Here is a 56,914-nt window from a genome sequence, read left to right on the forward strand (position 1 = left end):
CGGTTGCAGCCGGGCCAGGTGCAGTACCGGTCGCGGGCGCGAATGTAGGTGTCCAGTGCCGCGGACGGCCGGTAGGGATCGGCCGGTTGGGTCGCCGGCAGTGGGGTGTCGGTGCCGTCGCCCAACGGGCGGATGATCGCGTCGGGGTCAGTGGCGAGGTCGCGGACGTGGGCTCCGGAGATGATGCCGAGTCCGGCGATGTAGCCGACCCCGTCCACCAGCTCCGGCTCCGCAGCAGCCGCTTCGACCGCAATCTGGTCGACCGCAGCGTCCTCGTCGACCGCAGACTCATCGGTTGCGACCGCTTCCGCAGCAACGTCCTGGGCCAAGACCGCCTCCGCCGCAACGGCATCGGCCGCAACGGTATAAGCCGTAGTCTCCTCGGCCACGACCTTTCCGATCGGAGTCTCCTCGGGCGCGACCTCATCGACGGCGACCCCGTCGGTGACGGCCCGGTCCGCAGCGGCGGAGTTCGCGGCCGCGGTGGTGGTTGCGGGGACGGGTCCGGTGAGGGTGGTGGTGTCGGTGACCACGTGGATCACGATTCGTGCCGCGGTCGACGCGACCTCGTCCGCATCGACCGCCGCGAACGCACACTCCGGGCGGCCGCAGTCGCAGCCGAACGGGGCGTGCTTGACCAACGCGAACAACGCATCCGACGCCCGCGCACCCGTGCTGCGACTGTCGTGCTTGCAGACCTGCGCGGCCAGTCGTTCGACGACGCGGGCGACGACGGCGGCGCGTTCGGCGGACATCGTCGCCCCCACCGTCCCCATCCCGTCGAGACCGGCCTCGGTGAAGAAGCACCGCCCTTTCAGTGCTTCCTCCCGCCGTTCGCGGACGGCGTCGGGATCACGGCGGTACACCATCTGATCGCACAGATCCCGCACCCGCGCCGTCGACCACGACCCCGGCTTACGCAACGCCGCAGCGATGTCGGCGTCCACCTGCTCCTGGTAGGGGCGACCGTGGATCAGTTCGGTGCGGGAGACAATGGTGCGAATGAAAGTCGGGGAGACCACTCCGTCGCGCAGGCACTCGAACACCCGCGGGAGCCGGTCCCGCAGGGCCACGGCGTTGTCGAGGAGGCGTTCGGCGACGTACTGCGACACCGACAGGGCGGTGGCGATGCGGGCGGCGCACTGGGCGAACGCATCGACCGCCCGCTCGTCGCGGTCTTCCTCCGGCATCACCAGTTCGGTGTGCAGGGCGGCGGCGTGCCGGTAGCGGCGCCACTCCAGATAGCCGACCCCCGCGGCGAGGTCGGCCAGGGCGTCGAGATGCCCGACCACGGGCAGGTCGAACGACGGAGGTAGGCCCAGCGCGGCAGGGTCACGCGCCGGCCACGGCACACCCCCCACCTGCGCCGCGTCTGCTGCGCCGACCCCCCGATCGCTCATGTGTTCGATTGTATCGAGACCCACCGACACGTTCCAGCACTTCGACCGCGAACCGGGACAGCAGAACGCCCCGCTCCATCCGAACAGGCTGGAGCGGGGCGTTCCGAGGCGACGATCAGTTGGTGGCGTACCGACCGGCGTCGTCGGGCACGTGCACGTCGCCGAGCACGCGGGCGATCTGGTCCTCGCTGAGTCCCAGCCGGCGCAGTCGTTCGCACGCTGCGTCGAACCCGAGCATCTTGGCGTCGAGACGCTGTTGCAATTCGGCGACCTCGGCGCGCAGCGCCTCCGCCTCCTCGAGGGCCTCGAGCGTTTCCGTCGGGCGAGGCAGGAGCAGGGACAGCAGGCGGTCACGAGCGTCGGTGCTCAGCCCGTCGAACGGGGCCTGGCCGGGAGCGGCCTCGTGACGTCCGGACGGCGCAGAGCCTGCGTCGTGACGGGACTCCCCGGGCAGCGCCTCGTCGGGCGCGGGGCGCACCGTCGTCGCCGTGGGCACTGCCACGGCATCGACGTCGGGCGTGCCCTGGGCGTCGGGCTGCACGGCGGACGCGGACTCGGCCTTGAGATCGATCGTGGTGCGCAGCGGGCGGTTCGGAATGAACAGCACGGCAAGCACGGTCACCAGGGCCACCGCACCGGCGATGAGGAAGATGCGACCGGTGGCGTCGCCGTACGCGGTCCGGATGACCGCGGCGACGGGTGCCGGGAGCGAGGCGAAGTCGAGCGATCCACCGCCGCCGGACGACCCGGCGGGCACACCCAGCGCGGCCAGGCCCGACGCGGAGTTCTCGGCGACGCGGGTGGCGAGGACCGAACCCAGGACGGAGACGCCGATCGCGCCACCGAAGGTGCGGAAGAACGCGACCGTGGACGACGCCGCACCGATGTTCTGCACCGACACGGTGTTCTGCACGGCGAGCACCAGGTTCTGCATCAGCATGCCCGTGCCCAGACCGACGACCGCGATGAAGATGCCGACCAGCCACAGCTCGGTCGCGTGGTCGATGCTGCCGAGGAGGCCGAAGCCGACTACGAGGAGCACGGAACCGGTGACGATGAACGGCTTCCACTTGCCGAAGCGCGAGATCAGCTGACCCGAGCCCACCGAGGACACCAGCATGCCGGCGACCAGCGGGATGGTGAGCAGACCGGCCGCCGTCGGCGAGTAGCCCCGAGCCGTCTGGAAGTACTGACCCAGGAAGGTGGTGGCACCGAACAAGCCGACACCGACGGCGACCGACGCGATGATCGCGAGACCGGTGGTGCGCTCGGTGACGATCTTCAGGGGGATGATCGGGCTCTTGACGCGAGCCTCGACTATGACGGTCAGCACCAGCAGCGCCACACCCGAGCCGACGTAGATCGCCGTCTCGCGGGAGAGCCACTCGTAGTAGCCGGCCTTGCCGGCGAACGAGACCCAGATGAGCAGGATCGACACACCGGCGGTGAGGAGAAGCGCGCCGAGCCAGTCGATGGAGACGTCGTCCTTGCGCTCGGTGGTGATGTGCAGGGTCCGCTGCAGGAGGAACAACGCGATGACCGCGAGCGGGATGCAGACGAAGAAGCACCAGCGCCAGCCGAGCGGGCTGTCGACGATCACGCCGCCGAGGATCGGGCCGCCGGACATCGAGACGGCCATGACGGCGCCCATGTACCCGGAGTACCGCCCGCGCTCACGCGGGGAGACGATGCTGCCGATGATGGCGACGACCAGCGCGGTCAGACCGCCCATGCCGATGCCCTGAACCACGCGAGCGGCGAGCAGGATCGGCACGTTGTGGGCGAACCCGGCCATGACCGATCCGGCGACGAAGATGACCAGCGAGGTCTGGACCAGCACCTTCTTGTTGAACAGGTCGGCGAGCTTGCCCCAGATGGGGGTGGACGCCGCGTTGGCGAGCAGAGCCGTCGTGATGACCCAGGCGTACGCCGTCTGCGATCCCTTCAGGTCACCGATGATGGTGGGCAGCGCCGTCGAGACGATGGTGGTGCTGAGCAGCGCGGTGAACAGACCCGCGAGCAGACCGACCAGCGCCTCGAGAATCTGGCGGTGGGTCATCGCCTTCGGGTCGGCGGCGGAGTCCGGCGTGGGGGTCCGACGGTCCCGTTCGGCCCGGGACGGCGGCGCGTCGTAGGTGGTAGCCATGAGAATTCTCTCTTCGGTCGTATCTCGGATAGTCAGCCGGCGAGTACGCGGGAGCCCGAATGCCGGGACTGCGCGTCGACGGTGAAAGTGGTGGTCAGCCGGGTGATGGATTCGAGGGCCGCGTGCGCGTCGTCTTCGTCCCAGTCGGCGAGCAGTTCCGACAACCGCTGCACCCGTTGCGCCTTGATGCGCTCCAGGCAGGCGATCCCCTGATCGGACACGCGGACGCGGGTCGCGCGACCGTCGGCCGGATCGGGTGTGCGGACGACGTGTCCGGCGTCGGTCAGCTCGGCGAGCTGGCGGCTGAGCACGGACTGGCTGGTGCACATGACCACGGCGAGCTCGGACTGCCGGCATTCGCCGTGGGTCGCGAGGGCGCCGAGGACGCCGACGAGCGCCGGCGCCAGTTCGAGTCGGTCGTCGCTGCGGGCCACGGCGACCCGCAGTGCCCGGCCGAATCGGAAGACCTCTTCCACGAGCGATGCGGCGGTGTCGGTGCGTACGGCCACTGCCCTCACCCCTTCCAGTTGCTTACTGTCGGCAACTATATAGATAGATGCTGTAGGTAAACAACTGTCAAAGGGGGGACCTCCGAGACATCACGACGCGGCACCACATCGGAGCGGACCGACCTTGTGAGGTGTCCAGAACACGGTCTCCCACCACCTGCGACACGGACACAGTGCCTAGGTTCGTCCTGTGGCCGGGCCTGACTCCGCGCGCGGTGCGCACGATGCGCAACGGCAGCCCCCACACCCCATCGCCCAGTTCACGGTGACCACGGACTCCGCGGGTCCGTTCGCCACGCTCGCCCAGATTCGCGACGCCCTGGGCGCCACGCTCGCCGTCACCGTCGACGCGACCGGCGATCCTAACCCCGTCGCCGCCGTCGCCGCGTTCCTGAACCACGACCGACGAGCCGCACCGGTCGTCCCGTCCGCCCACCCGCGGACCGCCGTCGTCCGACTGGAGGCGTCCCGCCATCTCGTCGTGGTCACCGCACCGCACCCGTCGGCCGACGCGACGACTCTCGCGCGCACCCTCGCCGGCGCCGACGACCGGTCCGACGACGAACCTGCCCTCGACACCTCTCCGATCCATCTCGACACGGCGGACGCGCGCGCGCTGACCGAGCGCGCCGCGCACCTCGGCGTCACCCCCGCGTCCCTCCTGCAGTCCGTCTGGGCGGTGACACTCGGTCATCCCACGTCGGTTCTCGTCGAGACCGAACCGGTCGAGGCCGACCGGACCTCTCCTGGAGGCCCCTCTTGGTTGTCGATGGTCGTCGACCACACCGACACCCTGAACGCCCGCGTCGGGCACCATCGCGACGAGCCGACTCTCCACCACCGCGACCGACTGGTGGCCGCGCTGCTCGACGGCACCGTGCGCTCGGCGCTCCGCCCCGAGCCGCCCTCTCGCATCCCACCGCCCCGGCCCGATCCCGCACCCTCACACGCACCCACGGAACCCGACCTCACGCCCGCAGCACGAGCGACGACTCTGCCCGACCACCTTCTGCACGTTCTCGGCGACGCAGGCCACGCTCCCTTCGCAGAACGTGCCCATCGCATCGCCGCAGAACTGGCCGCGTGCGGAGCAGGTCCCGGCGCCGTCGTCGCGGTCGCGATGCGGTCCGAACTCGATCGAATCCTGGGAATCTGGGCGGCGACGGAATCGGGCGCCGCCGTGACCGTCCTCGACTCCGACGACGTCGCAGAGCGTCGGGTCGCCACCCTCGACGCGTGCCGCGCGGGATGGATTCTCACCTCCGTCGCGGACGTCGCCGACCTCGCCGACGTGGCCCCCTGGCTCCCGCGCCTGCCGCTCGGTGACCGAGAACTGGAGGAATCGCTCGCCCGCCGCCGACGAGGTCCGCTGACCGACGCCGACCGCGTCGCCCCACTCCGCCCCGACGCGCCCGCCGTCGTCGCACACCGACCGGGGGTGACGACGATGCCCGTCACGGTCACCCACCTCGATCTGCTGCACCGGCTCGCAGCGCGCGAGACACCGTCGTCGGCCGGTCGCCCGAGCGTCGTCGATGCCCTGCTCGCCACGATCGACGACCTCGCCGACCCCACCGACGTCGTGGTGCGTCTCGCGGACGGCGACGGATCGCCCGCGGTGTTCTGCATCCACCCGATGATGGGCCTGGCCTGGCCCTACCTGGAGCTGAGTCGGTACCTCGACCCGCGCGCGACGGTGTGGGGTGTGCAGACGCCGGCCCTCACCGATCCGGACTTCCTGCCGGTGACGATGGCCGAGCTGGTGAACCGCTACGTCGACGAGATCGTCGCCGTCGATCCCCGCGGGCCCTACCACCTTCTGGGGTGGTCGGTCGGCGGCGTCCTCGCCCACGCGATCGCCGACGCCATGGCCCAGCGGGGGTTCGAGGTCGCCTCGGTGATCCTGCTCGACCCCGTGCACAGCCTGGACCCGGACAGCACCGTCAAGCGCGAGCAGAACGCCGCCCTGTTCGGCGACCCGGATCGTCGTCCTGCCGACGCGGCCACGCTCGGTCCGGACGAGCTGGGGTCGGTGTGGAGCAGTCTCGGCGGGGACCAACTCCCCCTCACCGACGCGCAGGCGCGGTTGGTGACCGCCGCGATGCTGCGCGTCTACGAACTCGTGGACACCCACGTTCCGCCGACGATCGACGCCGACGTCCTCCTGATCGACTCGACCGTGACCGCGGCCGAACTGATGCGGTCCTCCGAGTTCTGGAGCACCTGGTGCACCGGCCACCTCCGGACGGCGGAGGTGTCCTTCCGGCACGGCGAGCTCATGTCGAGCGAGGCCCTGGCCGAGGTGGGTCCCCTCGTCGCCGCCCATCTCGCGAGCGTGAGCAGCCCGGCCTGACCCCGGTCGTGAGGACCGGCCCGATTAGGGTCGAGCGGTGACCGACACTGCGGCAACTCTGCTCCACGGCGCCTGGAACGTCCGCGACGTGGGCGGATTGCGCGCCGACGACGGCGGCACCACCCGACCCGGCGTGCTCCTGCGTTCCTCGGAACTGACTCGCCTGACCGACGCCGGACGTGCCGGCTTGGATCGGCTGGGCGTGCGTGACGTCTTCGACTTTCGCGGGCGGCCGGAGGTGGAACGCTTCGGCAGCGACCGCACCCCGCCGACGGTGCGGGTGCACGCCGTTCCCTTCGTCGACGCGGTGGTGGTCGAGCCCGACACCGGTCCGGCGCCGGCCGAATCCACTGCAGCCCCGGCCGAATCGGCTGCAGCTCCGGCCGAATCGGATTCGGCCCCACACGAACCCGACCGTCGGGTGACCGACGCGCGCGGCTACCTGCTCGACACCTACCGCGCGTTCCCCACCCGGCCCGGCGCCCGCGTCGCGGTGGGGTCGGTCCTGCGGACGATCGCCGCCGGCGAGGGCACGGTGCTGGTGCACTGCGCTGCCGGCAAGGACCGCGCCGGGTGGACCGTCGCGACGGTGCTGCGCGCCGCCGGAGTCACGGACTCGGACATCCTCGCCGACTATCTCCGCAGCAACGACGCGGTGAGTGCATTGCGCGATCACGTTCTCTCGCACGGCGTTCCGCCCGAGCACATCGCGGACGACCTGCTCGGCGTCCGGGAGGAGTACCTCCGGGCCGGGCTCGACGCCGTCGACGCCGCGCACGGGTCGTTCGACAACTACCTCGACTGGCTCGGCGCCGACGCCGACCTGCTCGCGGCGCTGCGCCGCACGCTGATCGCTCAGCGTCCCGTGTAGGTGGCCTTTCCCGGGCCGACGTCGAGGAAGCTCCGGACCGCCCCGCGCAGATCGTCGGTCTCGAACAACGCGCCGGACACCTCCGGCGTGATCGAATCCGCATGGCGCACACCGCCGGAACGCCACGCACCGACGATCTGCTTGGTCGCCGCATGGGCCCGCGTGGGGCCGTCGGCCAGACGGTGGAGCAGCGCCGTCGCCGCCTCGTCCAGATCCTCGTGGACCTGGTTCACCACACCCCACTCGCGCAGCGTCTCCGCCGAGTAGAGATCCCCGGTCATCACGAATTCCCGCGCACGGCCACTGCCGGCACGTTCCGCCATGCGCTGCGGGCCACCCATCGACGGCGTCAACCCCACCACCGTCTCCACCAGTCCGAACTTCGCCCGCGGCGTGGCCAGGATGATGTCGCACGCCAACGCGATCTCCAGCGCCGCCGTCAGCGTCAACCCGTGCGCCGCGAAGATCACCGGGCACGGAAGGTCCTCGAGCGGATGCGCGACCCGGTCGAACAGGCCCTGCCACAACTGCGCGCCCTCGGCTGCCGACAACCCGTCGAAGACGTGGACGTCGACCCCGCCGGAGACCACCTTCCCCTCCGCCCGCAGCAGCACCCCGCGCGGCGGCGACGCCACCAGATCCGCCACCGCCGCCTCGATCGCGTCGAACATCGGCTGATCGAAGAGGTTCAAGGCGCCGTTCTGCAGCGTCAGCACCGCCACCTCGGCTCCGGCCTCGGTGGTCGTGCGCTCGAGACGAAGAGGATGAGCGGCGTCGGTGGGTTCCGTCATGAATCGGAGCATGCCATATGGTCAGGACGGTGCGACCCCGCCTCTCGCACTACCGTGGAACCCGATGAACAGCCACCAGATCGACATCGTGCGCCTCGCCTGGGCACGGGACCTCGGCCTGCCGGACAGTAGTTTCCGACCGGCCTCCGGCCTGCCCGCCGACTTCCGACCGGCCTTCGGCCTGCCCGCCGATTCCCGACCGGCCTCCGGCCTTCCCGCCGACTACCGACCGGCCTCCGGCCTGCCCGCCGACTTCCGACCGGCCTCCGGCCTGCCCGCCGAATCCCGACCGGCCTCCGGCCTGCCCGCCGACCGGACCCTCCTCGTCGACGACACCGCCCGCTGCGTCCGCTTCGTCGTCCTCGACGGCCACGCCGTCCTGGTGGGCCCGTCGGACGTGCTCGAGCGCGCGGACGGCGTGCCGGCCGACGTCCTCGTCACCCGCGACGGCCTCGCGGACGTCGTCGGGCCGCGTCGCGGACGGTGTTCGGGACCGGTGGTCCTGGCGTACCTCGACGACGTCCGCACCGACGTCGGCGCCCAAAATCCGCTGCTGTCGCACTCCCGTCGCGACGCGGAACGGGTGCTGTCGACCACCCCGCCCGACGACGCCGTCGCGGCCCGCGCCGCCGACGCCACCACCTGGGTCACCGTCTTCGACGACTCGGCGGGCGAGGCCGACGCCGTCCCCGTCTCGGCGGCGGGCTACGTCGAATGGCAGGGTTTCCTGGCCGACACCGTCGCGGTCACCGTGCCCTCGCATCGTCGCCGCGGCTACGGCAAGACGTCTGCTCGGCTGGCGACCAACGACGCCATCGATTCCGGTCTGATCCCGCAACTACGCGTGGCGATGGACGATGCCGGGGCCCGACTGTTCGGACGTTCCCTCGGATTCACCGAACTCGGCGTCGCCATCGCGATGGATTTGCCTGCGCCCGGGTAAGTTACCGCCATGAGCGACAGTGAGCAGTCGTCCGGCGAGTCCGGGTCCTACGTGGAGGCCGGCGGGTTCGAGCGGGACACCAACTACATCGAGACGCGGATCACCGCGGACGGTCGCGACGGGTTTCCGGTCGAGGCCGGTCGGTACCGACTGGTGGTCGCCCGCGCGTGCCCGTGGGCCAATCGCGCCATCATCGTGCGGCGCCTGCTGGGTCTCGAGGACGCGCTGTCGATGGGCATCTGCGGCCCCACCCACGACAAGCGCAGCTGGACCTTCGATCTCGATCCCGGTGGCATCGATCCCGTTCTGCAGATCCCACGCCTGCAGGACGCGTTCTTCGCGCGCGACCCGAACTACTCACGCGGCATCACCGTGCCGGCGGTCGTCGAGATCTCGACCGGCAAGGTGGTGACCAACGACTACCCCCAGATGACGCTCGACTTCTCCACCGAGTGGACGCAGTATCACCGCGAGGGCGCACCCGACCTCTACCCCGAGCCGCTGCGCGACGAGATCGACGACGTCGCGGAGAAGATCTTCCACGACGTCAACAACGGTGTGTACAAGTGCGGGTTCGCCGGATCCCAGGACGCGTACGAGGAGGCGTACGACGCGCTCTTCGCGCGCCTCGACTGGTTGAGCGACCGGCTCGAGAACCAACGGTTCCTGGTGGGCGACACCATTACCGAGGCCGACGTGCGTCTCTTCACCACCCTGGCGCGCTTCGACCCCGTCTACCACGGCCACTTCAAGTGCAACCGCAGCAAGCTCTCGGAGATGCCGGTGCTGTGGGCCTACGCGCGCGATCTGTTCCAGACGCCGGGCTTCGGGGACACCACCGACTTCGTGCACATCAAGTCGCACTACTACGAGGTGCACACCGACATCAATCCCACCGGCATCGTGCCCAAGGGTCCCGACGTGTCCAGCTGGCTCTCCCCGCACGGCCGCGAGGCGCTCGGCGGGCGTCCGTTCGGGGACGGCACGCCGCCGGGGGAACCGAAGGAGAGCGAGCGGGTCCCCGCGAGTCACTGGGCGTGAGTGGAGCGAACGCCCACATCGGCTACTGGGCGTGAGCGGAGCGAACGGACCGGGGTCAGGGCCGGAGGGTGAGAATCCTCGGCCCGTCCTCGGTCACGGCCACGGTGTGTTCCCAGTGCGCGGCGCGGGAGCCGTCGGTGGTGACGACCGTCCAGTCGTCGTCGAGCACGCGCGTCTCGTGGGTGCCGAGGGTGAGCATGGGCTCGATGGCGAGCGTGGACCCGACCACCAGCTCGGGCCCCTTGCCGGGCGCACCTTCGTTGGCCAGGAACGGGTCCATGTGCATCTGCTGTCCGATGCCGTGGCCGCCGTAGCCGTCCACGATGCCGTACTTGCGCCCGTGTGCCTTCTCGGCAGCATAGGTGCCCTGCTCGATGGCGTGCGAGACGTCCGTCAGCCGGTTGCCGGGCAGCATCGCGGCGATGCCTGCCTCCATGGACAGTCGGGTGGCTTCGCTCAGATCGGCGTCCGCGTCGGACAGCGTGCCGACGCCGAACGTCCACGCGGAATCGCCGTGCCAGCCGTCGAGCACCGCGCCGCAGTCGATGGACACCAGATCGCCCTCGGCGAGCACGTCGTCGGTCGACGGGATGCCGTGGACCACGCGGTCGTTCACCGAGCTGCAGATGCTGCCGGTGAAGCCGTGGTACCCGAGGAACGACGGCACGGCGCCGGCGTCGCGGATCACGGCCTCGGCGATGGCGTCCAGTTCGAGCGTGGACACGCCGGGCTTCGCAGCCTCCCGGACGGCGACCAGCGCGGCGCCCACGACGGCCCCGGCCGCAGCCATGGCGTCGAGCTCACCGGCGCTGCGGAACGGGACCACCTTGCGCTTGCGTCCGAAGGCCATGGGTCAGGAGTCGCCCTGGATAGCGTCGATGACCTTCGCGTTGACGTCCTCGACCTCGCCGACGGCGTCGACGGTCACGAGTCGACCATGACCCTTGTAGTACTCGAGCAGGGGCGCGGTCTCGTCGCGGTAGACCTTCATCCGGTTGCGGATGACGTCTTCCTTGTCGTCCTCGCGGCCGCGCGCGAGCATCCGCTCGACCACGACGTCCTCGTCGATGACGAAGGAGACGACGGCGTCGAGCCGGGTGCCCATGTCCTCGAGAATGGTGCCGAGCGAGTCGGCCTGGTCCACCGAGCGGGGGAATCCGTCGAGAATGAAGCCGCCGGTGGCGTCGGGCTCGGCGAGACGGTCGCGCACCATGTCCACGGTCAGTGTGCTCGGCACCAGATCACCGGCGTCGAGGTACTTCTTCGCCTCGATGCCGAGGGGCGTCTGCTGTCCGATGTTCGCCCGGAACAGATCGCCGGTGGACACGTGCGGAATGCCGAGCTTCTCGCTCAGCAGCGTCGCCTGCGTGCCTTTGCCGGCTCCGGGAGGACCGAGGAGGACGAGTCTCACTTGAGGAACCCTTCGTAGTTGCGCTGCATCAGTTGGCTTTCGATCTGCTTCACCGTGTCGAGGCCGACGCTCACCATGATGAGCACCGCGGTGCCGCCGAACGGCAGGTTCTGCGCGCCGCCGGAGTTACCGATGTCGAGGAACAGGTTGGGCAGAACGGCGATGGTGCCGAGGTAGATGGCACCGGGCAGCGTGATGCGGCTGAGAACGAACTGCAGATAGTCGGCCGTGGGGCGTCCCGGCCGGATGCCCGGGATGAAGCCGCCGTACTTCTTCATCTCGTCGGCACGCTCTTCGGGGTTGAAGGTGATGGCGACGTAGAAGTACGTGAAGAACACGATCAGGCCGAAGTAGATCGCGATGTAGACCGGGTTGGCCGGATTGACGAGATAGGTGTTGATGGCGCGTTGCCACCAGCTCGGGTTCGCCGCCGTGCTCGCGTTGGTCAGCTGGGCGATGAGGTTGGGCAGGTAAAGCAGCGACGACGCGAAGATCACCGGGATGACGCCGGCCTGGTTGACCTTCAGCGGGAGGTACGTCGACGATCCGCCGTACATGCGGCGACCGACCATGCGCTTGGCGTACTGCACCGGGATTCGGCGCTGACCCTGCTCGACGAAGACGACGCCGATGATGATGGCGAGGGCGGCGACGCACACGAGGGCGAAGACGAGCCCACCGCGGCTGTCGAGAATGGCCTTGCCCTCGGACGGGATGCGCGAGGCGATGCCGGCGAAGATGAGCAGCGACATGCCGTTGCCGACACCGCGCTCGGTGATGAGCTCGCCGAACCACATGACCAGGGCGGCGCCGGCCGTCATGACCAGCACGATGGTGACCAACCCGAAGATGGACGTGTCCGCGATGATGTCGAGGTTGCAGCCCTGGAGCAGCTGCCCGCGCGACGCGAGCGCGACGAGGCCGGTGGCCTGGAGCACGGCGAGTGCGATGGAGAGATAGCGGGTGTACTGCGTCATCTTCGCCTGGCCGGCCTGGCCCTCCTTGCGGAGTTCCTCGAACCGCGGGATGACGACGGTGAGGAGCTGGACGATGATGCTCGCGGTGATGAACGGCATGATGCCGATCGCGAAGACCGACAGCTGCAGGAGCGCGCCGCCGGAGAACAGGTTGATCAGCGAGTAGATGCCGGCGGAGTCGCCGCCGGAGACCTGGTCGATGCACTGGCGGACGTTGCCGTAGTCGACGCCGGGAGAGGGCAGGGTCGCACCGAAGCGGTAGAGCGCGACGAGACCGAGGGTGAAGAGGATCTTCCGTCTCAGGTCAGGAGTCCTGAGGGCCGACACGAAGGCGGAAAGCAACGATCCTCCAAAGGCGGGTTACTGGCACGAACTGGTCGGGGTGCCGCGAGGGCACCCCGTCGAACTCTAACAGCGGCGCTCAGACCGATGGCCGCAGCACGACTCGCGTACCACGGCCATCGGTCGAACGAACGCCGGTGCCTCGCCTCCGGGCGGGGGCGAGGCACCGATCGATCACAGCTCGGTGGCGGACCCGCCGGCTGCAGCGATCTTCTCCTTGGCGGAGCCGGTGAACTTGTCGGCGGTGATGGACACCTTCACCGACAGGTCGCCGTCGCCCAGGATCTTCACGAGGCGGTTCTTGCGCACAGCGCCCTTGGCCACGAGATCGTCCTTGGAGATCTCGCCACCCTGGGGGAACAGCCGCTCGATGTCGCCCAGGTTGACCACCTGGTACTCGACACGGTTGCGGTTGGTGAAGCCCTTGAGCTTCGGCAGGCGCATGTGGATCGGCATCTGGCCGCCCTCGAAGCCGGGCGAGACGTTCTTGCGAGCGCCCGTGCCCTTGGTTCCGCGACCGGCCGTCTTGCCACGCTTGCCACCCTCACCACGGCCGACGCGGATCTTCGCGCTCTTCGAGCCGGGGGCGGGGCGGAGGTGGTGCAGTTTGATGGTCATGGTCAGACCTCTTCCACTGTCACGAGGTGACGCACCACGTTGATCAGACCACGCGTCTGCGGCGTGTCCTCACGAACCACCGACTGGCGGATTCCCTTGAGGCCCAGCGTCCGCAGGCTGTTGCGCTGGTTCTGCTTCTGACCGATGGTGCTCTTGATCTGGGTCACTTTGAGGTCAGCCACGATCGGCACTCCCTGCTGCTGCCTGGGCGCGTGCGCGCAGCATGCCGGCGGGAGCGACGTCCTCGATCGGCAGACCACGGCGAGCCGCGACCTCTTCCGGACGCTGCAGACCCTTGAGAGCTGCAACGGTGGCGTGCACGACGTTGATCGCGTTGTCGCTGCCGAGCGACTTCGCGAGGATGTCGTGGACGCCGGCGCACTCGAGCACGGCACGCACCGCGCCACCGGCGATGACACCGGTACCGGGGCTGGCCGGGCGCAGCATGACCACACCGGCCGCAGCCTCACCCTGGACGGGGTGCGTGATCGTGCTACCGATCAGCGGAACGCGGAAGAAGCCCTTGCGAGCCTCCTCGACGCCCTTCTGAATGGCGGCGGGAACTTCCTTGGCCTTGCCGTAGCCGACGCCGACCAGACCGTTGCCGTCACCGACGATCACGAGGGCGGTGAAGCTGAAGCGACGACCACCCTTCACGACCTTGGAGACGCGGTTGATCGCGACCACGCGCTCGAGGTTGTTCTTCTCCGGGGCGTTGCCGCCGCGGTTGTCCCGGCGATCGCGACCGCCGCGGTTGTCTCCGCGGTTGTCGCCTCCGGTGTTGGGTCCATTCTGTCCGGCGGGGCCGTTTCCGCCGTCACGCCGTTGACGTCCCGGCATCAGGCTGTCCTTCCGTCGATGAACTGGATCGTGTTCGTAGTGGGCATCAGAACTTCAACCCGCCTTCGCGAGCTGCGTCCGCGAGGGCCGCGATGCGACCCGCGTAGTCGTGGCCACCACGGTCGAAGACCGCGGCCTCGATGCCGGCGGCCTTGGCACGCTCGGCGATGAGGGAGCCGACCTTGGCGCCACGCGCCTTCTTGTCGCCGTCCAGCGCACGCACGTCGGCCTCGATGGACGACGCGGCGGCCAGGGTGCGACCGGTCAGGTCGTCCACCAGTTGCGCGTGGAGATGACGCGAGCTGCGGTTGACGACGAGACGGGGACGCTCGGCGGTGCCGGAGACCTTCTTGCGGAGGCGGAAGTGGCGACGGGTCTTCGAGAGACGACGACGCGTCGAGACGTCCTTGCCCAGCGGGATGCGCTTCGGGTTCGCCTCGGAACCCTGCTTGGCTGCGGTGTTGCTCATCACTTACCTGTCTTTCCGACCTTGCGGCGGATCTGCTCACCCTCGTACCGAACGCCCTTGCCCTTGTACGGGTCGGGACGGCGGAGACGGCGGATGTTGGCAGAGATCTGGCCGACCTTCTGCTTGTCGATACCCGAGACGGAGAACCGGGTGGGGGTCTCGACCGCGAAGGTGATGCCCTCCGGCGCCGGGATCGGCACAGGGTGGCTGAAGCCGAGCGCGAACTCGAGGTCGTTGCCCTTCAGGGCCACGCGGTAACCGACGCCGTGAATCTCCATCTTGGTCGTGTAACCGGTGGTCACACCCGTGATGAGGTTCGCGACGAGAGTGCGCGAGAGGCCGTGCAGGGAACGGCTACGACGCTCGTCGTCGGGCCGAGTCACCGAGATCGAACCGTCGTCGTTCTTCGCGACGGCGATGGGCTCGGCGATGGTGAGAGACAAGGTGCCCTTGGGACCCTTGACCGTGACGTCCTGGCCGTCGATGGTGACATCGACACCGGCCGGAACCGTCACCGGAAGCTTTCCGATACGCGACATTGTGGTGGCCTCCCTTACCAGACGTAGGCGAGGACTTCGCCGCCGACGCCCTGAGTTGCCGCCTGGCGATCGGTGAGCAGACCGGTGGACGTGGAGATGATCGCCACGCCCAGGCCGCCCAGGACCTTGGGCAGATTGGTGGACTTTGCATACACGCGCAGACCGGGCTTGGAGACCCGGCGCACGCCGGCGAGGCTGCGCTCGCGGCTGGGGCCGTACTTCAGATCGACGATGAGGGTCTTGCCCACCTCGGCGTCCTCGGAGCGGTAGTCGGAGATGTAGCCCTCGCGCTTGAGGATCTCGGCGATGTTCGCCTTGATCTTCGAGTGCGGCAGCTTCACCTGATCGTGGTACGCCGAGTTGGCGTTGCGCAGACGCGTCAAGAAGTCTGCGATCGGGTCGGTCATGGTCATGACAGAGTTCATGGCCCTTTCTCGCAGCGGTTCCCATGCAGCACGAGCGAGCTGGTGCCGCACCGAAGTGGGGCCTGGCTCGTCCCGCCGTGGGCCTATTGCGAAGTGTTCCGTCCTGACCGACTGTTGCCGGTCAGGGGTTGCGCTCCCGCCAGTGCGAGCGGTCGAATCTGCAGGCACTGGTGGGTGTTTCGAGCATCATGTGGCACGAAAACCCTGGTCACACGGGTCGTCTGCAGGCATGACGGTACCCGGGCAACCCCACCAGTCTACGGTCGAGACCCGGTGAGACCAAATCGGTGCAGGTGGGAGGACCTGCGGCCGCTCCCGGCGGCGCCGACCGAGCCATTGTTCGCCATTCGTTACGTGCGGAATGTCCGGTTCGTTTTACGGTGGGCGGGCCAATGCTCGACCCCCTCTCACGTGATGGAGCACAGCATGACAGTTCGTTCGCGCACACTCGGCCGCGCCGGAATCGTCGTCGCCGCAGCCGCCGCCGGCGTTCTCGCCACCTCCGGGACCGCGTCCGCGGCCGTCCTCACCGTGGTGGCCCTCCCCACCCCCGGCGAAGAGTCGATCAGCACCCTGGTCACGGCGAACCCCGGCCTCACCTTCTCCGGGAAGGTCACGTGCACCGTGACCGCCACCGAGGTAGGAAACGTGGAGAACACGGCGTCCGAGACCGGAACGCTGACCGGCCCGGTCCTTCCGCTGCCGGGCTTCCCCGCCGTCGGAACGATCGTCATCGACGGGTTCGAACCCGGCGACGTCTACACCGTCTCCGCCACCTGCAACGACGGTGGAACCCCGGTCGACAGTCTCGTCTCGCTGCCCACCACCGTCCTCGCCGAGGGCGAGCTTCCCCCCGTCGTCCCGCCCGTCCCCGGTGGCGGCTCGCTCCCGACGGACCTGTTCGAGAGCTGACACCCGCACCTCGTCACACGAGCCCCGATCCGCGCTGCGGGTCGGGGCTCATGTTCCGTCGGAGTCGCGCCGGGAGGGCGTCGCCTAGTAGTCGTCCCCGCGGTCGCGCACGCGGTCGCCGAGGTTCGCCTGCTCGTCGTACGTCAGGCGGTCGACGTCGACGAAGCGCGACTTGCCCATCGTCGCCTTGTTGACGAAGTGCGTGATCACCCACAGCACCACGCCGAGCAGCAGCATCGCGCCGGCGATGCGGTACTGGATCATCTGCGCGTCGGTCCGCGCCCACGGCCCCACCAGAAACAGGCACATCACCGCGCCGACGACCGGCACGGCGACGGGCGCGGTGAAACCGTTCGACGGGTGTCGTCGCTTGAGCACCAGGCACGCCACGTTGACCACCGCGAACACGGCGAGCAGCAGCAGCCCGGTCGTCCCGGACAGCGCGCTCACCACCGAGTTGCCGGACAGGCGGTTGACCACCACGATCAGCACGACCGCCAGCACGGTCGAGAACAGAATCGCGGCCCACGGCGAACGCCGCACGGGCAGAACGGAACTGAGCGTCTTCGGCAGGATGCGCTGACGGCCCAGCCCGTAGATGAGGCGGCTCGCCATGAGCATGTTGATCAGGGCGGTGTTGGCGACGGCGAACACCGTGAGGTACGGGAAGATCTCGTCGATCGGCAGCCCCGGCGCCCCGAGTCGCACCACGTGCAGCAGGATGCCCTCGCTGCCGGAGTCGTAGTCGAGCGGCAGCACCGCGATCACCGCCACCACCACGAGGACGTAGATCAGGCACGCGATGCCGAGACCCGACAGCATCATCTTCGGGAAGATGCGTTCAGGGTTCTTGGTCTCCTCGACCATGTTCACCGAGTCCTCGAAGCCCACCATCGCGAAGAACGCAATCGTCGTCGCCACCGTGACGGCGAGGAACCAGCCCTTCTCGTTGGGGTCCTCGAACACGACGAGGTTCGCGATGTCACCCTCCGCGCTGCCGCTGCCCACCGCGACGAACCCGATCACGATCACGATGGCCAGCGCCGTCATCTCGATGATCGTGAGGATGACGTTGAACTTCACCGACTCGCCGACACCGCGCAGGTTGATCGCCGCGAGCAGTCCCATGAAGACCAGCGCGACCACCAGTTGCGCGGTGCTGCCGGTCGGCACGTCGAACCACCCGATGCCGTCCTCGGTGGAGAACGTCTCGTGCAAGCCGGCGAGGAGGTTGCCGGCCACCACGTTGGACGAAGTGGACGCGCTGGTGATGCCGGAACAGATGACGGCGAACGCCACCAGGAACGTGAAGAAATGAATGCCGAACGCCTTGTGCGTGTACAGCGCGGCGCCCGCGGCCTGCGGATACTTGCAGACGAGCTCGAGATAGGAGAACGCCGTGAGGGTGGCGACCACGAAGGCCAGCACGAACGGCAACCACGCCATCCCGCCGACGTTCTCGATCATGTCGCCGGTGACCGCGTAGACACCCGCGCCCAGGATGTCGCCGACGATGAACAACAGCAGCAGACCCGGACCCAGGACGCGCTCGAGTTCCGGGTTCTTCTCCGCCGCCGCGGCTTCCGTTGCCTGCGCCATGATCGACTCCTGACGTCGCAGTCCCCGTTCGAACCCCCTGCCGCGGGAGCCTATGCCTCCCGCGACGGACGCGTGCGGCGAAACGGACCTGCGTGTCTGCACACGGGTCGGCCGAATGGGCGGGATTCCGGCGATCGGCGCGTCCTGTGTGCACTGGGGCCGGTCGCGGAAGCCGCACCGCCCCCGACACGCCGACAGGCCCGAGCCGTGATGGCTCGGGCCTGTCGGGTGGTGATCAGCTCACCAGGGTGCTCGTCTCACCAGGAGGACTTGTGCACTCCGGGCAGCTCGCCGCGGTGCGCCATCTCACGGACGCAGATACGGCAGAGACCGAACTTGCGGAACACCGAGTGCGGGCGACCGCACCGCTGGCAGCGCGTGTAGGCGCGCACCGCGAACTTCGGCTTCTTGTTGGCCTTGTTGACCAGTGCCTTCTTAGCCATACGCTCAGTTCTCCTTGAACGGGAAGCCGAGGTGCTTGAGCAGCGCGCGGCCTTCGTCGTTGTTGGTGGCCGTCGTGACGACGGTGATGTCCATACCGCGAGGGCGGTCGATCTTGTCGACGTCGATCTCGTGGAACATCGACTGCTCGTTCAGGCCGAACGTGTAGTTGCCGTTGCCGTCGAACTGCGTGCCCGACAGGCCACGGAAGTCCCTGATGCGGGGCAGGGCGATGGACGTCAGGCGGTCCAGGAACTCCCACATGCGGTCGCCGCGCAGCGTGACGCGGGCACCGATGGGCATGCCCTCGCGGAGCTTGAACTGCGCGATGGACTTCCGGGCCTTGCGGATCTCCGGCTTCTGACCGGTGATGGCGGCCAGGTCGGCCACCGCACCGTTAATCAGCTTCGCGTCACGGGCGGCGTCGCCGACACCCATGTTGACGACGACCTTGACCACGCCCGGGATCTGCATGACGTTGGCGTACTGGAACTCGGCGTTCAGCGCGTCCTTGATCTCCTCGCGGTAGCGAGTCTTGAGGCGCGGAACGATCTTCTCGGTGGTCGTCATCAGATGTCCTTCCCGCTCTTACGGGAAATCCGAACGCGCTTGCCGTTCTCGTCGGTGCGGTAGCCCACGCGGGTGGGGTTTCCGTCCGAGTCGACGACGGCGACGTTGGAAACGTGAATGGGAGCTTCCTGGGTGACGATGCCGCCCGAGGACGCGCCGCGCTCGTTGGCCGAGACAGCGGTGTGCTTCTTGATGCGGTTGACGCCCTCGACCAGGACCTTCTCGGTCGCCGGGTAGGCCTGGATGACCTTGCCCTTGGCGCCCTTGTCCTTACCCGAGATGACGAGAACCGTGTCGCCCTTGTGCACCTTCATCTCACAACACCTCCGGAGCCAGCGACACGATGCGCATGAACTTCTTCTCACGCAGCTCGCGGCCGACCGGGCCGAAGATGCGGGTTCCGCGCGGATCGTTGTCCGGCTTGATCAGGACGGCGGCGTTCTCGTCGAACTTGATGTACGAGCCGTCGGGACGACGCCGTTCCTTCGTGGTGCGGACGATGACGGCCTTGACGACCTCGCCCTTCTTGATGTTGCCGCCGGGGATCGCGTCCTTGACGGTGGCGACGATGACGTCGCCGATCCCGGCGTAGCGGCGAGACGAACCACCGAGAACGCGGATGCACAAGATTTCCTTGGCTCCCGTGTTGTCGGCGACGCGCAGCCGCGACTCCTGCTGAATCATGGGTCTCCTCGATGACCTGGATGTGCGTGCGCGGCGGATACCGACCCGACGCGCGCGGTCGTGTCGCCCGGACCGGCGCATGCGCCTACCACGGACAACCGCTCAAGTGTAAAGAACGCGCCGACACGAACCAAATCGGGCCGAATCGCGTCGCGCGCACCCCTGCCGAGTGTCGGTGGCCGGTGGCACACTGGCCGACGTGCAGAGCCTCGCCCGGGGAGAGAATCGCCCTGCCCCACTCGACGCGTCCGGATCGATCACCGTCTCGGTGACCGGTGCCGCCGTGGACGTCTCCGCCCTGCTCCTCACCGCCGCCGGTCGCGTGCGCTCGGACCAGGACCTCGTCTTCTTCAACAACCCCGTCGGGCCGGGCGTGCGCTACGCGCCCGACGGCGTCACGGTCGACACGCGGGGCGTGCCCGCCGAGATCGAGACCGTCGCGATCACCGCCAGTCTCGACGGATCCGGCCCGGCCACGTTCGGCGGGGTGCCGCTGCGCGCCACCGTCGGGTCCGAACTCGACTTCCCCATGACGGGCCTGACCACCGAGACCGCCGTCGTCGGTGTCGAGATCTACCGACGCGGCGACGGCTGGAAGGTGCGGGCCGTCGGGCAGGGATACGACGACGGCCTGGCCGGCATCGCGACGGCGTTCGGCATCACCGTGGACGAGCCGGCGGCCGCGCCTCCCCCGCAGCCCACGGCCGCGCCTCCCCCGCAGCCCGCGGCCGCGCCTCCCCCGCAGCCCACCCCCTCGCAAGCCGCCCACCCCCAGCCCACCCCACCGGTCCGTCAGGAAGGTCTCGCCGTGCGCAGCGAACTGTTCGCCCCCTCCAACGCCGAGGTGCAGGGCAACGGCATCCTCAAACAGGGCAGCAAGATGGCCCGCGTCGCCATGAACGGCGAGGTGATGGCGCGATCCGGCTCGATGGTTGCCTACCAGGGCGATCTGCGGTTCGAGGCGCAGGGCTCGGGCGGCATCGGGAACATGATCCGCCGCACCGTCACCGGTGAGGGTGTCCCGCTCATGAAGGTGAGCGGCCGCGGCGACCTGTTCCTGGCCAATGCCGCGCAGGACGTCCACATCATCGACCTCGACGGCAGCGACGGCCTCACCATCGACGGGTCCAACGTGCTCGCGTTCGACACCTCGCTCTCCTATCGCATCGGTCGGGTCCAGGGCGCGGCCGCCAGCTCCAACGCCGGTCTGTTCAACTGCGTCTTCACCGGTCGCGGGCGCATCGCGATCACCACGGACGGCCAGCCGGTGGTGCTGACCGTGGACCAGCCGACGTTCGCCGATCCGCAGGCGGCGGTGGCGTGGTCGTCGAGCCTGCAGACGTCGGTGAAGAGCAACGACCAGCTGAACTTCGGCACGCTCATCGGCCGCAGCACGGGAGAGCGCTTCACGCTGCAGTTCTCGGGACAGGGCTTCGTCGTGGTCCAGCCGTCGGAACTGCCGCCGGGGGGACTGATCGCGGGCACCGGCGGTGGCCAGCAGGCCGGTGTGGGCGGCGCTCTCGGTGGCCTGCTCGGCCGGTGAGGCCCACCGACGATGAGCGAGGCACAGGAGGAGTTCGCGGAGCGGGTGCTGAGCGTGGTCGAGCGCATTCCGGTCGGGCGCGTGATGACCTACGGCGACATCGCGGAGTTCCTGCAGCAGGGCGGTCCGCGCGGGGTCGGCGGAGTGATGGCGCGCGAGGGCGCGGCCGTCGCGTGGTGGCGCGTCGTGCGCGCGAACGGGACGTTGCCCGCCCACCTGGTGATCGACGCTCAGGAGCACTGGCATCTCGAACGCACCCCGCTGCGTCGCGGCATCGTCGACGTCGAGGGCGCTCGCTGGTGGCCCGACTCCGACCGGCTCGCGGCACGCTGAATGGCCTGCGGCGACCCGACCCGAACGACACCCGTTCCGGTCCCCGGGTACGGTTTCGGGGATGGGAACCGTCGGCGCGACCGCTACAGCCCCACGGGGCGGTGAGGGCGGGATGACTCGTGCCGGTTCCACCGTCACGCCGGCGTGGTGGCGCACCCTGCCGCTGGACCGCGTCGTGCGTGTCGAGGGGGCATCGCTGCGCGATCTCGCCGACCACGTCGACCCGCTGCCCGCCGACACCGCGGCGCCACTCTTCTTCCGTGCCGACGACGCAGCGGCGGCCACTGCGGCGACGCTCACCGACGCGGTGGTCGCGGCCGTCGAGCAGGCCGCGATCGAGCTGATCCCCCTCTGCGTGCCCGGCAGCGACTCCCCCGCGGACCGCTCGTCGCTCGCCCGGAGCGCCGCCCGTGCGCGCGCCGTCGAGACGGCTCGATCGAGCGAGCACTTCGGGCCCTACCTCGCGCACCTGGCCGCGGCCCGCGCATTGGCCCGCACCCCGCGGACCGACACGTTCTCCCGCGAAACCCGGCTGACCGGCGCCGCCCGCGTCGTCGCGCAGGCGCACGGCCGGGACACCGCGGTCCTCGTCGTCGACGTTCCCGCCGGTGCGCCCGCGCGGGACGTCGCGGCCGCCGCGGAATGGCTGTGCCGGGCCGGTGTCGGGGTCTGGCTGACCGGTGACGGCGCAGAGTCCGTGGACCGATTTCCGACGTACCGGGTCGACGTCCCCGCGGCGCCGAGCGACGTCGCCACGATCGTCGATCGGTTCCGCCCCGGCAGCTACCCGCCCGTCGTCGGGCATCCGCACGCCGCGAGCGCCGCAGAGGAGCGTCTCCACACACTGCTGTCGACGCGGGAGTGGGCGACGGGCCGAGGGCACAACCAGGTGGTGCGCCCGTCCGAGCTCGGCCGACCGTTCACCGTCGACGTCGTGTGGAAGCGGGAGAAGATCGCCGTCGAGATCGACGGCCCCGAACACCGGTCGCGACAACGGTTCTCGGACGATCGGTCGCGGGACAACCTGCTGCAGACCCGCGGCTGGATGGTGCTGCGCTTCACCAACGAGGACGTGCTCACCGACCACGAGAGAGTCGTGACGACCATCGAACAGGCACTGCAGCGACGACGCGCGAAGGGGACTGACACGTGAGCACGACCGACTTGACCGGGACCGAGGTCGCCGTGCTCATGGTGCTGATGGCGGAGGCGCGCGCGGTGCGCAATCCGGAGCTGGCCGTGCTGGGACCGAAACTGGACGCCAAGCCGAGGCAGAAACTCGTCGGTATGGGTCTCATCGAGGTGAGCGGACGAAACCCGATGTCCATCGAGCTCACGGACAGAGGTTGGAAGTTCTGCGCCGACCTCATGGGGTCGGAACCTCCGAAGGGCGCCACGGGCCCCGGCAAGGCGCTCTACACCGTCCTCGCGGGCCTCGGCCGCTGGTTCCACCGAGACGACGTCCGCCCCGCCGAGGTCTTCTTCCCCCGTGACACGCCGGCCGAGATCGAGCCGCTGCCCACGCCGGCGAACGCCGTCGTCCCGCGGGCGGTGCGCGAGCAGGAGAGCGCCGACGCCGGACCGGACCTCGAGACCCGCATCCGGCGCGCGTACGCGGACCTCGCCCGCGAGCCGGGGGCGCGGGTGCGGCTGACCAGGCTGCGTCCCGCCCTGTCCGACGTCCCGCGCGACCGCCTCGACGACGCGCTCGTGGCGCTGCAGCGGAAACCGGGCGTCTCGTTGATCCCCGAAGAGAACCAGAAGACGTTGTCCGACGACGACCGTGCCGCTGCGGTGACCGTCGGGAACCAGCGCAACCACCTGCTGACGATCACCTCGTGATGGGTACTTCCATGAGCACTGCAGACGACCGTATCCGCGCCCTCGAGTCGGTGCGCCTGAGCTGGGCACCGACACCCGACGACGTGTGGCGATCCCAGTCCGACGTCCACGTCGCCGGGCTGCACGACCGCGTGTACGCCGACGTCATGGCGGCCTACACCGACGCTGAGAAGTCGGACGACGCGAGCCCGCTGGGCGTCGTCGTGCGCGGGCCGGCCGGGTCGGGCAAGACCCACCTGCTCGGCCAGGTGCGCGAGGAGATCCAGGAGCGGGGCGGCTACTTCTTCCTCATCCGGCTGCTCGACGCCGCGGGTTTCTGGCGGTCGGTGCTGATGGGGATGCTCGACGACCTCACCCGCCCGTCGGGGCGCGGGGACGACAGTCAGCTCGCGCTGATGCTGCGCCGCTTGTGCGAGGTGGGCGGTGTCGACGAGACCGTCCGTGCGCAGGTGATGGGCGAGACGATGATCGACGTCGACGCCTTGAACACGTTCGTCGCGGCGGTCTACAAGGTGCACCCGCGGCACCGGCGTACCTCCCAGCACACGTTGCGGTCGTTGGTGCTGTCGGTCGCCCCGGACACCGGCGTGCAGGACATCGGCGACGCGTACCTGCAGTCGATCGACGACGTCGATCCGGAGGAGTTCCGCGCCTGGGGGATCGTGCGCGCCGAGCTGGGTCACCAGGGCATCGCCGAGAACATCTCGCGGTTGCTCGCCATCACCGGTCCGACGGTGCTCGCCATCGATCAGATCGACACCCTCGTCGCGCAGGCGCGAACGGGGTCGGATCAGGAGTTCGCGGACGCCCGCGAGGACAAGGTCGTCGAACAGCTGGCCCACGGGTTGATGTCGCTGCGCGAGACGCTGCCGCGCACGGCATCGGTCCTGTCCGCCCTGTCCAGTGCCTGGGACCTCATCGAGGCCAGGGGCACGGCGCCGGTCAAGGACCGCTTCCGTGTGACGACCGACCTCGAGCGCATCCCGTCGTCGGACATCGGTCGGCTGCTGCTCGGACGACGTCTGAACGCCTGCTTCCGCGACGTCGGTTTCGTCCCGCCCCACGAGACGTGGCCGGTGTCGGCGGAAGCCTTCGAGCAGGCTCCGGACTTCACCCCACGGCAGCTGCTCATCGCCGTCGACCGACACATCCGACGCTGCCTGGACAGCGGAGTGGCCGCCGAGCTGACGGATTTCCGGGACAAGGGCGACGGGACGGGCGGCGCGACGGTCGAGATCAAGCAGGACGAGCTGGCCGCCCTCGACGAGCGGTACGCCGCGCTGATCGCCGACGCGGACATCGGCGTCGCCCTCTCCCCCACCACCGAGGACGTGCTGGTCCCCAGCCTGCTCGCCGCGGGCCTGACGGCCTGGATCCACGAGCACCAGTCCTCCGACGACAGCCTCGCGCAAGACCCGCCGCCCAGCGGTCGGGCAGCACTGCACGCACGGCTGCGCCACACCGTCGACACGGACACCGACGACGAGGAGCACTGGTGCTTCCGTGCCATCACCTCACCGAACTCCCGGGCTGCGCAGGCTCGCATCGAGCGGGCAGTGACCGCGGCCGGCCTGCACATCGACATGCCGCGGCGGAGGCTGATCCTCATTCGCAACACGGCATGGCCGAAGGGGGTCAAGACCGAGCAGATCGTCGCGGCGGTTCGCCGAGCCGGAGCTGTCGAGGTCGAACTCACGGACCCCGACCGACGCGCCCTCACGGCGCTGGGCCGACTGCTCGACGAGAACTCCCCTGCCCTCACCTCGTGGCTGTTGTCCCGGAAGCCGGCGCACGAGATCGAGCTGTTCCGCAAGACCCTGCCCGAGGTCAGCGTGGTCGACGACGAGCGAGCCCTGATCGAGCCGGAGCCGATCACCAGCCGCCCGGCGCGTCGGCCCGAGATCGAGATCGGGACGGAGCTGAGCACCAACGCCGAGGTCCGCATCCCGCTCGAGGCGCTGCGCAAGCACACCGCGATCTTCGCCGGATCCGGATCCGGCAAGACGGTGTTGATTCGTCGACTCGTCGAAGAGTGTGCGCTGCAGGGCGTTTCGGCCATCGTGCTCGACATCAACAACGACCTCGCCCGCTTGGGCACGCCATGGCCCGACGACGAACGGACCTGGCCGCCCGGCGACGAGGCCAAGGCGACGGCCTACCTACGCGACACCGACGTCGTCGTCTGGACGCCGCGGAAGTCGTCGGGACGTCCGCTGAGTTTTCAGCCGTTGCCGGACTTCGCCAGCGTCGTCGGTGACCGCGACGAGTTCGACGCGTCCGTCGAGTCGGCGCTCGCCGCTCTCGCTCCCGCTGCGTCCGCCGTCGGCACCACCGAGAAGGCCAAGCACCGCCAGGCCGTTCTGAAGTCGGCGCTCGACGGCTTCGGACGTCGCGCGCAGGGCGGGTCGCTCGCGGACTTCGTCGAGCTGCTCGAGAACCTGCCCGACGACGTCAGCGAGATGCGCGACGCGACGCGCATTGCCGCGGATCTCGCCGAGAATCTCAAGGCCGCCATGACCAACGACCCGCTCTTCGCCGGGAGCGGGACACCCGTCGATCCGGGGGTCCTGCTGACCCCGGCCGAGGGCAAGAAGGCCCGCGTCTCGGTGATCAACCTGGCCGGGCTCACCACCGAAGACCAGAAGCAGAGCTTCGTGAACCAACTGCAGATGGGCCTGTTCGCGTGGATCAAGAAGAACCCCGCCGGTGACCGGCCGCTCGGCGGGCTGTTCGTGATGGACGAGGCCCAGAACTACGCACCGTCCGACCGCTACACCCCCGCGACGCACAGCACCCTGGCCCTCGCGTCGCAGGCCCGCAAGTACGGTCTGGGCCTGGTCTTCGCCACGCAGGCGCCGAAGGGTCTGCACAACCGCATCGCCGGCAACGCGGCCACCCAGTTCTACGGCCTCCTGAACAGCCCCGCGCAGATCACCGCCGCGCAGGAGATGGCGCGAGCCAAGGGCGGGTCGGTTCCGGACGTCGGTCGGCTGCCGGCCGGGCAGTTCTACGCGGCGGTCGAGGGCGCCGAGTTCCGTCGCACCGCCACCCCGCTGTGCCTGACCTACCACCCCAAGAGCCCGCCCACGGAAGAGGAGGTCCTCGCGCTGGCGCGCGACTGACGGCGAGGGCGCCGCGGCGTCGCGCGTAACTTGGTTGCCATGGCTTATCGATTTCTGGGCAACAGTGGACTCAAGGTCTCCGAGATCACCTACGGCAACTGGCTGACGCACGGCTCGCAGGTGGAGAACGACGTCGCCACCGCGTGCGTGAAGGCGGCGCTCGACGCGGGTATCACCACGTTCGACACCGCCGACGTCTACGCGAACGGCGCCGCAGAGGAAGTGCTGGGCAAGGCCGTCGCGGGCGAGCGCCGGGAAAGCCTCGAGATCTTCACCAAGGTCTACTTCCCCGTCGGCCCGAAGGGTCCCAACGACACCGGCCTCTCGCGCAAGCACATCCGCGAGGGCATCGACAACTCGCTCCGCCGACTCGGCACGGACTACGTCGACCTCTACCAGGCACACCGCTTCGACTACGAGACGCCACTCGAGGAGACCATCGCGGCCTTCGGTGACGTCGTGCAGCAAGGCAAGGCCCTCTACATCGGCGTCTCGGAGTGGACGGCCGACCAGCTGCGTGAGGCGCAGAGCCTGGCTCGACAGCGCGGCTTCTCCATCGTGTCGAACCAGCCGCAGTACTCCGCCCTCTGGCGCGTCATCGAGGCCGAGGTGGTTCCGGCGTCGAGGGAGCTCGGCATCTCGCAGGTGGTCTGGTCCCCGCTGGCGCAGGGCGTGCTGACAGGGAAGTACGTGCCCGGCCAGCCGCTCCCCGAGGGATCGCGGGCCACGGACGACAAGGGCGGCGCGGACATGATCTCGCGGTACATGAACGACGAGACCCTCACCCGCGTGCAGAAGCTGAAGCCGATCGCCGACGATCTGGGCCTGTCGATGTCGCAGCTCGCCATCGCCTGGGTGCTGGCGAACGACAACGTCGCCGCGGCCCTCGTGGGCGCCTCCCGCCCGGAGCAGATCGCGGACAACGTCAAGGCCGCCGGCGTCACCCTCGAGGCCGACGTGCTCGCGCGGATCGACGAGGCCCTCGGCGACATCGTCGAGACGGACCCGGCCAAGACCGTCAGCCCGGAGAAGCGTCTGGTCTGACCGAGGCGGAGCCGGTGTCCCCGAAACGGACGATTCGGACGGTGGAAGAGCCGTAACCCGTGTGGAATGGGCGGATGACTCCTCCACCCACGCTGCTCGCCGCCGACGGGGGAACCCTGTCGTCGATCGAGAGCGCCATCAACGGGGCCTTCGAGCCGATCACCACTGCCGTCACGGCCGTCATCTTCTACGCCGTGCCGCTCGGGGGTGCCGACGTTCCCATCGTGGTGTTGTGGCTACTCGCCGCCGCCGTGATTTTCACCGTCACCTTCAAGCTCCTGCAGGTCAGAGGGGTCAAACACGCGGTCGAGTTGGTGCGCGGCGAGCACGACGATCCGGACGCGCCCGGCGAGGTCAGCCACTTTCGTGCCCTCACGGCGGCCGTGTCCGGCACGGTCGGCCTCGGCAACATCGCGGGTGTGGCCGTCGCGGTCACGCTGGGCGGCCCCGGCGCCACGCTATGGATGATCCTCGCCGGCTTCCTCGGAATGGCGACGAAGTTCGTCGAATGCACCCTCGGCGTCAAGTACCGGGACGTGCACGCGGACGGCACGGTGTCCGGCGGGCCCATGAAGTATCTGACGAAGGGCCTCGCCGAGCGCGGACTGGGCGGACTCGGGAAGGCGATGGCTGCCGTCTACGCCGTCATCATCCTGTTCTTCGCTCTCTCGGGTGGGAACATGTTCCAGGCCAACCAGACGTACGCGCAGGTTCGGAGCGTCACGGGTGGCGACGACGGATTCCTGGGCTCGGACGCGGCGAAGTTCGCCTTCGGTGTCGTCGTCGCCGTGGTGATCGGCCTGGTCATCATCGGCGGGATGAAGTCCATTTCCGCGGTCACCGCTCGCCTCGTTCCCACCATGGCGATCGTCTACGTCGTCGCCTGCCTCGTCGTCATCGCCGTCAACGTCGAGCAGGTGCCCGGCGCGATCACCGCGATCGTCGACGGCGCGTTCTCGCCGGAGGGCGTCACCGGTGGGGTGCTCGGCGTGATGATCATCGGCATCCAACGGGCCGCGTTCTCGAACGAGGCGGGGCTCGGATCCGCGGCCATCGCCCACTCCGCGGTCAAGACACGCCATCCCGTGACCGAGGGCTTCGTCGCCATGCTCGAGCCGTTCATCGACACCGTCGTCATCTGCACCGCCACCGCCCTGACCATCGTCATCGCCAACACGGCGACCTGGCAGGATCAGCGGGCCGTGGTGGCCGAGACGGGCGAACTTCCCGCGGGCGGGGTCACTCTGACCTCCGACGCCTTCGCGACCGTCCTGCCGTGGTTCCCGTACATCCTCACGGTGGCGGTGGCCCTGTTCGCCCTGTCCACTGCCATCACGTGGGCCTACTACGGATCGCAGGCCTGGCAGTCGCTGTTCGGACGCAGCGCGATTGCCCGGCAGTCGTTCAACGTGATGTTCTGCATGTTCACCGTCGTCGGCACAGTGCTGTCGCTCGGCGCGGTGCTCGACTTCGCCGACGCCGCACTGTTCGCCCTCGCCTTCGTCAACATCATCGGGCTCTACCTGTTGCTGCCCGTGGTACGACGTGAACTGCGGGACTACCAGGCCCATCGGCGGGAGCGGGCGGGCACGGCAACGCACCCGACGTCCGATCTCGAGGCCTGACGACCAACGTGAACGGCCCCGCACTCACCAGGAGTGCGGGGCCGTTCGCGGCGGTGCAGGTCTTACTTGGCCTTCTCGAGGACCTCGACCAGTCGCCAGTGCTTCGTGGCGGACAGGGGGCGGGTCTCCATGAGCTGAACGCGGTCGCCGACGCCGGCGATCCCGTTCTCGTCGTGGGCCTTGACCTTGGTGGTGCGTCGGATGATCTTGCCGTAGAGGGCGTGCTTCACACGGTCCTCGAGCTCGACGACGATCGTCTTCTGCATCTTGTCGGAGACGACGTAGCCGATACGCGTCTTCCGGCTGTTGCGGGTCTCTTCAGTCACTGCTTCCTCGCTCACGCTGCGTCACCTGCCGTGTCCTCGGACGGACCGCTGGCCAGCCCGAGCTCACGCTCACGCATGACGGTGTAGATGCGCGCGATCTCGTGGCGGACGACGCGCAGTCGACGGTTGTTGTCCAGCTGACCGGTGGCCATCTGGAAGCGGAGGTTGAACAGCTCCTCCTTCGACTCACGAAGGCGGTCGATCAGTTCTTCGTCACCGAGCTCGCGGAGCTCGGCAGCCGGGGTACCGGTAGCCATCAGAACTGAACCTCCCTCGTGACGATGCGTGCCTTCATGGGCAGCTTGTGGATCGCGCGGGTCAGCGCCTCGCGGGCGATGGCCTCGTCCGGGTAGCTGAGCTCGAAGAGCACGCGACCGGGCTTGACGTTGGCGACCCACCACTCCGGCGAACCCTTACCGGAACCCATGCGGGTCTCGGCCGGCTTCTTGGTGAGCGGGCGGTCCGGGTAGATGTTGATCCAGACCTTGCCGCCACGCTTGATGTGGCGGGTGACGGCGATACGAGCCGCCTCGATCTGACGGTTGGTGACGTAGGCCGGCCCGAGAGCCTGGATGCCGTAGTCACCGAAGGTCACCTGAGTCCCGCCCTTGGCGGCACCCGAACGCTTGGGGTGGTGCTGCTTGCGGTGCTTGACCCGACGGGGGATCAACATGCGTCAGCCCTCCTTCTGCTCGGTCGTAGCGGGTGCATCAGCGGTTGCGGTCGCGGCGCGGCCGGCCTCGGTGCTGGTCGCCGTGGTGCCCGAGGCACCGCTGCGACGCGGACGAGACGGACGCTCGCGGCGGGGACGGTCGGCGGGTGCGGCCGCGGCTGCGACCTCACGACGTCCACCGACGATGTCGCCCTTGTAAATCCAGACCTTCACGCCGATGCGACCGAAGGTGGTCTTCGCCTCGTAGAGGCCGTAGTCGATGTCCGCACGCAGCGTGTGCAGCGGAACGCGACCCTCGCGGTAGAACTCGGAGCGGCTCATCTCCGCGCCGCCGAGGCGGCCGGAGCACTGAACGCGAATGCCCTTGACGTTCGGCTGACGCATGGCCGACTGGATGGCCTTGCGCATCGCACGACGGAAGGCGACGCGGTTGCTGAGCTGCTCGGCCACACCCTGAGCCACGAGCTGAGCCTCGGACTCGGCGTTCTTGACCTCGAGGATGTTCAGCTGGACCTGCTTGCCGGTCAGCTTCTCGAGCTCGGAACGGATGCGGTCGGCCTCGGCGCCGCGGCGACCGATGACGATGCCCGGACGCGCGGTGTGGATGTCGACGCGAACGCGGTCACGCGTGCGCTCGATCTCGACCTTCGCGATGCCGGCCCGCTCCATGCCCGTGGCGAGGAGCTTGCGGATCGCGACGTCTTCCTTGACGTACTCCGAGTACTGCTTGTCTGCGTACCAGCGCGACTTCCACTCGGTCGTGATGCCGAGGCGGAAGCCGTGCGGGTTGATCTTCTGGCCCACTACTGAGCTCCCTTCCGGCGACCACGTGCCGAGCCGCCGGTCTTGGGCAGGCTCTCCACGATGACCGTGATGTGCGATGTGCGCTTGCGGATGCGGAACGCGCGACCCTGGGCGCGGGGCTGGAATCGCTTGAGCGTCGCGCCCTCGTCGACGAACGCCGCGGCCACGACCAGCGTGCTGGGGTCGAGGTCGAGGTTGTTCTCGGCGTTGGCTGCGGCACTGGCGACGACCTTGGCCACCGGCTCGCTCGCGGCCTGCGGCGCGAACTTCAGGATGTTCAGCGCATCCTCGACGCTGCGTCCACGGACCAGGTCGACGACGCGACGCGCCTTCATCGGGGTGACGCGGACGTGCTTGGCCGTCGCGCGAGCGGTCGGGTTGTCGGTCGCGACAATCCCAGAACGGGAGATGCTCATCGCCTCTTCGCCTTCCGGTCGTCCTTGATGTGTCCCTTGAACGTGCGCGTCGGCGCGAACTCACCGAGCTTGTGTCCGACCATGGCATCCGAGACGAACACCGGGACGTGCTTGCGACCGTCGTGGACGGCGAAGGTGTGTCCGATGAAATCGGGGGTGATGGTCGAGCGGCGCGACCAGGTCTTGATGACCTGCTTGGTGCCCTTCTCGTTCTGCGCGTCCACCTTCTTCAGGAGGTGGTCGTCGACGAACGGGCCTTTCTTGAGGCTGCGTGGCATTCTCTAACTCCTCCCTAGCGCTTCTTGCCGGTGCGGCGGCGGCGGACGATCAGCTGATCGGACGGCTTGTTCTTGCGGGTACGGCCTTCCGGCTGTCCCCAGGGGCTGACCGGGTGGCGACCACCGGAGGTCTTGCCCTCACCACCACCGTGCGGGTGGTCGACCGGGTTCATGACGACACCGCGGACCGTGGGGCGCTTGCCCTTCCAGCGCATGCGGCCGGCCTTGCCCCAGTTGATGTTGGACTGCTCGGCGTTGCCGACCTCGCCGACGGTGGCGCGGCAGCGCACGTCGACGCGGCGGATCTCACCGGAGGGCATACGCAGCGTGGCGTAGGGGCCTTCCTTGCCGAGGAGCTGGATTCCGGCGCCGGCGGAGCGGGCCATCTTGGCTCCGCCGCCGGGACGCAGCTCCACCGCGTGGATGGTGGTACCCGTCGGGATGTTGCGCAGCGGCAGGTTGTTACCGGGCTTGATGTCCGCGGTCGCACCGGACTCGATGGGCGAACCCTGCGAGATGCCCTTCGGCGCGATGATGTAGCGCTTCTCGCCGTCGGCGTAATGCAGCAGCGCGATGTTGGCGGTGCGGTTGGGGTCGTACTCGATGTGAGCGACCTTGGCCGGCACGCCGTCCTTGTCGTTGCGACGGAAGTCGATCAGACGGTAGGCGCGCTTGTGGCCGCCACCCTTGTGACGGGTGGTGATGCGGCCATGGGCGTTGCGGCCTCCGCGGCCGTGCAGCGGGCGGATGAGCGACTTCTCCGGTGTCGAGCGCGTGATCTCCGCGAAATCGGAGACACTCGCGCCGCGACGACCGGGAGTGGTCGGCTTGTACTTGCGAATTGCCATGTTTGTCTCGTCCCTTGATCCTCGAGGACCCTCGTGAGCTCCGGCCGCTTACGCGACCGGGCCTCCGAAGATCTCGATGGGCTTGCTGTCGGCCGAGAGGGTCACGAGCGCGCGCTTGGTGGACTTGCGCGTGCCGTAGCCGAATCGGGTCCGCTTACGCTTACCCTGCCGGTTGGCGGTGTTGACGCTGGTCACGGTCACGCCGAAGATCTTCTCCACGGCGATCTTGATCTGCGTCTTGTTCGAGTCGGGGTGCACGATGAACGTGTAGGTCCCCTGCTCGATCAGGCCGTAGGACTTCTCCGAGATGACCGGCGCCAGCAGGATGTCGCGGGGGTCCGCGATGGTGCTCACTTGTCGTCCTCCTGTGCTTCCGCAGTCGCCGAGCGAGCCGGACCTGCGATGAAGGTGTTCAGCGCCTCGACCGTGAAGACCACGTCGTCGCTCTCGAGGACGTCGTAGGTGTTCAGCTGGTCGGGGGCGATGGGGTGCACACCGTCGAGGTTCTGCACCGACTTCCAGGCAGCGAGGTCCGCGCGGCCGATGACCAGCAGGACCTTCTTGCGATCGGTGAGCTCGGCGAGGAAGGAACGCGCGCCCTTGGTGGACGGCACCTGGCCTGCGACCAGCTCGGTGATCACGTGGATGCGCTCGCTGCGCGCCCGGTCGGAGAGGGCTCCGCGCAGGGCGGCGGCCTTCATCTTCTTGGGGGTGCGCTGGCTGTAGTCGCGCGGCTGCGGGCCGTGGACCGTGCCACCGCCGACGAACTGCGGAGCGCGGGTCGAACCCTGGCGTGCGCGGCCGGTGCCTTTCTGGCGGTACGGCTTCTTGCCGCCGCCGCGGACGTCGCCGCGCGTCTTCGTCGCGTGCGTGCCCTGGCGTGCGGCCGCGAGCTGCGCGACGACGACCTGGTGCATCAGCGCGATGTTCGCGGTGCGGTCGAAGATCTCGGCGGGGAGATCGACGGTGCCATTGGTCTTGCCGCCGGCTTCCTTGACGTCGAGAGACAGCGTCGTGCCGCTCTTCTCGAGACTGGTCATGCTCGCGCACCACCCTTCACTGCGCTCTTGACGATCACGACGCCGCCCTTGCGGCCCGGGATCGCACCCTTGATCAGCAGCAGGCCGTTCTCGGCGTCCACCTTGTGGACCGAGAGGTTCTGCGTCGTGACGCGGTCGCTACCCATCCGACCCGACATGCGCATGCCCTTGAACACGCGACCGGGGGTGGCGCAACCACCGATGGAACCGGGGCGACGGTGCACGGCCTGCGCGCCGTGGCTGGCGCCCTGGCCGGCGAAGCCGTGGCGCTTCATCGTGCCGGCGAAGCCCTTGCCCTTGCTGATGCCGGTGACGTCGACGTAGGCGCCGTCCTCGAACTCGGCGGCGGTGAGCTCCTGGCCGACCTCGAAGGCGGCGGCGTCGGCGACGCGCAGCTCGGCGAGGTGGCGGCGCGGCGTGACGCCGGCCTTGGCGAACTGACCGGTGACCGGCTTGTTCACCTTGCGGGGATCGATGGCGCCGAAGGCGACCTGGACGGCGCTGTAGCCGTCGCGCTCCTCGGTGCGGATCGCGGTCACGACGTTCGGATCCGCCTTGACGACGGTGACCGGGACGACGCGGTTGTTCTCGTCGAAGACCTGGGTCATACCGAGCTTGGTGCCCAGAATTCCCTTGGCCGGACGGTTCTTGTTGTCAGTCATGGTTGTCTCCGCGCTCACTGAATGTTGACGTCGACGCTGGCCGGCAGGTCGATACGCATGAGTGCGTCGACGGTCTTCGGCGTCGGGTCGAGAATGTCGATGAGTCGCTTGTGAGTACGCATCTCGAAGTGCTCGCGAGAATCCTTGTACTTGTGCGGCGAACGAATGACGCAGTACACGTTCTTCTCGGTGGGCAACGGCACAGGTCCGACCACGCGGGCCCCGGTACGGGTCACCGTCTCGACGATCTTGCGCGCGGACGCGTCGATCGCTTCGTGGTCGTAGGCCTTGAGCCTGATGCGGATCTTCTGTCCCGCCACGCTTATGTCCTCTTCCTTGCCCGTAGGTGTCGACCGACTCGGGTGTCAACCAACTCGGTGGGTCTTCTCTCGGTTCGCCGGGAACGAGTCCCGGTCGATCCGGCAGTGCGCGCCCGGCCCCCTGACGGGACGGACGACATCCGATGACGAATCACGTGGCGGAGCCGCTGGCGGGCACGCGAGGCGTGGCCTGGACTACCGTTGCCGCTGTTCATCTGTCATGGATCTCCGGTCCACGCGGTCGGGCGTGTCGCAATCCCGACCAGTCCTCTGCCCGGTCCGGTCTCCCGGATGGGCGAGTCACGTGCGAACCGGATGCGCCCATCGAGCCGGCGCGATCACTGCTTGGTTCACTGCTTGTTCTACTGCTCTGCCGAGACTCTCCGCGCACGCACGGGGCGCACGACAGCGATCGCCTCGGTCAAGGCAACCCGACGAGTATGACCCACGGACGGGGTTCAGTTCAAATCGACCCCGTCACACTCGTCCGGGATCGGACGACGTCGCCCGAGTAGGGTCCGCGGTCATGACCACCGCGACCGGTACGTACGCCCTGTGGAGGCGTCTACCGCGCCCCGTGCGCAGCCCGTTGTTCTCCGTCGGCATGTGCGCGCGGGTGCCGTTCTTCGCCACCGTGCTCCCCCGCGTGCGGGAGCTCGAACCCGGCCGGTGCGTGGTGACGGCACCGAAGTGGTTCGGCGTGCAGAACCATCTGCACACCTTCCACGCCATCGCGTCCTGCAACCTCGCGGAAGTGGCCATGGGCATGCTCGCCGAGGCGACCGTGCCGACGACGCACCGATGGATCCCCAAGGGGATGACGGTGTCCTACCTCGCGGCGGGGCGGACCGGCATGACGGCGCGGGCCGAACTGGACGAGCTCCCCGACTTCACCGCCGTCACCGAGGGGACCGACCTTGTGATCCCGGTGTACCTGACGGATCGGTCGGGCGCCGAGGTGGTGCACGCGGACATCACGGTGTGGGTCACACCCAGATAATCGGTGTGGGTCACACCCGAATAGAACCGTGCGCGCTCAGATCCCGAGCGACGCCGCGGTGAACGGCCAGGACCGGTGCAGGTCCTCCTGCCAGTACGCCCAGGAGTGCGTGCCGGGGCCCCGGAAGTCGACCGTGGCCGGAATTCCGAGCTCGGCGAGGCGCCCGGCGAACACTCGGGTGCAGTGGTCCGTGATGGACTCGATCCCGCCGCCGACGATCACGCGGTTGACCAGGTCCGGGACGTCGCCGGCGATGCGGGCGCTCGCGAGGGTGTCGTCGAATCCGGGCAGCCCGTTGCCGGTGGAGAGGTACAGCGGGGTCCCCCGCAGTTTCTCGGCGTTGAGCAGGGCGTCGTTGGCGAGCCACTCGGGCCCACCGGTGGGGCCCCACATGTTGTCGGTGTCGCCGCCGCCGCGGGCCTCGACGACGAGCTTGACGTAGGCCGCACCGAGATCGTCCGAGGTGTTCGCGCACCCACTGAACGAGGTGACGGAGGAATAGAAGCCGGGCGCGTTCGCGGCCAACATCAGGACGGCGCTCGCGGCCATCGAGATTCCGCCGACGGCCTGCGTTCCGTCGGTTCCGAGGGCCGCGTTCATCAACGGCGGAAGCTCCGACGTGAGAAACGTCTCCCACTTGTTGCGGCCGAGTTCCGGATCGTCGGCGAGCCAATCCGTGTAATAGCTGAAGGCGCCGGCCTTCGGAATCACGACGTTGACGTTCTTGTCGGCGAAGAACGGGACCACGTCGGTCTGGTCGGGCCAGTTGGACGACGGATCCTCACCGCCGCTCGCGCCGTTCAACAGGTAGTAGGTGGGGCGCGGGACGCTCGTGTCCGCGGGCCGCAGCACCTGCAGGTCGACGGTGCGGTCCATGGAGGCGGACCGGACGACCACGTCGTAACGCTGTCCACCGGCGGGGGTCACCGACACCACGCTGCTGCCGTCGGCGCCGACGAAGCCCGTCGTCGGCGCGGAGGATGTGCCGGAGACCGGTTGCGCCGCAACAGAACCCGCGCTCACGACCGCGGTCGAGGCCACGGCGGCGGCCACGGCGAGGACACCGAACGACCGCCGCGTACGCGCGACGACGGCGGAGACGGACGACTCGGTGCGAACCTTCACGGCGGCGGTGTTCCCTTCGACGACACGGTGGGCGCCCCGACGACCGGCCGAGGCCGATGCGGGGCACCCTCGGGCGTCACAGTAACCGGGACGGGCGAGGAGAGTGAACGCACGAGACCACCCCGAGACCACATCGTCATCGTCGGACGCGGAGCGGGGGCCCGGGCCGGTCGCCGTTCGCGAACACTTCCGGCCGATTTCTCGCGTCGCCCCGACGGACAATGGCGGCCGTCATCGCCGCGTCGGACCGCGGTGTTACAGCCGAACCCACCGTCCGACGAGAAGCGTCCGTTCCCCGTCGCGTCCGCCTCTCCGGACATTTCTCTTCTGCCATACTCGGGGCCATGCCTACCGGAGTGGCCGTTCACGTCGACGGAATCACCAAGTCCTTCGGCGACGTCCACGCTCTCCGCGGCGTGAGTTTCTCCGTCCCCGTCGGATCCGTGCTTGGTGTCCTCGGCCCCAACGGCGCGGGGAAGACCACCACCGTGAACGTGCTGTCCACGCTGCTGCGACCCGACGGCGGTCATGCCACCGTCGCGGGCTTCGACGTCGTGAAGAACGCCCAGGAAGTGCGCAAGCGCATCATGCTCACGGGTCAGTACGCCGCCCTGGACCAGGGCCTCACCGGCGCCGAGAACCTCGAATTGTTCGGCCGCTTGATGGGCCTGTCCAAGAAGGCCGCACGGGCGCGCGGCACCGAACTGCTCGAACAGTTCGACCTCGTGGCCGCGGCCGATCGCAAGGTGTCGGGGTACTCCGGCGGCATGCGTCGCCGCATCGACATCGCCTGCGGACTGGTGACCCGGCCCGACGTGGTGTTCCTCGACGAGCCCACCACCGGACTCGACCCGCGCAGCCGTCAGGCCGTCTGGTCGCTGGTGGAGAACCTCAAGACCGAGGGCATCACGATCCTGCTCACCACCCAGTACCTGGAGGAAGCGGACCTCCTCAGCGACAACATCGTCGTCATCGACAAGGGCACGGTGATCGCCGAGGGCACCGCGGACCAGCTGAAGGCCCGCACCGGCGACAGCTACCTGGAGGTGGTTCCGCGCCAGCCGGCCGACCTCGGACGGGTCCGGGACATTCTCGCCGACGTCGCCGGGTCGTCGTCCGGCGTCGACGATTCCGAGCCCGATCGCGTCTCGATTCCCGCCGCCCACGGCCCGCGAACCCTCACCGAGGTCGTGCGTCGACTCGACATGGCCCAGATCGACCTGGCCGACATCGCCCTCCGTCGCCCGTCCCTCGACGACGTCTTCCTCTCCCTCACCGGCCACACCGAGCGGCGAGACGAGCCCGCCCGGTGACGGCGGCCGTCTCGACGACACGGGCGGGCGGGCGGCATCGCGCTCCCGAGCTGTCGTCGTTCCAGCAGTGGCGAGCGCTGACCGGTCGCGTCATCGCGAGCCAGCTGCGGACCCACGAACTCACGGTCGCGCTGCTCGCCCCGGCGATCTTCGCGATCGGCTTCTATCTGCCGCTGCGCTTCGTCATGCGGATCCAGGGCATCGACTACGCCCAGTTCGTCATGCCGATCATCGTGCTGCAGGCGATGGCGTTCACCGCCATCTCCGCAGCGTCGCGCGGAGCGGCCGAGGAACTGAACGGCATCAATCCCCGCTTCAAGACCATGCCGATCGGACCGGCGGTCCCTCTCCTCGCGCGCATCGGCGGCGCGACCTTCCGCTCCGCGCTCTCCCTGATCGCGGCCCTGTTCTACGGGTACCTGATCGGATTCCGCTTCACCGGCGGGATCGGGCCGGCCGTGCTGTTCGTGACCATCGCGATGCTGGTGGGCACCGCCTTCGCCATGGGCGGCGACGCCATCGGCGTGCTCTCGCGCAGCCCGGAGGCCACCAGCCAGGCGCTCACCCTGCCGCAGCTCATCCTCGGCATGCTCTCCACCGGGTTCGTCCCGGAGGAGGGGTTCCCGGAGTGGATCCGCCCGTTCGCGCGCAACCAACCGATCTCGCAGTTCGCGCACGCGATGCGTGACCTCGCCGAGGGCACCGTGAACTCCGCCGCTCTGATCCCGGCGCTGCTGTGGTGCCTGGCCTTCGTGGTGATCTTCGCGCCGCTCTCGATCTGGGCGAACGTGAGGAGACAGTGAGCATGAACCCCGAGACCAGGGACCTCGAGGCCGTCACCGAGAAGATCCCCGCCCTCGACGTCCGCACGACCGGGTCGTCGGTCGTTGGACGACCGCGCGCGGAGTTCCCGACGCCCGACCACGCGGTCACGGAGCGGGGGCCGCGCGCCTACGTCTCGCACAGCCTGCTCCAGGCCAAGCGGCTGCTCACCAAGTGGTTCCGCGATCCGCTGACGATGATTCAGACGGTCATCTATCCGTCGGTGACGCTGCTGATGTTCTCGGTGGTGCTGGGTCGGTCCATCACCGGCGCCACCGGCGAGAACGCCGTCTACGGCCAGGTCCCGATGATCGCGCTGGTCGGCTCGGTCTTCGGCGCGCTCGCCAGCGGTGTGTCCCTCAAACGCGAAGCGCAGACCGGTCTGCTGACCCGCTTCTACGTCATGCCGACCCACCGAGCGTCGGGGCTGACCGGGCGCCTGCTCGCCGAGGCCGTGCGCATGGTGCTCACCACCATGTTCATCGTGCTCGTCGGGTTCGCCATCGGCTTCCGATTCGACCAGGGCCTGCTTCCCGCGATCGCCTTCTTCGGACTGCCGCTGCTGCTCGGCACCGGCTTCGCGACGTTCGTGACCGCCCTGGCGGTGATGGCACCGAAGTTGCCGCTGGTGGAACTGCTCTCGCTCGTGTGCACGCTGCTGATGTTCTTCAACTCCGGCTTCGTGCCCACCCGCGCCTACCCGCCCTGGCTGCAGGGCTTCGTCGCCAACCAGCCGATGAGCACCGCCATCGAGTCGATGCGCGGCCTGTCCGCCGGCGGTCCCGTCCAAGGACCGTTGACGCAGACGGCGATCTGGGCCATCGCCCTCACGGTGCTCTTCGCCGTTCCCGCGGTGCGCGGGTACCGCAAGGCCGCCATGGGTCGCGACTGACCGCGACCGGCCGGGACCGACCGAGCCGGGCCGATCGGTCTCCCGTCTTCGTGGCCCATCACACCCATCGTCATGACCCGACGAAACGAATCGATCGAAACGAACGATCTTCGTCGTAGTGACGGGTGAAGGTGGTGATGAACCGTGACGAATCGCGACAGGATGCTCGGATCGGTGCACGACGACGTGATGGATCCCAGTGACCGCTTGGCGGCGCTGCGCGGAGAACTGGACCGCATCGACGCGGGACTGCGGGACGCGCTGCGGGACCGCCTGCGGGTGTGCGAGGAAGTCGGCCGCCTCAAGCGGGACCACGACATTCCCGTGATGCAGCCCGCCCGCGTCGACCAGGTCACCCGAGGCGCGCGCGAGTACGCCGAGCGCAACGGGCTCGACCCCGACTACCTCGAGGCCCTGTATCAACTGATCATCGCCGAGACCTGCCGCGTCGAAGACCTCCTGGTCGCCGAGCGGCCCGACGACTCGGCACGCTCTTGACCCGCGTCCTGCTCGTCGACAACGTCGACTCCTTCACCTACAACCTGGCCGAGTTGCTGGCCGCGGTGACCGGCGAGCGCCCGACGGTCGTCCGCAACGACGTCGACTTCGCCTCCCTCGATCTCGCCTCGTACGACGCCGTCGTGATCTCCCCCGGCCCCGGCAACCCGGAGCGACCGGCCGACTTCGGCGTGTGCGCGCGGATTCTCGAGGAGACGACGGTGCCCGTCCTCGGGGTATGTCTCGGCCACCAGGGCATCGCCGCCGCGCACGGCGGCCGGGTGGTGCGGGCGACGGAACCGATGCACGGACGGCTGTCGCGGATCCGGCACACCGGGACGGGACTGTTCGAGGGCCTCGACCAGCCGCTGTCGGTGGTGCGGTACCACTCGCTGATCGTCGCCGGTCTGCCCGACGAGCTGTCGGTCACCGCGTGGACCGAGGACGGCGTCCCGATGGCGCTCGAACACGCGACGCTGCCGCGCTGGGGCGTCCAGTTTCACCCGGAGTCGATCGAGTCCGCGGGTGGGCACCGCCTGATCGCCAACTTCCTGGGTCTGGCGCGCGCCGCGTTGCCCACCCCGCGCCCGGCCGAACACTCGGCTGCCGCCGGTTCGACTCCGGTGTCGCCTGCCGCGGCACCCCGCTACGTCGTCCACGTCCGAGAGGTCGGCGTCGATCCCGACCCGCGGGCCGTGTACGACGCCGTCACCGGGGGCGACCGGGGCCGGTTCTGGCTCGACGGCAGCGTCGAACCCGACGCCCGGTTCACGATCGTCGGTGACTGCCGGGGCCCGCTGGCCGAGTTCGTGACGTACGACGTCGACACGACGACGGTCACCGTCGTCGCCGGCGACGGGAAGACGACGTCCGTCCGCACGCCCTTCTTCGACTACCTCGACGCCTCGCTCCGGGAACGCGCCGTCGATCCGGACGACGATCTGCCGTTCGACTTTCGACTCGGGTACGTGGGGTACCTCGGCTACGAGCTGAAGGCCGACACCGGCGGCCAAGCCGTGCACTCCTCGCCCGACCCGGACGCAGCTCTCGTCTTCGCCGACCGGGCGGTGGTACTCGACCACGACGGCCGTCGGGCTTTCGCCCTGGCTCTCGGCGACGGCACCGAGACGGCCGACGAGGCTGCCCGTCACTGGCTGGACGAGACGGAGTCGACGCTGCGTCGTCTCCCCTGCGCGGGTCGGATCGCCGACCCCGCCCCGATCACGTCCCACCCGACCGACGCCGGGCTCGACCTGCGCCACGATCACGCGGCGTACGTGAACCTGATCGCGGACTGCCGCAGCGAGATCGCCGCGGGAGAGTCCTACGAGGTGTGTCTGACCAACGTCGCGCACTCGGCGATCACGGTGGACCCCCTCTCGACCTTCGATCACCTGCGCACGATCTCCCCCGTACCGTACGGCGCTCTGCTGGAATTCGACGGTCTGTCCGTCGTGAGCACCTCGCCCGAGCGGTTCCTGCGCATCGACACCGCCGGCGTCGTCGAATCGAAGCCGATCAAGGGCACCAGGCCGCGCGGGGCGACGGCGGGCGCCGACGCCGCGCTGCGCGACGAGTTGCTCGCGTCCGAGAAGGACCGCGCGGAGAACCTCATGATCGTCGACCTCGTGCGCAACGATCTCTCGCGGGTGTGCGCGACCGGCTCTGTGCACGTGCCGGTGCTCTACGGCATCGAGAGCTACGCGACGGTCCATCAGATGGTGTCGACGGTGCGCGGCACGCTCACCGACGCGTCGGCGGTGGAGTGCGTGCGGGCGATGTTCCCCGGCGGCTCGATGACCGGGGCGCCGAAGGTGAGGACGATGGAGATCATCGACCGTCTCGAAGCCGGTCCGCGCGGGGTGTACTCGGGCAGCGTCGGCTACCTGTCGCTGAACGGGACGGCCGACCTGTCGATCGTCATTCGCACCCTGGTGGTGACACCGGACGGCGCTCGCTTCGGCATCGGCGGCGCCATCACCGCACTCTCCGACCCCGAGGAGGAGTTCGAAGAGACGCTGGTCAAGGCAGCCACGATGGGCCGCGCTCTCGCCTTCGCCCCCGTCCACACCGCGCCGCCACCGGCCGCGCACCGTCCGGCGCTGCCGCGACGGCGGCGGCCCGCGGTCCGTCAGCAGCACACGTAGATGACCGAGCACGTGGCCGTCGTCGGCGGAGCCGGGGCGGTGGGAACTCTCTACGCCGACGCGTTCGCCGCCGTCGGCCGCACCGTGTCCGTGATCGACCCCGCGACGGAATCGGGGAGCGACGTACGACGACCGGACGCGCGCACGTCGGCGACGCTCGGCGCGGCGGACGTCGTGATCCTCGCCGTGCCCGAGTCGGTGGCGCTCGCCGCGGTCCCGGTGCTGGCGACCGTCGCGGCGCAGGCCGTCGTCGTGGACACGCTGTCGGTCAAGTCGGGAATGGCCGAGGCCGTCGCGCGCTCGACGCTCGCCGCGGCCGTCGGACTGAACCCGATGTACGCCCCCTCGCTCGGGATGGACGGCCGGCCGACGGCCGCAGTCGTCTACCGCGACGGGGCGCGCGTCGACGCAGTCCTGGACGTCGTGGCCGCGCGTGGCCCCGTGGTCCGGGTGTCCGCCACCGACCACGACCGGGTGGTGGCGTCGACCCAGGCGCTCACCCACGCCGCGATCCTGGCGTTCGGCACCGCCCTGGGCGAGTTGGGCGTGGACCCGGAGGTCGCGGCCGCGCTCGGACCGCCGCCGTTCGCGACGGCGACGGCCCTGCTCGCCCGCGTCGCCAACGGCACCCCGGAGGTGTACGCCGATGTGCAGCAGGGCAATCCGTACGCCGGTGAGGCCAGGTCCGCACTCGGCCGCGCCGTCGCCACGGTCGACGCCTCCTGCCGCGACATCGCCGCGTTCACCGCACTGCTCGACGAGGCCCGCGCCGCCCTCGGTCCGGAGCTGACGTCCGCCTCGACGCGGTGCGCCCACCTCTTCGACCTACTCCGGACCGCGCCACCGCGCGAGACGAATCAGGAGGACCCCTCGTGACCACCGAGACGATCACCGGCACCGAACTCGACACCGCGTCCGCACCGTCCCTGTCCCCGCAGACTCCCGTCGAGAACGCCGTCGTCGAGCGCCTGCGCGGCAACTGGAGTCGACGCGCCGCGGTGAAGAAGGCGGACCCCGACTGGGCCGGCCTGTTCGATCCGGAGAAGCACGACTACCCGGATGCCCTGATCCCGTTCGGTCGTCATCCGATCTATCGCGCGCTGAGCGACGAGCAGCGGCACCGCATCCGGGCCGCGGCGTGGATCGCGTTCAACAAGAACGTGATGGACGTCGAGCAACACGTCGTCAACCCCGGCTTCGCCCTGCTCGCCCGCGACGTGTTCGACACCGGGATGGGCGATTCCCTGGCCGTCGCGGTGACCCAGGCGATGGTCGACGAGCAGTACCACACCCTGATGCACCTGCAGGCCAGCGCGCTCACACGGCAGGAGCGGGGTCTCGCGCTCGCGGACCGAGATCTCCCGGCTCCCACCACCGTTCGCCGGCTGCGGGCCGAGCTCGCCGCCACGGACTCCGAGCGCGACGCCGCCCTGATCGGTCTCGCCTACACCACGGTCGCCGAGATCTCGATCACGTCCTACCTCGCGTTGATCGAGGACGGACCGGAGATCCAGCCCGTCAACCGCGCCACGGTCGCACTGCACGAGCGCGACGAGCACTGTCACGCGTCGATCGCCGGCGAGATGGCCGTGGTGGTGTATGCCGCTCTCTCGGAACGGGATCGCGCGTTCTTCCAGGACGCCCTCGACCGCGCGATGGACGCGTTCTCCGCGAACGACATGACGACGTGGGAGCGCATCCTCGACCTCGAGGACGTGCCGGACCGCGACCGTATGCTGCGCGAGGTCGCGGCGGACGCGACGCGGGAACCGTTGCTGCAGGACTACTCCGGGATAGAGAAGCTCCGGCGCAGTCTCGCCGCCTGCTGAGCTCGCACGTCCCCGGCGTCCTCTGCGGACGCGGTCACGCCGACACCCGGTGGTGGGTCACCGACACGGTGGCCTCGGTGGGGCCGTAGAGATTGTGCATCGTCGGGCCGTCGGGTCCGGTGGCGGCCCGCACGGCGTCGACGAGACCGGCCGGCAACGCCTCACCGATGCAGAGGATGTCGCGCACCGAGGCCAGCGCGTCGCCGACCCCCGATCGGTCGTGCGCGAGGAACGACGCGAGCAGCGAGGGCACGAAGGTCAGCGTCGTGACGCCGTGCCGCCGCACCGCGTCGGCCAGGATCGCCGGGTCACGATCGCAGTCGGGCGGGCCGACCACCAGCCTCGCTCCCCCGATCATCGGCCACCACAGTTCCCACACGGAGAGGTCGAAGGTGACGCGGGTGCGCCAGAGCACCGCGGAGTCCGGCGTCGACGGGACGACCGAATGCAGCCAGAGCAACTGGGCCGCGACGGCGCCCTGCGGGACGAGAACGCCCTTGGGTGCACCCGTGGAGCCCGAGGTGAAGAGAACGTACGCCGGATGACCCGGTGTCGCGGACATGCCGGTGCCCCAACGCCGTTCGGCCGCGCGCACGCGGCGCCGACGATCCTCGGGCCACGACGGGTCGACGGGCAGATACGCCGCCCCGGTGGAGACGATCGCCTGCACCTCCACGAGGAAGTCGACGGTGCGCTCGGCTTCGACCGCGACCACGGATTCAGGGCCCACGCCGTCGGCGACCAGCTCGTCCCGACGGGCCCGGACGAGGGCACCGAGCTCGCCGTAGGTGAGCTCGCGGTCCCCGTCGACCACGGCCACCCGGTCGGCGTACGTGCGGTACGACGCCGCGAGCAGGTCGGTGAGCGTGAGCGGCGGTGCCGTGGATTCCGCGCCGACCGCCAACAGAGCGGCCTCCTCGGCCGGCGCCATCAACGGTGCGTCCCCGACGGGTCGCGCCGGGTCCGCGACCAGCGCCGCGAGCAGCACGGGAAGGGACCGCGCCCAGGCGTGCGCGGTGGCCTCGTCGAACACGTCGGTGGCGTAGGTCAACGCTGCCGTCATCCCGGCCGGATCGTCCTCCCCACCGCTGGATTCCGCGACGACGAGATGGAGGTCGTACTGCGACGTGCCGGGATCGACGTCGAGCGGCGTGAACTCGACGCCCTCGACCGTCGCCGACGGCCGCTCCAGGTTCTGGTACGAGAGCATGATCTGGAACAGCGGGTGATGCGCGGTGGATCGCACCGGGTCCACCGCGTCCACGACGCGCTCGAACGGCAGCTCCGCGTGGCCGAAAGCGTCGAGGTCGCTGCTGCGGACGGACCGCACCACCTCGTCGAACGCTCGACCGAGATCGATGCGACTGCGCAGCACCACCGTTCCGACGAACATCCCCACCACGTCGTCGAGCAGCATGTCGCCGCGGCCGGCGACCGGAGTGCCGATCACGATGTCCGTCTCCCGCGACCACCGAGCGAGAAACACCGCCAGAGCCGCGTGGACGACCATGAACGGGGTGGCGCCGGTCGCGGCGGCGAGGCGCTCGACGCCGCGCCGGGTGTCGGCGGAGAACACCACCGGCACCGTCCCCGCACGGAGCGACGCGACCGGTGGGCGTGGGCGATCGGCGGGCAGGATCGGGGCATCCGGCGCACCGGCGAGATGGTGCCGCCAGAATCGAACGTGCGCGGCGGCCTCGCTGGTGGGGTCGGCGTCGTCACCCAGCCGAGCCCGCTGCCACACGGCGACGTCGGCGTACTGCACCGGTAGCGGCGCGACATCGGGGGTCGTTCCCGCCGCCCGGGCGGCGTACGCGGTCAACAGGTCTCGCACCAGCGGCCGCATCGACTCCCCGTCGAGCGCCACGTGATGCACGACGAGCGCGAACAGGAAGTCCTTCTCGCCCAGGCGCCACAGTCGTACCGCGATCGGCGGTGCGAGGGTGACGTCGAAGCGCGTGCCGACGATCTCGACCACCTCGTCGTGCGGGTCGCCCGTCACCTCGATCGGATCGAGGTGCACCGGAACGGCATCCGGCGCCAGCACCTCCTGGTAGGGGCCCTCGTCGGAATCGGGATACCGTGTCCGGAGGATTTCGTGACGGGCGACGACGTCGCGGACCGCGTCCTCGAGAGCCGCGACGTCCACCGGCCCGGTCATCCGCGTGACCAGCGGAACGTTGTACGCGGTGGCTGCTCCGTCCGACCCCGGTCCGGTCACGTCGAAGCGATTGGCGAACCACATCCGGGCCTGCGCGTACGACAGAGGCGGTCGCGCGGGCCGCGGCAGCGAGCCGAGGGCAAGATCCCGACTCTCCGAATCGATGTCGGCTTCCGGCGCGGTGAGGTACGCCGCCAGCGCGGCGGCGGTCGGCCGATCGAAGACCGCCCGGACCGGGACGCGCCGACCGAACTCACGCCCCAGCCGCGACGCCACCCGCGTGGCGCCCAGCGAGTCACCACCGGTGCGGAAGAAGTCGTCGTCGACGCCCGTCTCGGTGCCCCCGGTGACGGCAGCGAACGCGGCGAGCACCGCGCGCTCGGCGTCGGTGCTGGGAGGTCGGCCGAGGTTCTGGAGACCGGGGCCGACCTCGGGGTCGGGAAGAGCCGCCGTGTCGACCTTGCCGTTGGGCGTCAATGGAAGTCGTGGCAGCAGCGTCACGGCGGACGGCACCGAGGCCGGCGGCAGGTCCGCCGTGAGCAGCGCTCGCAATGCGTCGGCGCTCCGTTGCCTGCGGTCGACCGCGTAGGTCACCAGCACGGTGTCACCCGACGGTGCGGGTCGGGGAACCGTCACGGCGGCCTCGACCCCGTGACGCTGCGTCAGCACCGCGTCGACCTCGCTCGGCTCCACCCGGATGCCGCGGATCTTCACCTGGGTGTCCACTCGGCGGACGTACCGCAGCACCGGGGCCGCGGCGTCGGTGGCCACGACCGCACGGGCCAGATCGCCGGTTCGATACATTCGGGACCCGGTGTCGGAGTACGGATTCGGAACGAACCGCGACGCGGTGAGGTCGCTCCGACCGTGGTAGCCCCGCGCGAGGCCGTGTCCGAGGAGGTAGAGCTCCCCGACCGACCCCAGCGGCACGGGCTGCAACCGCGCATCGAGGACCAGGGCGCCCATACCCGTGACAGCGCGACCCACCGTCACGGCCGCGCCGGGTCGCGCCGGTTCCGAGAAGTGGCTCGCGACCGTCGCTTCCGTGGGCCCGTACGCGTTCACCAGTCGGATACGGTCCGCCCAGGCATCCCGCACGCCGGGCGACAGCGGCTCCCCGCCCACCGACGCCATCTCGAGCGACGGCAGGCGGTCGGGATCCAGGGTGGCGAGCACTCCCGGGGTGGTCGACAGGTGTGTGACACGCTGCGCCGCCAGCAGATCCGCCATCTCGTCGCCACCGACGACGTCCGGTGGAACGACGACGAGGGTGGCACCGCCGAGGGCGAACACCAGCATGTCCATGACGTACGGGTCGAAGCTCGGCGATGCCGTCTGCGCCGGCCGCGACCCCACCTCGGTGGCGAATCGGCCGCGGGTCTCCGCGGCGAGCCCGGTCAACCCGGCGTGGGTGACGACGACACCCTTGGGCGTACCGGTCGATCCGGACGTGTAGATGACGTAGGCGGCGGAGTCGGGGCGAATCGTCCCCCGGCGCTCCGCGTCGGTCACCGGGCCGATCGCCTCCGAGTCGGAATACCGCTCGGACTCCGACCGGGTGACGTCGAAGGCTGTCCAGGCCACGTCCGCCGGCAGCTCGGCTCGCCGGGACTCGGCGCAGAGCCCCAGGCGTACACCGGAATCGGCGACCATGAAGGCGAGCCGGGCCGGCGGGTACGACGCATCGAGCGGCAGGTAGGCCGCACCGCTGGCCGCGACGGCCCACACCGCCACCACCATCTCCACCGACCGCGGGAACGACAGGGCCACCACGGTCTCGGGCCCGGCCCCGCGCGCGATCAGCGACCGCGCCAGAGCCGACGCCCGTACCGCGAGTTCGCGATAGGTGAGGGTGATGAAGCCGTCGGTGACGGCCGGCCGATCCGCGTGCCGCGCAGCCGCATCGAACAGCAGGTCGGGGAGGACACTCGTACCGACCCCGACGGGCCCGTGCAGGGAGGCGATCAGGCGCCGCCGACCGTCGGACCCGAGCACGTCGAGGTCGCCGATCGGGGTGTCCGGCGCGGTCACCCCGACCTCGAGGACCCGGGTCACGACGGACAGGGCCGACGCGACGGTGGGCGCGTCGAAGAGGGCGGCCGAGTACACCATCGACAGGGCGATACCGGCCGGTCGACCGGCGTCGTCGACGCTGGCCTCGGCGGTGAGCAGCACGTCGTCCTTCGGGGTGCCGACCGCGCCGTCGAGGACGGACACCCGCAGACCCGGGAGCGCGACGTCGATCTCGGATGTGGCGGCGCGATAGGCGAATCCGACGCGGTGGACCGGTGCGTCGGCCCGCCCGGCTCGGGCGACGACCCAGTCGAAGGGCACGTCCGCGGCGTCGTACGCCGCAAGCGTCGTGTCGCGGACCCGCCGCACGACGTCGGCGAAGGTGTCCTCGGGGTGCATCCGCACCCGCACGGCGACGGTGCCGACGAACATGCCGACGACCGTGGCGAGCGCCGGATCCGTCCGGCCCGCCGTGGCGACGCCGACGGCCAGGTCGGACGAGCCGGACCAGCGGCCGATGCCGACGGCGTGTGCCGCGAGCAGCACCATGTGCTCGCTGACACCGTATCTCCGCGCACAGGCGTCGATCTCGCGGTGCAGCGCAGCCGGAACCGCGCCGCGGACCTCAGCGGCGGTCGGCGTCCCGGCTCGCTCGCTCGGCAGCCGATCGACGGGCAGCGCCAGGTCGGTCGGCAGACCGTCGAGCGCCCGATCCCAGTGCTGCAGTTGCCCGGTGGCGTACGGCGTCGGCGCATCGGGGGTGCCCAGCAAGGCCCGCTGCCAGCGTGCGTAGTCCACGTAGGCGACGGGCCGGTCGGTCCACGCCGGAGCCTCGCCGCGCGACCGCGCGGCGTAGGCGGTGACCAGATCGGTGACCAACGGCGGCAACGACTCTCCGTCGACGACGAGGTGATGGACACACACCACGAGCACGTGGTCCGAGGCCGAGAGACGCAGCAACGTCGCCCGATACAGCGGTCCGACGATGACGTCGAACGGCTCGGCCACCACGCGGGCGACCTCGTCCGCGACCGACTCGGCGGACACCGCACGCGGCTCGAGTTGCGTTCGCGGAACCTCGAGGAACTCGATGTAGGGCCCGTCGTCGTCCTCGGGAAATCTCGACCGCAGACTCTCGTGCCGGACAGCGAGATCCGCCAGTGCCGCGGCGAGCGCATCGACGTCGAGGTCCCCCGTCAAGCGCAACACCAACGGCACGGTGTAGGCGGAGGAGTTCGGCTCGAGCCGCGAGAGAATCCACAGCCGCACCTGAGCCGGCGCGAGCGAGAGCCGTTCCGGCCGCGGCGTGTCCGCGACGTCGGACAACCGGGGCACGTCGGGGTCGGGGTTCCGACCGGAGTCCAGGCGGTGCGCCAGCGTCCGCGGTGTGGGAGCGTCGAAGATGTCCGCGACGCGCAGACGTGCGAGCCCCGCCGCGTTCAGCCGGGCGACCGCCTTGGTCGCCACGAGCGAGCTTCCGCCCAGATCGAAGAAGCTGCTGTCGTACCCCACCACCGTGGTGCCGAGCAGCTCGGCGAACACCGTCTGCACCAACTCCACGGTCGACGACCGCACGTCCAGCGCGGTGTCGGCATCGCGCACGGGGCCGACCTCCACCGCCGGCAGCCGGCCGGCGTCGACCCGCCCGCCGGGGCCGAGCGGCAGCGCGGTGAGCAGGACGGTCGCGTCGGGGCGGGCGTAATCGGGCAGGTCGTCGCGAACGGCGGCCCGGACGTCGTCGTCGGAGCGTGCGCCGGACGACCGTAGATAGGCCAGGAGCACCGTCCCGGTCGCGGAATCGTTCCGCACGACGACGTGCGCGTCGAGGACGCCGTCCACCGCGCGCAGCCGAGCGACGGTGTCCGCGACGTCCACGCGGACAGCGCGACGCATCGCGATCTCGCTGCCGGTGACGGTCACGGCGCCGGACCTGTCGACCGTCGCCCGCACGCCCGTGTGCAGGGACCGACCGCCGTCCGCGGCAGCGACCAGGCCGGACGCCGTCGTCGCGGCCGTCGTCGCACCGCACGCCACGGCGTCGCCGACGGCGTACAGGTCACCGACCACGCCCGCCGGGACGCGGCGCAGCCGGCGGTCGAGCACCGCGGCGGAGTCGGCGGCCAGCGCGCCGAACACCCCGGGCACCAGGTCCACCGACCGCACTCGGTCGGTCGCGACCGGCCCCTGCGCATCCGTCACCACCGTGACGTCGCACCCGTCGAGGTCCGGCAGCTGGTGGGCCGTGGCGGCCACCGCTGCGACGCCGTCGCGCCGGATCTGCTCGGCCACCGAGACCGATCGATCCACCACCACGATGCCGACGCCCGACAGCAGCGGTCCCCAGAACTCGACCGGAGCCCACCGCTCGTCGGCCGCGTGCCACCACAGCACCGGTCCGGCGACGGTGTCCCACACCGACCGGCATCCGGCCAGGACCGCCGCATCGTCGTAGAGGCGGACCGCTTCTCCGTCCGCCACGGCGAGCACGCTCGGCGGGAGGACTACGCCCGGCGCGAACCCCTCGCCCGCTGCCGATCCATGAACGAGACACGCCCCGGCGAGCACAGCGGCCACGGCCTCGATCGCCGCGTCCACACTCTCGACGGTCGGGGCGACGACGACCGACTTCCGGCGGTCTGCGAGGACCGTCGCGCGCTCCCACATCTCGCCGTAGGTCACGACGGTCGACCCGTCGCGAATCGCCGGTCGAGCCGGGTCGACGTCGACCACTCGGCGCAGCACCCGGCGCACGGTGGTCTCGACGACGGCCGACGCCCGCACGACGCCGGGCAGCTCGGCCCCGTACCGGGCGGCGTCGGCCGGAGCCGAGGCGGTCGCGGCCGCCACGATCGCGCCGTCGGGCGCCGCAGCGAAGGTGGGCACCGCCGCGCGCAGGCCCGCGGCCGTCGCGGCCAGAGCGGAGAAGCGAAGTCCGTCGGGACGGTCGGGGAACACCGGGGCGTCGGGGACCAGGCGAGCCGCCCGAGTCACCAGGCCCGTCAGGTCGCGTGGTGTCACCGGTGCCGTCCCCTCCCGTCCTGTGGACCCGTCACCTCACAGTAGTGCGCGTCACCCACCCGACCCCGGATCCATCGTGAGGTCTCACGACGTTCACAGACGACGGCGGTAGTCTGTGGAGTCGTCCGGGGGGTTGACGACCACCCCCGCCTCACGCCGCGAACCAGGAGCCGACACCGCCGATGACGTCCACACCCACGCCCGGGAACGGAACGGGGAAGTCCCCGATCGCCGTCGTGGCCGCGGCGGTCGGCGCCATGATCGGCACCATTCGGCACGCCCGCGCGCAGCCCAAGAGGGTCGACGACATGGCGGGTGTCAACGACTTCCGGCGGCGGTCCGTCCGCCGACGACCGGTGGTCCTGGTGCACGGCACCTGGTGCAGCGCGTACGACACCTGGCACACCATGGCGCCGGCCCTCGTGGAACGCGGCTACCCGGTGTTCGCCCTGGACTACGGCCATCGTCGGGGATACGACACCACCAACGTCTTCAACATGGTCGGCGGCGCGGACATCGCGGAGTCGGCACGCGAGTTGGCCGGATTCGTCGAACGCGTCGTCGCCGTCACCGGCTCGGAGACCGTCGACCTCGTCGGGCACTCCCAGGGCGGCACCGTCGCGCACCAGTACCTCAAGTTCAACGGCGGTTCGAACGCCAACGACCCGACGCGGAACCGGGTTCGCTCCCTCGTCACCCTGGGCGCCACCAATCACGGCACCACGTACGGGAACAAGCAGATCGTCGGTGCCGTCGTCGAGAAGCTCGGATTCCCCGTGGTGGGAACGACCGATGCGACGGTCGGCCCGTCCTACGCCCAGCAGCTGTTCGGGTCACCGTTCATCGCGGCGCTGAACGAGCACGGCGACACCGTGCCCGGGGTGCGATACACCGTGGTGGCCACCAAGTTCGACACGGTGTCGACGCCGCCCAAGGCCACGTTCCTCGAACCCGGGGAGGGCGCCGTCGTCACCAACCTCTGGTTGCAGGACGTGGCACCGGACTCCACGGCCGGGCACATGGAATTGACCACCGACCGCGCCGCAGTCGACCTGGTGCTGAACGCCCTCGACGAGTCACGGGACCGTCCGCAGCTTCACTGACGGTGTCGACGAATCGGGGCAGCTCGTGAGGGTCGCGTCCACGCACCGAGACACCGAGACACTCCCGGGCCCTCGCGCTTCCCATGCGCGATCGATTCGGGGACGAGAGCCCTTTGTGTGACCGGTGCCACAGAAGTCACTTCTGTAACATGGCGTCGGCTTATACCTCGTCACATCCCCGAAACGGAGTCCATCACCATGGCGTGTCGCGTCCGCTCGTCACTGGCGGCAGCAACGGTCGCTTCCGCGATCGCCCTCGGCAGTGGAGTGGCGCACGCCAACCCCGACCCTGCTGCACCCGTGCCGTCGGCACCGCTGCCCGGCGCCGCGACAGACCTGCCCGGCGCCGACGACCCGTCCTGCGTACCCGGTCCGGAACACCCGAACCCTGTGGTCCTCGTACACGGGACCTGGTCCAACGCTCAGGCCACCTGGTCGACCCTCGCCCCGAAGCTGCAGGAGCAGGGCTACTGCGTCTTCGCACTAAATTACGGGCAGCCGGCGCTGCTAGAGCCCGACAACCTGCTGCGAATGTGGGGTGGCGCGGACATCCGCGACTCCGCGAAGCAGCTGGCGACGTTCGTCGACGCAGTCCGTGAACGCACTGGCGCCGCCAAGGTCGACATCGTCGGCCATTCGCAGGGCGGCACGCTGGCGCGCCAGTACCTCAAGTTCGAGGGGGGCGCCGACTTGCTGGACCCGACGCGCAACAAGGTGGACAAGCTCGTCACTCTGGGTGCTACGAACCACGGCACGACCTACGACGAGAAGCAGCTGCTCGGCAAGATCGCCGAACTGGTCGGGTTCCCGGTCCAGGATGCGGCCGCCGTGGCCGTCGGTCCCTCGGCGGTCCAGCAGATGGTCGGCTCGCCATTCCTCGAGGTCTTGAACGCAGGCGGCGACACGATGCCGGGCATCACCTACACGGTCGTGGCCAGCCATGACGACACCGTGTCGACGCCGCCCGAGAACACCTTCCTGACACCGGGCCCCGGCGCCACGGTGTCCAACAAGTGGGTCCAGGACACCTGCCCCGGCGCATCGGTCGGTCATATGGGGCTGACGGCCGAACCAGCCGCCGTCGCTCTCGTTCGGAACGGGTTGGACCCCTCCGATGCAATCGACACTGCGGTCGCCTGCTCGTGACCGCGCGCGGGGACCGTTCACGCAACGGCTCGGTCCGCGAATCCCCTAAAGACTGACGACGGGATAGTCGGTCGACGACGACAATCGATAGGATCGCTCACGAGGGGTCCGAAGTCGGCCGCCGGATGTGCCGTTCCGCTCGAGGACGTCGTACCGGTGACCGGCACTCGAAACAGTGCGACGGGGATGTCAGTGTGAGCGAACGCAGCGCGTTGGGTATGTCCGACCATCTGACCGTTAAGGACCAACGACATCCACGACGCTTGCACTTCTGCATCGACGGTCAGGGCCCCGTGACCGTGCTTTTCGAGGCCGGTTTGGGCAAGTCGCGGTCCACCTGGGCACTCGCCCAGCCACTGGTGGCGCGCTTCGCACGCACCGTCGTCTACGACCGCGCCGGCCTGGGACGAAGTGACGCCGCCGTCGCTCCTCGGACATTCGGGGCGCTGCTCCGCGATCACCTCAGCGTGCTCGACACAGTGGTCTCCGGCCCGTGCATTCTGGTCGGGCACAGCTACGGTGGACCGATCGCCAGGCTTGCTGCAGCCGAACGACCGGACAAAGTGGTCGGAATCGTGCTGGTCGACGAGGTGAGCGAACGCGCGGGTGCAGATCTCCTTCGCAGAGCCATGGCCGGCGCGGGGGCTCTTTACGGCGGGCAAGTGTGGTTGGCCCGAGTCGGACTGCTCGGCCAGGCTCTACGTCGCACCTATTTTCGCGCTGTGGAGGGAGCGGCTCTGCGCGAGGTCGTCATCGAATCGGGCCGCGTCCCCGCCGCCAAGGCGGCACGTTCGGAATGGCAGAACATGATCGCCGGCATGCACGATCTGGAAGCCACCGGGCCGCACGTTCCGGATATCCCGCTCACCGAGATCACGTCGAAGCGAAGCTCCACGCCCGAGGAATTCGAGAACGACTTCATTTACCAGTCGCACAAAGCCACAGCGGAAGCCGCCATCGACGGGCGTCACGTCTCGTCCCGATCGCGGAACCACTACATTCAGTTGGCCGAACCCCGCCTCGTTGCGTCGGAGATCGAACGCATGTCCGACAGAACGCGTGTCCGCTACTCCGCGTGATTGCCGCGGGATATCTCAGATGCACCACACCCGGTTCTCGATGCTGCCCCGGATCTTCCCGTACTCATAGGCCACGCAGTAGACCCAACGCCCACGGGACAGCTTGGTGATCCGCTGCGGGAGGAGCGGGTTTCGGAGCGACAGGGACACCACGATGTACGGGAACATCAGCGGGAAGTTGTATCCGCGGAATCCCAGTGGCTTGTGTTTGACGTGGTTGCGGACGTCCGCGCGACCGTAGGCGACCATCTGCTTCCACAGGCCCTTGTAGGTGTCACGGAGTCGGTAGTCGACGACCGCCTCGGGCGTATGCACCAGCTGGAACCCTGCGTGCTGCAGGCGCCACACGTAGTCGTTGTCCTCCCCGCCGCCGAGGTAGTCGACGTCGAAACCCCCGATGGCCTGGTGCGCCTTCCGAGTCACGGCCAGACTGGTACCGATCGCCGTGTCGAAGTAGCCCTCGACGTGCCACCCGTCGTCGGCACCCGGCATCGGCCGCCAGCCGGCCACCTCGGGAGAATTGATGCGGTCCACCGCGCCGGTGCCGGACACCACGTCGGCGTCGGAGTCGCGGAACGCGGCGACGAGCTCGTCGATCCACTCCGGGCGCGCCGCGTCGTCCTGATCGGTGAACGCGATGATGTCCCCCGTCGCCGCCTCGACTCCGGCATTGCGCGCGGCACCGGTGCCGCGCGTCGCGGAACTGTCGACGACGCGGACCGGTACGGGACTGTCGCTCCACCGCCGCCGGACGTGCTCGTTCACACCGTCGGTCGACCCGTTGTCACTGAGGACGATCTCGAGCGGACCCGCGTACGTCTATGACGTCAATCTCTCGATCTGAACGTCGAGTAGCGGCAATCCGTTGAATACCGGAACCACGATGGAGACGGAGGGCAGATGCCGATCTTGGGTAGAAGTGTGGTTCTCGCTCACGCGTGCATGTTACCAAACCACCCGGTACGAACCGTAATTCTCCGACCGAATACATCCATTCGTACTACACCGGACCGAGTCGATTGGACACGCACGGCCGGCTGCGACTAAATGGTTCCCATGACGCACCCGACCCTCTCGGTGGTGGTGCCGACTTACAACGAGTCGGCCGTGATCGAGGCATGCCTCGACGCGCTCCTGGCGCAGTCCGACGACATTCACGAAATCGTCGTCGTCGACAACAACTCGCACGACGACACCGTCGCGAAAGTGAAGAGTCGCGCCGCCGCCCACGCCGACGCGACCGGACGAGACCCCGTCGTCGTCTTGCACGAGTCCCGCCAAGGACTGCCCTACGCCCGTGACACCGGCTTGAACGCCGCGACCGGTGACATCCTCGCCCGGATCGACGCGGACGCGCGGGTCGAGCCGGGATGGGCGAGTGCGACGCGGGAGTTCTTCGCGCGCCACGGCGAGACCTACGCGGCCGGGTCCGGCACATGCACCGCCTACGACCTGCCCTTTCAGGGCAAGTTCCGGTCCGCTCAGGACGCCCTGTGCCGGACCGTGCACGAGAAACTCGCCGCGGGTGACGACGTCGACGCTCCTCGGTTGTTCGGCTCCAACATGGCGTTGACCCGCGAGGCGTGGCATCGGATTCGGCCCCACACCTCGACGCGCACGGACATCTTCGAGGACGTCGATCTGACGATCTGCGCCACGGACGCAGGCATTCGTTGTGCCGTCATTCCGGACGCCCGCGCCCTCATCTCCGGCCGACGGTTCAAGTCCGGCCCGGTCTCCTACCTCCGCTACAGCTGGTGCGATCAGCGCACGTTTGCGATGCACGGCCGAACGGCGGAACGTCGTCGAGCGATAGTGACACTGCTCACCGCAACGATTCCGTTCTATCTCGCCATGTGGCTTCCGTTTCGCCTGTGGAATCCGCGGACATCCCGGTTCGAGGTGCTCCACCTTTTCCGCTCGAACGACGAGTGAAAGAATGTTTTCGGCGTCTCGAACCAACTCCGCGCCGGTTTCACCGAAATCGCGAGCAGCCGTCCGCTGCGCGATG

56 protein-coding genes are annotated in these 56,914 nt (G+C 69.4%); 24 read left to right on the top strand and 32 right to left on the bottom strand.

What is annotated here, in order from left to right:
* From BMZ18_RS17930 to BMZ18_RS17940, 3 genes are all read right to left on the bottom strand, one after another.
* Positions 1–1,400: DUF222 domain-containing protein (locus BMZ18_RS17930; RefSeq protein ID WP_074922358.1), on the bottom strand; the 1,400-nt coding region annotated here is incomplete at its 3' end.
* A gap of 115 nt (positions 1,401–1,515) precedes the next feature.
* Positions 1,516–3,459 carry an MDR family MFS transporter gene (locus BMZ18_RS17935; protein WP_139204043.1) on the bottom strand — a complete coding sequence of 648 codons (1,944 nt, stop codon included), beginning with the start codon at positions 3,457–3,459 and terminating at the stop codon, positions 1,516–1,518.
* A gap of 119 nt (positions 3,460–3,578) precedes the next feature.
* The gene (locus BMZ18_RS17940) at positions 3,579–4,055 is read right to left on the bottom strand and encodes a MarR family winged helix-turn-helix transcriptional regulator (RefSeq protein ID WP_068365803.1); all 477 of its coding nucleotides are present in this window, start codon (positions 4,053–4,055) and stop codon (positions 3,579–3,581) included.
* Positions 4,056–4,245: 190 nt separating this feature from the next.
* Here BMZ18_RS17940 and BMZ18_RS17945 point away from each other — a divergent pair, with 190 nt between their 5' ends.
* On the top strand, positions 4,246–6,408 hold the full coding sequence (locus BMZ18_RS17945; RefSeq protein ID WP_139204041.1) for a thioesterase domain-containing protein: 2,163 nt from the start codon (positions 4,246–4,248) through the stop codon (positions 6,406–6,408).
* A gap of 37 nt (positions 6,409–6,445) precedes the next feature.
* The gene (locus BMZ18_RS17950; protein WP_068099642.1) at positions 6,446–7,279 is read left to right on the top strand and encodes a tyrosine-protein phosphatase; all 834 of its coding nucleotides are present in this window, start codon (positions 6,446–6,448) and stop codon (positions 7,277–7,279) included.
* Here BMZ18_RS17950 and BMZ18_RS17955 read toward each other — a convergent pair.
* Entirely contained in the window at positions 7,264–8,070 is an 807-nt protein-coding gene (locus tag BMZ18_RS17955) for an enoyl-CoA hydratase/isomerase family protein (RefSeq protein ID WP_068104932.1), read from the bottom strand. The genes BMZ18_RS17950 and BMZ18_RS17955 overlap by 16 nt on opposite strands.
* Positions 8,071–8,134: 64 nt before the next feature.
* Here BMZ18_RS17955 and BMZ18_RS17960 point away from each other — a divergent pair, with 64 nt between their 5' ends.
* Both BMZ18_RS17960 and BMZ18_RS17965 read left to right on the top strand, forming a co-directional pair.
* Positions 8,135–9,013 carry a GNAT family N-acetyltransferase gene (locus BMZ18_RS17960; RefSeq protein WP_068365801.1) on the top strand — a complete coding sequence of 293 codons (879 nt, stop codon included), beginning with the start codon at positions 8,135–8,137 and terminating at the stop codon, positions 9,011–9,013.
* Between the two features lie 9 nt (positions 9,014–9,022).
* Positions 9,023–10,054 (top strand): glutathione S-transferase family protein, encoded by a 1,032-nt coding sequence (locus tag BMZ18_RS17965; RefSeq protein WP_068365800.1) that lies wholly within the window; start codon positions 9,023–9,025, stop codon positions 10,052–10,054.
* A 55-nt stretch (positions 10,055–10,109) separates the two neighbouring features.
* On the opposite strand, the gene map is transcribed toward BMZ18_RS17965, so the two are convergent.
* The 9 genes from map to rpsH form a co-directional block, all read right to left on the bottom strand.
* Positions 10,110–10,904 carry a type I methionyl aminopeptidase gene (map, locus tag BMZ18_RS17970; RefSeq protein WP_068365799.1) on the bottom strand — a complete coding sequence of 265 codons (795 nt, stop codon included), beginning with the start codon at positions 10,902–10,904 and terminating at the stop codon, positions 10,110–10,112.
* A 3-nt stretch (positions 10,905–10,907) separates the two neighbouring features.
* Positions 10,908–11,465 carry an adenylate kinase gene (locus BMZ18_RS17975; protein WP_068099638.1) on the bottom strand — a complete coding sequence of 186 codons (558 nt, stop codon included), beginning with the start codon at positions 11,463–11,465 and terminating at the stop codon, positions 10,908–10,910.
* A complete protein-coding gene (gene secY, locus BMZ18_RS17980) occupies positions 11,462–12,784 on the bottom strand; it encodes a preprotein translocase subunit SecY (protein ID WP_068365798.1) in 1,323 nt (440 codons plus the stop codon). Before secY ends, BMZ18_RS17975 begins: the two co-directional genes overlap by 4 nt.
* A gap of 174 nt (positions 12,785–12,958) precedes the next feature.
* On the bottom strand, positions 12,959–13,402 hold the full coding sequence (gene rplO, locus BMZ18_RS17985; RefSeq protein ID WP_068099636.1) for a 50S ribosomal protein L15: 444 nt from the start codon (positions 13,400–13,402) through the stop codon (positions 12,959–12,961).
* Between the two features lie 2 nt (positions 13,403–13,404).
* Positions 13,405–13,584, bottom strand: coding sequence for a 50S ribosomal protein L30 (gene rpmD / locus BMZ18_RS17990; RefSeq protein WP_068099635.1), 180 nt, complete (start codon positions 13,582–13,584; stop codon positions 13,405–13,407).
* Positions 13,577–14,242: a 30S ribosomal protein S5 gene (gene rpsE, locus BMZ18_RS17995; RefSeq protein ID WP_068099634.1), complete on the bottom strand. Its 666-nt coding sequence runs from the start codon at positions 14,240–14,242 to the stop codon at positions 13,577–13,579. The genes rpmD and rpsE overlap by 8 nt, the downstream gene beginning before the upstream one ends.
* Before the next feature lie 46 nt (positions 14,243–14,288).
* The gene (gene rplR / locus BMZ18_RS18000; RefSeq protein ID WP_068099633.1) at positions 14,289–14,711 is read right to left on the bottom strand and encodes a 50S ribosomal protein L18; all 423 of its coding nucleotides are present in this window, start codon (positions 14,709–14,711) and stop codon (positions 14,289–14,291) included.
* A complete protein-coding gene (gene rplF, locus BMZ18_RS18005; protein WP_068099632.1) occupies positions 14,711–15,250 on the bottom strand; it encodes a 50S ribosomal protein L6 in 540 nt (179 codons plus the stop codon). Before rplF ends, rplR begins: the two co-directional genes overlap by 1 nt.
* 14 nt (positions 15,251–15,264) lie before the next feature.
* Positions 15,265–15,663, bottom strand: a complete 399-nt coding sequence (gene rpsH, locus BMZ18_RS18010; RefSeq protein WP_068104929.1) for a 30S ribosomal protein S8 — start codon at positions 15,661–15,663, stop codon at positions 15,265–15,267.
* Positions 15,664–16,101: 438 nt separating this feature from the next.
* Between rpsH and BMZ18_RS18015 the strand changes: the two genes are divergently transcribed.
* Positions 16,102–16,587: a hypothetical protein gene (locus BMZ18_RS18015; protein WP_139204042.1), complete on the top strand. Its 486-nt coding sequence runs from the start codon at positions 16,102–16,104 to the stop codon at positions 16,585–16,587.
* A gap of 84 nt (positions 16,588–16,671) precedes the next feature.
* Here BMZ18_RS18015 and BMZ18_RS18020 read toward each other — a convergent pair whose 3' ends face one another.
* The 5 genes from BMZ18_RS18020 to rplN all read right to left on the bottom strand — a co-directional run bounded on the left by BMZ18_RS18020 (position 16,672) and on the right by rplN (position 19,881).
* Positions 16,672–18,186 (bottom strand): APC family permease, encoded by a 1,515-nt coding sequence (locus BMZ18_RS18020; protein ID WP_068365796.1) that lies wholly within the window; start codon positions 18,184–18,186, stop codon positions 16,672–16,674.
* 257 nt (positions 18,187–18,443) lie between these two features.
* Positions 18,444–18,629 (bottom strand): type Z 30S ribosomal protein S14, encoded by a 186-nt coding sequence (locus tag BMZ18_RS18025; RefSeq protein WP_027504665.1) that lies wholly within the window; start codon positions 18,627–18,629, stop codon positions 18,444–18,446.
* A 4-nt stretch (positions 18,630–18,633) separates the two neighbouring features.
* Positions 18,634–19,197 carry a 50S ribosomal protein L5 gene (gene rplE, locus BMZ18_RS18030; protein ID WP_068099629.1) on the bottom strand — a complete coding sequence of 188 codons (564 nt, stop codon included), beginning with the start codon at positions 19,195–19,197 and terminating at the stop codon, positions 18,634–18,636.
* A complete protein-coding gene (gene rplX, locus BMZ18_RS18035) occupies positions 19,197–19,511 on the bottom strand; it encodes a 50S ribosomal protein L24 (protein ID WP_068099628.1) in 315 nt (104 codons plus the stop codon). Before rplX ends, rplE begins: the two co-directional genes overlap by 1 nt.
* 1 nt (position 19,512) lies before the next feature.
* Positions 19,513–19,881 (bottom strand): 50S ribosomal protein L14, encoded by a 369-nt coding sequence (gene rplN / locus BMZ18_RS18040; protein ID WP_068099627.1) that lies wholly within the window; start codon positions 19,879–19,881, stop codon positions 19,513–19,515.
* A gap of 190 nt (positions 19,882–20,071) precedes the next feature.
* On the opposite strand from rplN, the gene BMZ18_RS18045 reads away from it, so the two are divergent.
* From BMZ18_RS18045 to BMZ18_RS18075, 7 genes are all read left to right on the top strand, one after another.
* Positions 20,072–21,424 carry an AIM24 family protein gene (locus BMZ18_RS18045; RefSeq protein ID WP_074922365.1) on the top strand — a complete coding sequence of 451 codons (1,353 nt, stop codon included), beginning with the start codon at positions 20,072–20,074 and terminating at the stop codon, positions 21,422–21,424.
* A 12-nt stretch (positions 21,425–21,436) separates the two neighbouring features.
* Positions 21,437–21,757, top strand: coding sequence for an MGMT family protein (locus tag BMZ18_RS18050; RefSeq protein ID WP_068365791.1), 321 nt, complete (start codon positions 21,437–21,439; stop codon positions 21,755–21,757).
* A 112-nt stretch (positions 21,758–21,869) separates the two neighbouring features.
* A complete protein-coding gene (locus BMZ18_RS18055; RefSeq protein WP_068365790.1) occupies positions 21,870–22,910 on the top strand; it encodes an endonuclease domain-containing protein in 1,041 nt (346 codons plus the stop codon).
* Positions 22,907–23,599 carry a hypothetical protein gene (locus BMZ18_RS18060; RefSeq protein WP_068365789.1) on the top strand — a complete coding sequence of 231 codons (693 nt, stop codon included), beginning with the start codon at positions 22,907–22,909 and terminating at the stop codon, positions 23,597–23,599. Before BMZ18_RS18055 ends, BMZ18_RS18060 begins: the two co-directional genes overlap by 4 nt.
* A gap of 11 nt (positions 23,600–23,610) precedes the next feature.
* The gene (locus BMZ18_RS18065; protein WP_068365788.1) at positions 23,611–26,721 is read left to right on the top strand and encodes a helicase HerA domain-containing protein; all 3,111 of its coding nucleotides are present in this window, start codon (positions 23,611–23,613) and stop codon (positions 26,719–26,721) included.
* A 39-nt stretch (positions 26,722–26,760) separates the two neighbouring features.
* On the top strand, positions 26,761–27,765 hold the full coding sequence (locus BMZ18_RS18070) for an aldo/keto reductase family protein (protein WP_068099622.1): 1,005 nt from the start codon (positions 26,761–26,763) through the stop codon (positions 27,763–27,765).
* A gap of 74 nt (positions 27,766–27,839) precedes the next feature.
* Complete coding sequence (locus BMZ18_RS18075; protein ID WP_068365787.1) at positions 27,840–29,390, top strand: alanine/glycine:cation symporter family protein; 1,551 nt, start codon at positions 27,840–27,842, stop codon at positions 29,388–29,390.
* A 62-nt stretch (positions 29,391–29,452) separates the two neighbouring features.
* Here BMZ18_RS18075 and rpsQ read toward each other — a convergent pair whose 3' ends face one another.
* From rpsQ to rpsJ, 11 genes are read right to left on the bottom strand one after another with little or no spacing between them, the layout of a single operon-like run.
* Positions 29,453–29,731: a 30S ribosomal protein S17 gene (gene rpsQ, locus BMZ18_RS18080; protein WP_068099620.1), complete on the bottom strand. Its 279-nt coding sequence runs from the start codon at positions 29,729–29,731 to the stop codon at positions 29,453–29,455.
* Positions 29,728–29,973, bottom strand: coding sequence for a 50S ribosomal protein L29 (rpmC, locus tag BMZ18_RS18085; protein WP_068099619.1), 246 nt, complete (start codon positions 29,971–29,973; stop codon positions 29,728–29,730). Before rpmC ends, rpsQ begins: the two co-directional genes overlap by 4 nt.
* Entirely contained in the window at positions 29,973–30,389 is a 417-nt protein-coding gene (gene rplP / locus BMZ18_RS18090; RefSeq protein WP_068099618.1) for a 50S ribosomal protein L16, read from the bottom strand. The genes rpmC and rplP overlap by 1 nt, the downstream gene beginning before the upstream one ends.
* A 3-nt stretch (positions 30,390–30,392) precedes the next feature.
* A complete protein-coding gene (rpsC, locus tag BMZ18_RS18095; RefSeq protein ID WP_068099617.1) occupies positions 30,393–31,193 on the bottom strand; it encodes a 30S ribosomal protein S3 in 801 nt (266 codons plus the stop codon).
* Positions 31,193–31,609: a 50S ribosomal protein L22 gene (gene rplV, locus BMZ18_RS18100; RefSeq protein WP_068099616.1), complete on the bottom strand. Its 417-nt coding sequence runs from the start codon at positions 31,607–31,609 to the stop codon at positions 31,193–31,195. The genes rpsC and rplV overlap by 1 nt, the downstream gene beginning before the upstream one ends.
* Complete coding sequence (rpsS, locus tag BMZ18_RS18105; protein WP_068099615.1) at positions 31,606–31,887, bottom strand: 30S ribosomal protein S19; 282 nt, start codon at positions 31,885–31,887, stop codon at positions 31,606–31,608. The genes rplV and rpsS overlap by 4 nt, the downstream gene beginning before the upstream one ends.
* Positions 31,888–31,901: 14 nt before the next feature.
* Complete coding sequence (gene rplB, locus BMZ18_RS18110; RefSeq protein ID WP_068099614.1) at positions 31,902–32,735, bottom strand: 50S ribosomal protein L2; 834 nt, start codon at positions 32,733–32,735, stop codon at positions 31,902–31,904.
* Positions 32,736–32,783: 48 nt separating this feature from the next.
* Positions 32,784–33,089, bottom strand: coding sequence for a 50S ribosomal protein L23 (gene rplW, locus BMZ18_RS18115; protein WP_068099613.1), 306 nt, complete (start codon positions 33,087–33,089; stop codon positions 32,784–32,786).
* Entirely contained in the window at positions 33,086–33,775 is a 690-nt protein-coding gene (gene rplD / locus BMZ18_RS18120) for a 50S ribosomal protein L4 (protein WP_068365786.1), read from the bottom strand. Before rplD ends, rplW begins: the two co-directional genes overlap by 4 nt.
* The gene (gene rplC / locus BMZ18_RS18125) at positions 33,772–34,437 is read right to left on the bottom strand and encodes a 50S ribosomal protein L3 (protein WP_068099611.1); all 666 of its coding nucleotides are present in this window, start codon (positions 34,435–34,437) and stop codon (positions 33,772–33,774) included. Before rplC ends, rplD begins: the two co-directional genes overlap by 4 nt.
* A gap of 14 nt (positions 34,438–34,451) precedes the next feature.
* A complete protein-coding gene (gene rpsJ / locus BMZ18_RS18130; protein ID WP_003938093.1) occupies positions 34,452–34,757 on the bottom strand; it encodes a 30S ribosomal protein S10 in 306 nt (101 codons plus the stop codon).
* A 526-nt stretch (positions 34,758–35,283) separates the two neighbouring features.
* Between rpsJ and BMZ18_RS18135 the strand changes: the two genes are divergently transcribed.
* Positions 35,284–35,757 carry a hotdog fold domain-containing protein gene (locus tag BMZ18_RS18135; RefSeq protein ID WP_068099610.1) on the top strand — a complete coding sequence of 158 codons (474 nt, stop codon included), beginning with the start codon at positions 35,284–35,286 and terminating at the stop codon, positions 35,755–35,757.
* 36 nt (positions 35,758–35,793) lie between these two features.
* On the opposite strand, the gene BMZ18_RS18140 is transcribed toward BMZ18_RS18135, so the two are convergent.
* Positions 35,794–36,882, bottom strand: a complete 1,089-nt coding sequence (locus BMZ18_RS18140; RefSeq protein WP_082895218.1) for an alpha/beta hydrolase — start codon at positions 36,880–36,882, stop codon at positions 35,794–35,796.
* A gap of 344 nt (positions 36,883–37,226) precedes the next feature.
* Here BMZ18_RS18140 and BMZ18_RS18145 point away from each other — a divergent pair, with 344 nt between their 5' ends.
* The 7 genes from BMZ18_RS18145 to BMZ18_RS18175 all read left to right on the top strand — a co-directional run bounded on the left by BMZ18_RS18145 (position 37,227) and on the right by BMZ18_RS18175 (position 44,383).
* Positions 37,227–38,195 (top strand): daunorubicin/doxorubicin resistance ABC transporter ATP-binding protein DrrA, encoded by a 969-nt coding sequence (locus BMZ18_RS18145; RefSeq protein ID WP_068365785.1) that lies wholly within the window; start codon positions 37,227–37,229, stop codon positions 38,193–38,195.
* Complete coding sequence (locus BMZ18_RS18150; protein ID WP_068099608.1) at positions 38,192–38,998, top strand: ABC transporter permease; 807 nt, start codon at positions 38,192–38,194, stop codon at positions 38,996–38,998. Before BMZ18_RS18145 ends, BMZ18_RS18150 begins: the two co-directional genes overlap by 4 nt.
* A gap of 2 nt (positions 38,999–39,000) precedes the next feature.
* The gene (locus BMZ18_RS18155) at positions 39,001–39,909 is read left to right on the top strand and encodes an ABC transporter permease (protein WP_082895217.1); all 909 of its coding nucleotides are present in this window, start codon (positions 39,001–39,003) and stop codon (positions 39,907–39,909) included.
* 144 nt (positions 39,910–40,053) lie between these two features.
* Positions 40,054–40,407: a chorismate mutase gene (locus BMZ18_RS18160; protein WP_244516597.1), complete on the top strand. Its 354-nt coding sequence runs from the start codon at positions 40,054–40,056 to the stop codon at positions 40,405–40,407.
* Complete coding sequence (gene pabB, locus BMZ18_RS18165) at positions 40,404–42,554, top strand: aminodeoxychorismate synthase component I (RefSeq protein WP_068365783.1); 2,151 nt, start codon at positions 40,404–40,406, stop codon at positions 42,552–42,554. The genes BMZ18_RS18160 and pabB overlap by 4 nt, the downstream gene beginning before the upstream one ends.
* Complete coding sequence (locus BMZ18_RS18170; RefSeq protein ID WP_068365782.1) at positions 42,555–43,430, top strand: prephenate dehydrogenase dimerization domain-containing protein; 876 nt, start codon at positions 42,555–42,557, stop codon at positions 43,428–43,430. It abuts the gene before it with no gap.
* Positions 43,427–44,383 (top strand): AurF N-oxygenase family protein, encoded by a 957-nt coding sequence (locus tag BMZ18_RS18175; protein WP_371828517.1) that lies wholly within the window; start codon positions 43,427–43,429, stop codon positions 44,381–44,383. Before BMZ18_RS18170 ends, BMZ18_RS18175 begins: the two co-directional genes overlap by 4 nt.
* A 34-nt stretch (positions 44,384–44,417) precedes the next feature.
* On the opposite strand, the gene BMZ18_RS18180 is transcribed toward BMZ18_RS18175, so the two are convergent.
* Positions 44,418–51,575, bottom strand: a complete 7,158-nt coding sequence (locus BMZ18_RS18180) for a non-ribosomal peptide synthetase (protein WP_068365781.1) — start codon at positions 51,573–51,575, stop codon at positions 44,418–44,420.
* A gap of 257 nt (positions 51,576–51,832) precedes the next feature.
* Between BMZ18_RS18180 and BMZ18_RS18185 the strand changes: the two genes are divergently transcribed.
* The 3 genes from BMZ18_RS18185 (at position 51,833) to BMZ18_RS18195 (ending at position 54,903) form a co-directional block, all read left to right on the top strand.
* Entirely contained in the window at positions 51,833–52,678 is an 846-nt protein-coding gene (locus BMZ18_RS18185) for an esterase/lipase family protein (RefSeq protein WP_169817760.1), read from the top strand.
* A gap of 198 nt (positions 52,679–52,876) precedes the next feature.
* Positions 52,877–53,824 (top strand): esterase/lipase family protein, encoded by a 948-nt coding sequence (locus BMZ18_RS18190; protein WP_068365779.1) that lies wholly within the window; start codon positions 52,877–52,879, stop codon positions 53,822–53,824.
* Positions 53,825–54,018: 194 nt separating this feature from the next.
* Positions 54,019–54,903 (top strand): alpha/beta fold hydrolase, encoded by an 885-nt coding sequence (locus BMZ18_RS18195; RefSeq protein ID WP_244516598.1) that lies wholly within the window; start codon positions 54,019–54,021, stop codon positions 54,901–54,903.
* Between the two features lie 15 nt (positions 54,904–54,918).
* On the opposite strand, the gene BMZ18_RS18200 is transcribed toward BMZ18_RS18195, so the two are convergent.
* Positions 54,919–55,701 carry a glycosyltransferase family 2 protein gene (locus BMZ18_RS18200; RefSeq protein WP_083400213.1) on the bottom strand — a complete coding sequence of 261 codons (783 nt, stop codon included), beginning with the start codon at positions 55,699–55,701 and terminating at the stop codon, positions 54,919–54,921.
* Between the two features lie 258 nt (positions 55,702–55,959).
* Between BMZ18_RS18200 and BMZ18_RS18205 the strand changes: the two genes are divergently transcribed.
* A complete protein-coding gene (locus BMZ18_RS18205; RefSeq protein WP_074922366.1) occupies positions 55,960–56,838 on the top strand; it encodes a glycosyltransferase family 2 protein in 879 nt (292 codons plus the stop codon).
* The last annotated feature ends 76 nt before the right edge of the window (positions 56,839–56,914 follow it).

Source organism: Rhodococcoides kroppenstedtii (assembly GCF_900111805.1).
GTDB classification, from domain to species: Bacteria; Actinomycetota; Actinomycetes; order Mycobacteriales; family Mycobacteriaceae; genus Rhodococcoides; species Rhodococcoides kroppenstedtii.

What these genes read in the sequence shown, in the direction of transcription:
- BMZ18_RS17935 (WP_139204043.1), bottom strand. Translation starts at nt 3,459, where the DNA reads ATGACCCACCGCCAGATTCTCGAGGCGCTGGTCGGTCTGCTCGCGGGT.
- BMZ18_RS17955 (WP_068104932.1), bottom strand. Translation starts at nt 8,070, where the DNA reads ATGACGGAACCCACCGACGCCGCTCATCCTCTTCGTCTCGAGCGCACG.
- BMZ18_RS17960 (WP_068365801.1), top strand. Translation starts at nt 8,135, where the DNA reads ATGAACAGCCACCAGATCGACATCGTGCGCCTCGCCTGGGCACGGGAC.
- BMZ18_RS17965 (WP_068365800.1), top strand. Translation starts at nt 9,023, where the DNA reads ATGAGCGACAGTGAGCAGTCGTCCGGCGAGTCCGGGTCCTACGTGGAG.
- map (WP_068365799.1), bottom strand. Translation starts at nt 10,904, where the DNA reads ATGGCCTTCGGACGCAAGCGCAAGGTGGTCCCGTTCCGCAGCGCCGGT.
- rplO (WP_068099636.1), bottom strand. Translation starts at nt 13,402, where the DNA reads ATGACCATCAAACTGCACCACCTCCGCCCCGCCCCCGGCTCGAAGAGC.
- rpsE (WP_068099634.1), bottom strand. Translation starts at nt 14,242, where the DNA reads ATGCCGGGACGTCAACGGCGTGACGGCGGAAACGGCCCCGCCGGACAG.
- rplR (WP_068099633.1), bottom strand. Translation starts at nt 14,711, where the DNA reads ATGAGCAACACCGCAGCCAAGCAGGGTTCCGAGGCGAACCCGAAGCGC.
- rplF (WP_068099632.1), bottom strand. Translation starts at nt 15,250, where the DNA reads ATGTCGCGTATCGGAAAGCTTCCGGTGACGGTTCCGGCCGGTGTCGAT.
- rpsH (WP_068104929.1), bottom strand. Translation starts at nt 15,663, where the DNA reads ATGACCATGACCGACCCGATCGCAGACTTCTTGACGCGTCTGCGCAAC.
- BMZ18_RS18015 (WP_139204042.1), top strand. Translation starts at nt 16,102, where the DNA reads ATGACAGTTCGTTCGCGCACACTCGGCCGCGCCGGAATCGTCGTCGCC.
- BMZ18_RS18020 (WP_068365796.1), bottom strand. Translation starts at nt 18,186, where the DNA reads ATGGCGCAGGCAACGGAAGCCGCGGCGGCGGAGAAGAACCCGGAACTC.
- BMZ18_RS18025 (WP_027504665.1), bottom strand. Translation starts at nt 18,629, where the DNA reads ATGGCTAAGAAGGCACTGGTCAACAAGGCCAACAAGAAGCCGAAGTTC.
- rplE (WP_068099629.1), bottom strand. Translation starts at nt 19,197, where the DNA reads ATGACGACCACCGAGAAGATCGTTCCGCGCCTCAAGACTCGCTACCGC.
- rplX (WP_068099628.1), bottom strand. Translation starts at nt 19,511, where the DNA reads ATGAAGGTGCACAAGGGCGACACGGTTCTCGTCATCTCGGGTAAGGAC.
- rplN (WP_068099627.1), bottom strand. Translation starts at nt 19,881, where the DNA reads ATGATTCAGCAGGAGTCGCGGCTGCGCGTCGCCGACAACACGGGAGCC.
- BMZ18_RS18050 (WP_068365791.1), top strand. Translation starts at nt 21,437, where the DNA reads ATGAGCGAGGCACAGGAGGAGTTCGCGGAGCGGGTGCTGAGCGTGGTC.
- BMZ18_RS18055 (WP_068365790.1), top strand. Translation starts at nt 21,870, where the DNA reads ATGACTCGTGCCGGTTCCACCGTCACGCCGGCGTGGTGGCGCACCCTG.
- BMZ18_RS18065 (WP_068365788.1), top strand. Translation starts at nt 23,611, where the DNA reads ATGAGCACTGCAGACGACCGTATCCGCGCCCTCGAGTCGGTGCGCCTG.
- BMZ18_RS18070 (WP_068099622.1), top strand. Translation starts at nt 26,761, where the DNA reads ATGGCTTATCGATTTCTGGGCAACAGTGGACTCAAGGTCTCCGAGATC.
- BMZ18_RS18075 (WP_068365787.1), top strand. Translation starts at nt 27,840, where the DNA reads ATGACTCCTCCACCCACGCTGCTCGCCGCCGACGGGGGAACCCTGTCG.
- rpmC (WP_068099619.1), bottom strand. Translation starts at nt 29,973, where the DNA reads ATGGCTACCGGTACCCCGGCTGCCGAGCTCCGCGAGCTCGGTGACGAA.
- rplP (WP_068099618.1), bottom strand. Translation starts at nt 30,389, where the DNA reads ATGTTGATCCCCCGTCGGGTCAAGCACCGCAAGCAGCACCACCCCAAG.
- rplV (WP_068099616.1), bottom strand. Translation starts at nt 31,609, where the DNA reads ATGAGCATCTCCCGTTCTGGGATTGTCGCGACCGACAACCCGACCGCT.
- rpsS (WP_068099615.1), bottom strand. Translation starts at nt 31,887, where the DNA reads ATGCCACGCAGCCTCAAGAAAGGCCCGTTCGTCGACGACCACCTCCTG.
- rplB (WP_068099614.1), bottom strand. Translation starts at nt 32,735, where the DNA reads ATGGCAATTCGCAAGTACAAGCCGACCACTCCCGGTCGTCGCGGCGCG.
- rplD (WP_068365786.1), bottom strand. Translation starts at nt 33,775, where the DNA reads ATGACCAGTCTCGAGAAGAGCGGCACGACGCTGTCTCTCGACGTCAAG.
- rplC (WP_068099611.1), bottom strand. Translation starts at nt 34,437, where the DNA reads ATGACTGACAACAAGAACCGTCCGGCCAAGGGAATTCTGGGCACCAAG.
- BMZ18_RS18135 (WP_068099610.1), top strand. Translation starts at nt 35,284, where the DNA reads ATGACCACCGCGACCGGTACGTACGCCCTGTGGAGGCGTCTACCGCGC.
- BMZ18_RS18145 (WP_068365785.1), top strand. Translation starts at nt 37,227, where the DNA reads ATGCCTACCGGAGTGGCCGTTCACGTCGACGGAATCACCAAGTCCTTC.
- BMZ18_RS18155 (WP_082895217.1), top strand. Translation starts at nt 39,001, where the DNA reads ATGAACCCCGAGACCAGGGACCTCGAGGCCGTCACCGAGAAGATCCCC.
- BMZ18_RS18170 (WP_068365782.1), top strand. Translation starts at nt 42,555, where the DNA reads ATGACCGAGCACGTGGCCGTCGTCGGCGGAGCCGGGGCGGTGGGAACT.
- BMZ18_RS18185 (WP_169817760.1), top strand. Translation starts at nt 51,833, where the DNA reads ATGATCGGCACCATTCGGCACGCCCGCGCGCAGCCCAAGAGGGTCGAC.
- BMZ18_RS18190 (WP_068365779.1), top strand. Translation starts at nt 52,877, where the DNA reads ATGGCGTGTCGCGTCCGCTCGTCACTGGCGGCAGCAACGGTCGCTTCC.
- BMZ18_RS18205 (WP_074922366.1), top strand. Translation starts at nt 55,960, where the DNA reads ATGACGCACCCGACCCTCTCGGTGGTGGTGCCGACTTACAACGAGTCG.